Source organism: Saccharothrix luteola, assembly GCF_020859565.1.
Taxonomy (GTDB): domain Bacteria; phylum Actinomycetota; class Actinomycetes; order Mycobacteriales; family Pseudonocardiaceae; genus Actinosynnema; species Actinosynnema luteola.
The window spans coordinates 114,321-171,991 of the sequence record NZ_JAJHUO010000010.1 but is presented as its reverse complement, the minus strand read 5'-3'; the positions used below and the strand labels follow the sequence as shown (position 1 = coordinate 171,991).

Sequence of the window (57,671 nt, the reverse complement as noted above, 5' to 3'; positions counted from 1 at the left end):
ATGCCGGGTGCGCTGCCCGCGGTCAACGGCAAGGCGGTGGAGTCGGCGATCCGGATCGGGTTGGCGCTCAACTGCGAGATCGCCGAGTGGTGCCGGTTCGCCCGGAAGAACTACTTCTACCCGGACATGCCGAAGAACTTCCAGACCTCGCAGTACGACGAGCCGATCGCGTTCAACGGCTTCCTGGACGTGACGCTGGACGACGGCTCGCTGTTCCGGGTCGAGATCGAGCGCGCGCACATGGAGGAGGACACCGGCAAGTCGCTGCACGTCGGCGGCTCGGACGGCCGCATCCACGGCGCGGAGCACTCGCTGCTGGACTACAACCGCGCCGGCGTGCCGCTGATCGAGATCGTCACCAAGCCGATCGAGGGCACCGGCGAGCGCGCGCCCGAGGTGGCGCGCGCCTACGTCACGGCGTTGCGCGACCTGTTGAAGGCGCTCGACGTGTCGGACGTGCGGATGGACCAGGGTTCGCTGCGCTGCGACGCGAACGTGTCGCTGATGGCCAAGGACGCGACCGAGTTCGGCACGCGCACCGAGACCAAGAACGTGAACTCGCTGCGCAGCGTCGAGCGGGCGGTGCGGTTCGAGATGACCCGCCAGGCGGCGGTGCTGGCGGCCGGCGGCACGATCACGCAGGAGACCAGGCACTTCGACGAGTCGACGGGGTCCACCTCGTCGGGCCGCACGAAGGAGACCGCGGAGGACTACCGGTACTTCCCGGAGCCCGACCTGGTGCCCATCGCGCCGTCGCGCGAGTGGGTGGAGGAGCTGCGCGGCACGTTGCCGGAGCTGCCGTGGGAGCGCCGCAAGCGGGTGCAGCAGGAGTGGTCGCTGACCGACGCCGAGCTGCGCGACCTGGTCAACGCGGGTGCGGTGGACCTGGTGGCGGCCACGGTGGAGGCGGGCGCGACGCCCGCCGAGGCCCGGTCGTGGTGGGTGGCCTACCTGACCAAGGAGGCCAACGCCCGCGGCGTCGAGCTGGCCGAGCTCGGCATCACGCCGGCGCAGATCGCGCGGGTGGTCGGGCTGGTGAACTCCGGTGAGCTGACGAACAAGCTCGCGCGCGAGGTCGTCACCGGCGTGCTGGACGGCGAGGGCGAGCCCGAGGCCGTCGTCGAGGCGCGCGGCCTGAAGGTCGTCTCGGACGACTCCGCGCTGGAGAAGGCGGTGGACGAGGCGCTGGCCCAGCAGCCGGACGTGGCGGCGAAGATCCGCGACGGCAAGGTGGCGGCGGCGGGCGCGATCGTCGGCGCGGTGATGAAGGCGACGAAGGGCCAGGCGGACGCGAAGCGCGTGCGCGAGCTGATCATCGCCCGCTGTTCGTAGGGTTCGGTCCGGCGGGGGGGGGGGGGGGCGGGGGCGGGGCCCCCCCCCCCCCCCGCGGGCGGGGGGGGGGGGGGGGGGCGGCCGCGCGGCCGGGCCCAACCCCCCACCGCCGTTTTCGCGTCCGTGAGGGGATGGTCCGCGGGCGAGCGGTCCATTCGCGATTCGTCCTACTCGAACACCCCTGGTCACCATTTCGGGACGGCCCGTGTCCGAACGGGAAATGACCGGTGTGTGATTCCACGTCGGGCGGACCGGGTGGACTCGCCTTATTGCGGACCCTGGGTGCCTGCAGCCTGTTAACACATTCCTCCATTCGAGTGGTAACACTTTCCGAACGGCCGCTCCCGTGCTGGTCAGCGAAGCTCAAGATCGACTTGTTGGTCGCTCTCGGTAAATTTCCACCTCCCCAGGTGCGTCCATCTGTGTCAGGCTTGGGCCGTTCGGCAGGGCCGGGGGGCCACCGAAACGACCTGGATCAGCCGCCGAGGATGCCCCGATCAGGGGATCCCGTTGTAGGGGAGGCAACGTCATGACCCGCACTGACCCGAAGCTCGTCGCCGAGATCGACGCGATCGAGGGCGAAGTCGTCGACCAGTTCACCGACACCGATCAGACCACCACGGACCTGGTCGACATCGGTGGGGTGGAGCCGACCGGCGGTCCGTACAAGCCGACCACCGACGACCCCGAGGTCGAGCGGCTCGTGAAGCCGATGGGCGGCCCCTACAAGCCGACCGGCGACCCGGAGACGAACGGCGGCCCGTACAAGCCGACCACCGACGAGCCGGCTGCGGCCACCCAGACGAAGTAATACGGGTCACCGACAATCACGGTGACGTCACGCTGAATGCCGCCGGCCACAGGTCGGCGGCATTCCTCTGCCGCTTGTGATCTCATATGACCGTGCCTGGCGAAACGCGTGGCTCCTCCGGACCGGATCACGCCGTCAGACGGGCCCGGCAGTTGCACCGCAGCGCGCTGGACGCGGCCACCGCCGACCGCCACCCGTCCGCCATCCGGCAGATGCGCAGGGGGCTGGCGCTGCTGGAGGCTCCCGGCATCGACCCGCAGGAACGGCTCGAGGTCCGCACCCGGCTGCTCAACACGCTGGCGTTCTGCCTGGCCGAGACGGGCAAGGTCGACGACGGCCTCACCCAGCTCGCGGGCGTCGACGCCGAGCTCGCCGGGCTGCGGGACGAGGAGCTGCGCGCCCACCTGTCCACCCTGGTCAACCTCAACCGCGCGGCCCTGCTGTGCCGGGTCGGCCGCATCGACGAGGGCATCGCCCAGCTCGACCGCGAGATCGAGCGCAGCGCACGGCGCCTGTCCGCGCACGCCGACCCCGAAGCCGTCGACCTGCTCGCGCTGGCCTTGTCCAACCGGGGCAACGCGCACGGCGAGGTGCACCGCTACGACAAGGCCGCCCGCGACCTCGACCGCGCGGTCGAGCTCGCCGACGCGCACGGCCTGCCGCTGCGCGCCGCGATCGCCAAGCACGCGCTGGGCAACGCGGTGCAGCGCGCCGGCGACATCCCGGCCGCCCTGCGCCACTACCACGAGGCCAACCGGGCGTTCCAGGACCTCGAACCCGGCCTGCTGCTGCGCCTGCGCATCGACCAGGCCGAGGCGATGATCAGCGTCGGGCTGGCCGACGAGGCGGGCCGGCTGCTGGACGAGGTGCTGCCGGAGCTGCGCCGCCAGCGCATCGGGCAGGACGTCGCCGAGGCCGAGCTGTTCCGCGCGGCGGCGGCGTTGCAGGACGGTGACCTCGTCCTGGCCCGGCGGATGGCGACCTCGGCGCAGCGCAAGCTGGTCAGGCGCGGCAGCCCGGCGTGGGCGGCGGTGGCGGGGCTGATCGCGCTGCGGGTGGACGTGGTCCGCACGCTCGGCTCGCGGCGCCCGGTTGTCGGGGTGGTGCGGCGGGCGGTCGGGCTGTCCGCCGAGCTGGCCGGGCTGAAGCTGCACGACCAGGCGGCGTTCGCGCTGGTGCTCGCCGCACGGCTGGAGATCCGGCGCGGCGACCCGGACCGCGGCGCCGACCTGCTGCGCAGGGTGCCCAAGACGCGCCGGATCACGCCGATCGACCACCGGATGCTGCTCCGGCTGTGCCGGGCGGAGCTGGCGCTGGCCCGCGGCAACCAGCGGGTGGCGTTGGCGCAGGCCAAGGCGGGGCTGGCCGAGCTGGGTCGGATGCGGGACCGGCTCGGCGGGCTGGAACTGGTGTCCGGCACCGCCGTGCACGGCCGTGAGCTGGGCGAACTCGCCGTGCGGCTGGTGCTGGCCGGCACGGACTCGGCGGCCAACGCCAAGCGCCTGTTCACCTGGCTGGAGCGCACCAGGGCCCAGCTGTACCGGTACGACCCAGCCGTGTCCACTGTGGACTCCGAGCTGGGCGAGCGGATCGCCGAGGTGCGCACGCTGAGCCGGGCGCTGCTGCGGGCCCGACTCGACGGCCTGCCGACCGGTGAGCTGGAGTCGCGGCTCAAGGCGAGCCAGCGCACCGCCACCCGGATGGGCTGGAGCGCCAGCCCGTGGGGCACGCCGCGCCCCGTCGTCACGCCGGACGAGGTGCTGTCCCGGCTGGACGGGCGGGCGATGGTGAGCTTCGCGGTGTCCGGCGACGAGCTGGTCGCCGTGGTGTTCGCGGGCGCTCGGGTGCGCATGGTGCGCCTCGGGTCGGCCGCCGACGCCACCGAGGGCGCGCGCCGCCTGCACGCCGACCTCAACGCGCTCGCGCCCGACCACCTGCCGCCGCCGTTGGCGGAGGTCATCTCGGCGTCGGCGCGCCGTGAGGCGGAGAAGCTCGACCGGCTGCTGCTGGGCCCGCTGGCGCCGATGATCGGCGACCGGTCCCTGGTCGTGGTGCCGACCGGCGCGCTGTACGTGGTGCCGTGGGGCGTGCTGCCCACCTGCGTGAACCGGCCGACGACGGCGGTGCCGTCGGCCACCGCCTGGGTGTCGGCGATCCGGCAGGAGCGCGACCACGTCGAGGGCGTGCTGCTGGTGCGCGGTCCCGGCTTGCAGGCCGCGCAGGGCGAGATCGACCGGCTCGCGGGTTACCACGGCGACGCGACGCTGCTCGGCGTCGAGGAGGCCAAGGTCGGCGCGGTGCTGGCGGCGTTGGACGGGGTCGAGCTGGCGCACATCGCCGCGCACGGCGAGCACGAGCCGGAGAACGCGCTGTTCTCCCGGCTGGAGCTGGTGGACGGCGCGATGTTCGCGCACGAGATCGGCCGGGTGCGCCGCCCGCCGCACCAGGTCGTGCTGGCCGCGTGCGAGCTGGCGCTGAACCGGGTGCGGCCCGGCGACGAGCCGCTCGGGTTCGCGGGTGCGCTGCTGGCCGGCGGCGCGCGGACGGTGATCGCCGCGTCCAGCCGGGTCGGCGACCAGCCGTCGGCGGCGGCGATGGCCGACTTCCACCGCAACCTCGCGGGCGGCGCGTCGCCGGCGGTGGCGCTGGCCGAGGCGGTCGCCGTCGACCCGCTGCGGCGCCCGTTCGTGTGCCTCGGGTCGGGGTAGCGCGGCTGACCAGCCATTCGACCGGTTGACCTGGATCACCCGCACCCACTAGTCAGGGTGGAGGAGTTCTTCGGCGATCACCCCTAGGGGGCCCGGTGCGCTGGTTGACGCTCACGGTGCTGTTGCTGGCCACGATGACCACCCCCGCGACCGCCGCGCCCGCGGTCGGCCGGGCGCACGAGCCGGGCAACGGGCCCGAGCGCAACCAGGTCGCCGCCGTCGACCCGCCGTCGCACGCCACCGCGCGCGGCGACAACTGGCCCGACGCCAACCCCGGCTACCCGCGCCGCACCCGGCTCCGCGCGTTCCCGGAGGACCAGGCCGACCGGGCGATCAAGCTGGGCCTGGCGCCGTACCACGCGCTCGCGCCGCGCCTCAACGAGCTGCAACGGCGCAGCGACCGGGTGTCCGTCGAGGTCGTCGGCCGCTCGACGATGGGCCGCGACCTCTACCTGGTCACGCTCACCGCACCCGAGACGCCGGCGGAGACCCGCAGGCAGGACGCGTGGCGCGACGAGATCGAGAACGACCCGGCCGACGCCGCCCGCGACATCTTCCTCCGCACCGGCTACAAGGCCCCGGTGTGGATCAACGCCAACATCCACGGTGACGAGTGGGAGGGCACCGACGGCGCGTTGCGCGTCATCGAGGACCTCGCCTTCGACCCGGCCGCCCGCGACTTCCTGCGCCGCCACCGGGTCTACGTGAACCTGACCGCGAACCCGGACGGCCGGGTGGCCGGCACCCGCGCCAACGCGGCCGGGTTCGACCTCAACCGCGACTTCGCCACCTCGTCGCAGCCGGAGTCGCGGGCCATGCGGGACGTCGTCAAGCGCATCCAGCCGCTGCTGGTGCTCGACGAGCACGGCTACGTGGCCAACACGCTGATCGAGCCGACCACGCCGCCGCACGGCCAGAACTACGACTTCGACCTCTACATCAGGCACGGCTACGCGGGCGGCCTGCGGATGGAGGACGCGGTCCAGGCGCTCGGCCACCCCGAGGCGGCCACGCCGGAGATCCCGTTCCGCGACTACGAGCCGGGCGTGTGGGACGGCTGGGCGCCGATCTACACCGCGCAGTACTCGATGTACCACGGCGCGGTGTCCTACACGATCGAGATCCCCATGCGCGTGAACCGGACCGACTACGCGACACAGCCGGTGACGGAGTTGCGGCGGCGTTCGGCGATCAACACCGACGTGGTCGAGGCGACGATCCGCAGCGCGCTCACGTACGTGAACGAGCACCGGTCCGCGATGGTGGACAACCAGATCGAGATGTTCCGCCGCGGGTTGGCGGGCGAGCCGCAGCGGGCCGTGCCGGACGGTTTCGTGCCCGGTTTCGGCCCCGAAGACCGCTACACGACGGAGTTCCCGCGCGCGTACGTCATACCGGTGGGTGACGGGCAGCGGTCCGGCCAGGCCGCCGCACGGCTGGTCGACCACCTGGTGGCGCACGACGTCCGGGTGAAGCGGGCCGACCGGCCGTTCACCCTGGGCGACCGGTCCTACCCGGCCGGGTCCTACGTGGTCGACCTGCGCCAGCCGAAGCGGGCGCTCGCGAACGTGATGCTGGAGGCCGGCCGGGACATCTCCGACCAGGTGCCGGTCATGTACGACATCAGCGGCTGGAGCCACCGGCTGCTGTGGGGCGCGTCGGTGGACGTCGTGCGGGACGGGCCGCTGGACGTGCGCGGGCGCGAGGTGCCGGCGGCGTCGCCCACGGGCTCGCTGGAGGCTCCCGTGGGTAGCGACCTGGCGCTGGTGCTGGCCGACGGCAAGGACGTCTCGGCGGTGAACGACCTGCTCGCGCGGGGTGTGGAGCTGCGCAGGCAGGACGACGGCACGATCGTGGCGCCCGCGTCGGCGCGGTCGGCGGTCGAGGAGGTGTCGGACCGGTACGGCGCGCGGTTCACGGCGGCGGCGCCGGGCGGTGCGCCGCTGCGGCGCCCCGTGGTGGCGGGCGCGGTGGCGGCCGACGAGCTGAAGGCGTTGCGGGACATGGGCTTCGACATCCGGCCGGTGTCGACCGCGGTGCTGGACAAGGGGTTCGACCTGTCCGGTGTCGACGTGCTGCTCGTGTCGTCGGGGCTGCGGTACGACCAGCTCGGCGCGCCGGCCAAGGCGGCGGTCGACGGGTTCCTGGCCCGCGGGGGCGTGGTGACGCGCGGCGCGACGGGCGTGCGGTTCAACGCCGACGCGGGCGTGCTGCCGGTGCGGGCGGTCGCGGGCCGGGAGGACGCGAACGGCGTCGTCTCGGTGCTGGACGAGGCGGGCGCGGTCGGCCACTCGTTCGTCTACGCGCCGTACTGGTTCACCGATCTCGGGCCGGGGGTGAGCGCGCGGCAGCGGTACCAGGGCCTCGTCGCCGGGCACTGGGCGACCCGCCCGGACGGCTCGGGGGGCAGTCGGGACGCGGCCGGGCAGGCGGCGGTCGTCGCGGGCACGTCGCCGCGGGGCGCGCGGGCCGTGCTGTTCGGCACCGAACCGCTGTTCCGCGACCACCCGAAGGGGCTGTACTGGCAGGTGGCGGACGCCATCTACCGCACGACGGCTCCCTGACCCGCGCCGCGGCGCCCTACCTCACCGCGAGCCCTGACGTCAGTCCTTGCCGCCGACGGGGCCGCCCTCGCGCACGATGATCACCACGCGGTCGTCGCTGGAGACCGGCGCGCCGCCCGGGTTCTTGTTCACCGTGCCCGACAGCGCGGTCGTGTCGTCCAGCATCAGCAGCGGACCGAGGCGGCCGAAGCCGTCCTCGCCCTGCATCCCCGCCTCGGGCTTGCCGGTGAAGCTGCCGTCCGGGTTCATCGGCAGGTTGAGCACGCCGGGGGTGGCGCTCGCGGCCACCATCACCGCATTCGAGAACGACGCGCAGCCGGCGACGCCCGGGCGCTCGGGCCACGACCACGCCGGGTCACCGAGCGCCTTGCCCGGCTCGACCCGGAACAGCAGGTCGGCGGTCGCGCCCGCGTCCGTCACCCACGTCTTCGTGCCGTCGCCGGACACGCACAGCCCGCCCGGCGACTTCAGGCCGCTCGCCAGCACCCGCGAGCCCGCCGTGGGGTTGCCGCGCGCGGGCTGGCCCGTGGCGTCGATCCGCAGCACCTTCCCGGCCAGCGAGTTCGGGTCGGCCGCCGCACCGGGGTTGCCCGCGTCGCCGGTGGCCACCAGCAACGCGCCGGTGCGGTCGTAGGCGAGCACGCCCCGGTTGCCGGTCGGGCCCTTCGGGATGCCGGTCAGCACGGGCTTGGGCACGTCGTCCGGCGCGATCCGCAGCACCCGGTTGTCGGTCGCGGTGGTCACGTACACGAAGATGAGCTGGTCCTCGGCGAACGTCGGCGACAGCGTGAGCCCGGTGAGCCCGCCGTCGCCCGCCGCGTCCACGTCGAGCTTGGCCACCTCGACCGGGTCGACGTCCTTGGTCACCCTGAGCAGCCGCCCGGTGGCGCGCTCGGCGGCCAGCGCCGTCACCGCGCCGGTGGTCTGGTTGACGTCGGTCAGCGCCACGCCGGAGATCGGGTTCAGGCACGTGCCGACGACCGCGGGGTTGAAGTCCTTGCAGCCCTGCGGCGGTGGCACGGGCGTCGGCTGCTGGCCGGGCTGCTGGCCCTGGACGGGGCCCTTCGGCAGCTCGCCGGGCAGCTCGGGCACCGGCCCGGCCTGCGGCGTCAGCTGCTGGGCCGCGCTCCACCCCGCCGGTCCCGGCTGCTCGGGGAAGCTCGCGCAGCCCGCGGCCAGCAGGCCGAGGGCCGAACCGATCAGCACTCCACGCAGTCGTGACACGGGTCCCAGGTTAAGCGCGCGGCCGTGAACGCGGGGTGAGCGGCCCTTCCACGTCGTCGTGCACGGCCCGGCGCACGGCGTCGGCCCGGTCGAGCAGGAGCTCCAACTCCTCCACCACCACCCGCGGGTCCTCCAGCGGCAGGAAGTGCGTGTTCGGCAGCACCCGCACCCTGGCCTGCGGCAGGGCGGCGACGGGGCCGAGCACGCCGTCGGCCGAGGCCAGGAAGTCGTACCGGCCCGCCAGCACCGTTGTGGGGCACGTCACGCCGGTCAGGTCGAGCCGGGGCGTGCGGCCCAGCGCCAGCGCGAGGGTGAGGTACCAGCCCCAGTCGTGCCGGAGGTAGCGGCGCAGCGACCCGAGCAGCGGCCCGCCGACGTCCGGCACCGGCACGCGGTGCAGCACGGCGTCCAGCAGCGGCGCGGCGGCCTTCAACGCCGTCAGCCCGCCCACGCCGAGCAGCCGCCGCACCGGCTCCGGCACGCCGGGGAGGCCGAACACGCTCGCGAACGTGTCACCCGGCGCGCCCGTGACCAGCAGCAGGCCGGTCACCCGGTCGGGGTGCCGCAGCGCCAGCTCGGCGGCCACCGTCACGCCCATCGACCAGCCCATCACCACGCACCGCTCGACGCCGCCGTCGTCCAGCACGGCCAGCGCGTCGGCGACGTGGTCGGCCAGCTCGACGCGGGACGGGTCGGCCGGCCGGTCCGAGTCGAGCGTGCCGCGGTGGTACCAGCCGTGCACGCGGGCCGACGGCAGCTCCGGCCACGCCGTCGGCACGGCGCCGAGGCCGTGGCTGAGCAGCACGTCCGGCCCGTCCGCGTCGGTGCGCCACAACCTGATCCGCGTGCCGTCCGCGGAGAAGACGTCGTGCTCCCGCATGCCGGCAAGTGTGCCGTAACGTGCGGTCCCGTGAGCCTTACCGTGCTGGTCCCCGACGACCTGGGTGTCCGCGTGCTGTCCGACGTGGAGGGTGTGCGGCCCGTCCGCTACGAGCCGGGGCAGCCGCTGCCCGCCGAGGCCGCCCACGCGGAAGTCCTGGTGCCGAAGTTCCTGCTGGGCACGGACCCGCGTGAGGTGTTCGGCCGACTGCCGTCGTTGAAGCTGGTGCAACTGCTGTCGGCGGGCGCCGAGCGGTTCATCGGCGTCGTACCCGATGGTGTGATGCTGTCGACGTGTCGCGGCGCGCACGGCGGCAGCACGGCGGAGTGGGCGATCGGCGCGCTGCTCGCGATCTACCGGGACTTCCCGGTGTTCGAGCGGGCCAGGCAGGAACGCCGCTGGGACTACCACCTCACGGAGACGTTGCAGGGCAAGGAGGTGCTCGTCGTCGGCGCGGGCGACCTCGGCGAGCAGTTCCGGCGCAGGCTGGAGCCGTTCGACGCGACCGCGACCCTGGTCGGCCGCACCGCCCGGCCCGGCGTGCGCGGCGTGGACGAGCTGCCCGACCTGCTCGGCGGGTTCGACGCGGTGGTGGTCGTGGTGCCGCTGACCGAGGAGACCACCGGGATGGTGGACGCGAAGTTCCTCTCCCGGATGAAGGACGGCGCGATCCTGGTCAACGCGGCGCGCGGCGCGGTGGTCGACACCGACGCGCTGGTGGCCGAGCTGTCCTCGGGGCGGCTGCGCGCGGCGCTGGACGTCACCGAGCCGGAGCCGCTGCCGTCGGACCATCCACTGTGGACGGCACCCGGCCTGTTCCTCACGCCGCACGTGGCCGGCAGCTGCACGGGCCACGCCGAGCGCGCGTACGCCGTGGTGGCCGCCGAGGTCGGCCGGTTCGCGCGCGGCGAGCAGCCCCGAAACCTGGTCAAGGGCGATTATTAGCCCATTCGGGTGAATCAGGCCGACTGAACGGACGCTCGCGGACGTCCTCCGAACCTCCTAACGTGCGGGTGCGTGGCTACTCACGACGACCGCTCGAGGACATCTGGCGGCTACTCCGACGACGGGTTCTACTCGGCGAGTGGCGTTGGCGGAGGAGTTCACCACTTCGACGACGGCACGCGGACGATCGACAGCGACACGTTCGGCAAGGACACCAAGGGCTTCGACGCCTCCGGCTACACGCCCATCGCGGACTTGGACGACAAGCCCGCTTCCCACTACGACACCTTCGAGGACGACGACGAGCGCAAGCCGTTCGGCTGGACCGCCAGTGCCGACATCGGCCTGCTGGTGCTGAGGCTCGCGTTGGGCGGGGCGTTCGTCATGCACGGCCTGCAGAAGGTGTTCGGCCTGTTCGGCGGGCCGGGCATCGACGGGTTCGCCCAGTACCTGCAGTCCACCGGGTTCCGCGAGGCCCGGATCCTGGCCTGGGTCACCGGCATCACCGAGCTCGGCGGTGGCGCGCTGCTCATCCTCGGCCTGTTCACCCCGCTCGCGGCGGCCGGTGTGCTCGGCGTGATGGCGAACGTCATCGCCCTGAAGTACCGCGGCGGCTTCTTCGCGCCCAACGGCGTCGAGCTGGAGGCGGTGTACGCGGCGATGGCGTTCGCCACGCTGTTCGCCGGCCCCGGCCGCGCCGCCCTGGACTACAACCGGAGCTGGTTCCGCCACCCGCTGCTGTCCGGTTTCATCTGCCTGGTGATCGCCGCCGGAGCGACCGCGGCCACCCTCTACGTCTTCAGGTAGCACTGCCGCTGCTCCGCAGACGGCGGGCGACCGAGTCGCCGTCTGCGGAGCAGCGGCAATCAAACAGAGTTCACGTCCCGCACGGCGCCCGTGGAGGCGTCCGTCGCCATCCGGGCGTAAGCGCGCAGCGCCGCCGTCACCGGGCGGACCCGGTCGACCGGCTGCCACGGCCGCTCCGACGCTTCCATCTTCGCCCGCCGCTCGGCCAGCACGTCCTCGTCCACCAGCAGCTCCAGCCGCCGCTCGTGGACGTCGATCAGGATCCGGTCGCCGTCCTGGACCAGGCCGATCACGCCGCCGCCCGCCGCCTCGGGCGAGACGTGGCCGATCGACAGGCCCGACGTGCCGCCGGAGAACCGCCCGTCGGTGATCAACGCGCACTTGCGGCCCAGGCCCGCGCCCTTCAGGAACGCGGTCGGGTGCAGCATCTCCTGCATGCCCGGCCCGCCCGCGGGACCCTCGTAGCGGACCACGAGCACGTCACCGGCCTGGATCTCCTTCTTCAGGATCGCCGAGACGGCCTCCTCCTGGGACTCGACCACCCGCGCCGGCCCCTCGAACCGCCACAGCTCCTCGTCGATGCCCGCCGCCTTGATGATCGCGCCGCGCTCGGCCAGGTTGCCCCGCAGCACGGCCAGGCCGCCGTCCTTGGTGTACGCGTGCTCGACGTCGCGGATGCAGCCGCCCGCCGCGTCCGTGTCCAGCTTCGACCACCGGTTGGACGTGGAGAACGCCTCCGTCGTGCGCACGCCACCCGGCGCCGCGTGGAACAGCTCGACGGCCCGCGGCGACGGCGACGGCGCGCGCACGTCCCACTCGCCCAACCACGACGCCATGTCCGGGCTGTGCACGGTCTGCACGTCCTCGTTGAGCAGGCCGGCCCGCCACAGCTCGCCGAGCAGGGCCGGGATGCCGCCCGCCCGGTGCACGTCCTCCATGTGGTAGTCCGAGTTCGGCGACACCTTCGACAGGCACGGCACGCGACGGCTCAGCGCGTCGATGTCGGCCAGCGTGAAGTCGACCTCGCCCTCGCGCGCGGCGGCGAGGATGTGCAGCACGGTGTTCGTGGAGCCGCCCATCGCCATGTCCAGCGCCATGGCGTTCTCGAACGCCTCGCGGTTCGCGATCGAGCGCGGCAGCACCGACTCGTCGTCCTGCTCGTAGTACCGCTTGCACAGCTCCACGACCGTGCGGCCGGCCTCGGTGAACAGCTCGCGGCGCGCGGCGTGCGTGGCCAGCGTGGAGCCGTTGCCCGGCAGCGCCAGCCCGAGCGCCTCGGTGAGGCAGTTCATCGAGTTCGCGGTGAACATGCCCGAGCACGAGCCGCAGGTCGGGCACGCCGACCGCTCGACCTCGGCCAACCCGGCCTCGTCCACGTCCGGCGAGGCGGACGCGGAGATCGCGGTGATCAGGTCGGTCGGCGCGACGGCGACGCCGTCCACCACGACCGCCTTGCCCGCCTCCATCGGTCCACCGGAGACGAACACGACCGGGATGTTCAGCCGCATCGCCGCGTTGAGCATGCCCGGCGTGATCTTGTCGCAGTTGGAGATGCAGACGATCGCGTCGGCCTGGTGCGCGTTGACCATGTACTCGACCGAGTCGGCGATGATCTCCCGCGACGGCAGGGAGTAGAGCATCCCGCTGTGCCCCATCGCGATGCCGTCGTCGACCGCGATCGTGTGGAACTCGCGCGGCACCCCGCCAGCCTCGCGGATCGCCTCGGCCACGATGTCCCCGAGGTCGCGCAGGTGCACGTGCCCCGGCACGAACTGCGTGTAGGAGTTGGCGATGGCCACGATCGGCTTGCCGAAATCGCTGTCGGTCATGCCGGTCGCGCGCCACAGCGCGCGTGCGCCCGCGGCGTTGCGGCCGTGGGTGGTGGTGCGGGAACGGAGCGGTGGCACGGCTCCTCCAGAAGTCTTTGCCAAGAGAACTCGCGTACGACGCGCGCGCGGGGTGTGGGGCGCGGAAAGCGGGAGCGGTGCCTCAGAGATTACTCCGCCGCAACGCGCCGACGACCAGCACGGCGGCGAGCGCGAGCGTGATGACGTGCACAGCCGTGCACCACAGGCAGATCTTCCCGATCAGCAGGAACTCGGCGGCCACCAGGTACACCACGAACAGCACACCGACCCCGACGGACACCAGCCGCGCCCAGTGCAGCGCCTCGTTGCGCCAGGCGAACGGCAGGCACGCGACGGTCAGGAACGCGAAGAACGCGAGCCCCAGCACCGCGACCGGGATGCCGAACAGCTCGGACTGCTCGCTGGTGGTCACCGTGCCGCAGTCGATCACCTCGCCCTCGGCGCACAGCAGCGCGCCCGCGGTGAAGTGCGCGATGGTGAGGTAGGCCGAGACGGCCAGGCCCGCGACCGACAGCACCAGGCTGACGACGGGCACCCAGCCGAGGGTTCGCGTGTTCGAACTCACTCGGGCGACTTTACGGGCGGCGGCGTTTCGTCCTGGTCAGGCCCGGCGGGCCCGGCCGAGGGCTCGTCGGCCTCGGGCACGGCCGTCGGATCGGCCACCCGCCCGCCGCTGACCTGCGACAACATCGGCAGGTGGACGGCGCGGACGGCGGGCAGCCGGACGAGTGAGTCGTCGGTCAGCACCGCCGACAACCACCCCTTCGGGACCACCTTGATCGCCTTCACGTCCGACCACGGCACCACCCGCTTGCCGAACGTGCCCCGCGCCACGATCCGCTCGCCGTCCACGGTCGTCCGGTTGCGCACCACCCACCATGCGAACGCGGCCGGCAGCAGGTAGAGGGCCTGGAGACCGGGTACGCCCCAGGCGACGGGCGTCGCGCAGATCGCCGCGGAGCCGGCGGCGAGCAGGGCGGGCGTGGGGATGCGGAACACGACTTTCGGCACGGTTCGAGATGCTGTCACTCCTCGTCCGAGCGGGTGACCTCGGCCCACGTCCACGCACGTGAGGGCTTCCACGATCCGGGAGTGCCGTCCCGCACAGTTGACGCTCCGCCTCCTTGACGGTTAACGTCAGCCCCATGCAGCGCAACCTCGTTCTCGTACTTCCCAGGCGCGTCGACGCCTAGGCATTCGAGCTTGCGTCGACGCGCGACCCTCGTGCGACCCGTTCGGGTTGGCGAGGGTTTTTTCGTGCCCGGACCGTGCATTCTCCTTACCCACGAGGCAGACAGATGACCAGCGCAACCTCGCGACCGGCTCCCGGAGAGTCGTCGTCGCCCCGCCCTGGACCGCGGCCGAAACCGGCCCCGCCGAGCGGCGCTCCCATCCGCGTGACCGGTGCCCAGTCCCTCGTCCGCTCGCTGGAGGCAGTGGGCTGCGAAGTGGTCTTCGGCATTCCCGGCGGCACGATCCTGCCTGCCTACGACCCCCTCCTCGACTCCACCAAGGTGCGCCACATCCTGGTCCGCCACGAGCAGGGCGCGGGCCACGCCGCGACCGGGTACGCCCAGGCCACCGGCAAGGTCGGCGTCTGCATGGCCACCTCGGGGCCGGGCGCCACGAACCTCGTCACGCCCCTCGCGGACGCCAACATGGACTCCGTCCCGGTGGTCGCCATCACCGGCCAGCAGTCCCGCCCCCTGATCGGCACCGACGCGTTCCAGGAAGCCGACATCTGCGGCATCACGATGCCGATCACCAAGCACAACTTCCTCGTCACGGACGCGGCGGACATCCCCCGCGCCATCGCCGAGGCGTTCCACCTGGCCGCCACCGGCCGACCCGGACCCGTCCTGGTGGACATCCCCAAGGACGTGCTGCAGGAGATGACCTCGTTCTCCTGGCCGCCGGAGCTGCGCCTGCCCGGTTACCGGCCGACGACCCGGCCGCACGGCAAGCAGGTGCGCGAGGCCGCGAAGCTGATCGCCGCGGCCCGCAGGCCCGTGCTGTACGTCGGCGGCGGCGTGATCAAGGCCGAGGCGTCGGCCGAGCTGCTGGAGCTGGCCGAGTCCACCGGCATCCCGGTGGTGACCACGCTGATGGCGCGCGGCGCGTTCCCCGACTCGCACCCGCAGCACATGGGCATGCCCGGCATGCACGGCACGGTCGGCGCGGTCGCCGCGATGCAGAAGTCGGACCTGCTGATCGCGCTGGGCGCGCGGTTCGACGACCGGGTCACCGGCCAGCTGTCCACGTTCGCGCCGGACGCGCAGGTCGTGCACGCCGACATCGACCCGGCCGAGATCTCGAAGAACCGCCGCGCGGACGTGCCGATCGTGGGCGACTGCAAGGAGATCATCCGCGACCTGGTCGACGCGGTGCGCGCGGAGAAGGAGAACGCGGCGCGCACGGTCGACCTCGCGCCGTGGTGGGACCAGCTCAACGCGCTGCGCGAGACGTTCCCGCTGGGCTACGACTGGCCCGAGGACGGCACGCTGTCCCCGCAGTTCGTGATCGAGCGGATCGGCCTGCTGACCCCGCCGGACACCCTGTTCACCGCGGGCGTCGGCCAGCACCAGATGTGGGCCGCGCAGTTCGTGAAGTACGAGCGGCCGCGCACCTGGATCAACTCCGGCGGCCTGGGCACGATGGGCTACGCGGTGCCCGCCGCGATGGGCGCGAAGGCGGGCGTGCCGGACGTCCAGGTGTGGGCGATCGACGGCGACGGCTGCTTCCAGATGACCAACCAGGAGCTGGCCACCTGCGCCATCGAGGGCATCCCGATCAAGGTCGCGGTCATCAACAACGGCAATCTGGGCATGGTCCGGCAGTGGCAGACGCTGTTCTACGGCGAGCGCTACTCCAGCACCGACCTGGGCACGCACAAGCACCGCATCCCCGACTTCAAGCTGCTCGCCGAGGCCTACGGCTGCGCGGGCCTGCGGGCCGAGTCGCGCGAGCAGGTCGACCCGGTGATCCAGCAGGCCATGGAGATCAACGACCGGCCGGTCGTCATCGACTTCGTGGTCGGCAAGGACGCCCAGGTGTGGCCCATGGTGGCCGCCGGCACCGGCAACAGCGAGATCATGGCCGCGCGTGGCATCCGCCCGCTGTTCGACGAGGACGAGTGACCCGTGATGACTAGGCACACCCTGAGCGTTCTGGTCGAGGACAAGCCCGGCGTCCTCGCCCGTGTGGCGGGTCTGTTCTCGCGGCGCGGCTTCAACATCGAGTCGCTCGCCGTCGGCCGCACCGAGCACCCGGACATCTCCCGGATGACCATCGTGGTGTCGGTCGACGAGCTGCCGCTGGAGCAGGTCACCAAGCAGCTCAACAAGCTCATCAACGTCATCAAGATCGTCGAGCTCGAGCCCGCCGCGTCGGTCCAGCGGCAGCTCCTGCTCGTCAAGGTGCGCGCCGACGCGACGGTGCGCAGCCAGGTCCTCGAGACGGTGCAGCTCTTCCGCGCGAAGGTCGTCGACGTCTCCCCGGAGGCGGTCACGGTCGAGGCCACCGGCACGTCCGAGAAGCTCGACGCGCTGCTGCGGATGCTGGAGCCCTACGGGCTCCGCGAGATCGTCCAGTCCGGCATGGTCGCCATCGGCCGTGGCGCCCGCTCCATCACCGCGACCGCGGTGCGCTGATTTTCCAGTTCCGAGGAAGGAAGTACCACCAGTGAGCGTCGAGATCTTCTACGACGACGATGCCGACCTGAGCATCATCCAGGGGCGCAAGGTCGCGGTCATCGGCTACGGCAGCCAGGGGCACGCGCACGCGCTGAGCCTGCGCGACTCGGGCGTCGACGTCCGGATCGGCCTCCCCGAGGGCTCCAAGTCCCGCGCCAAGGCCGAGGAGGAGGGCCTGCCGGTCGGCACGCCCGCCGAGGTCTCCGCCGAGGCCGACCTGATCATGATCCTGGCGCCGGACACCGCGCAGCGGCACATCTACGCCAACGACATCGCGCCGAACCTCAAGGACGGCGACGCGGTCTTCTTCGGCCACGGGTTCAACATCCGCTACGGCCTGATCACCGTGCCGTCCAATGTGGATGTCGCCATGGTCGCGCCCAAGGGCCCCGGCCACCTGGTGCGCCGCCAGTTCGTCGACGGCAAGGGCGTGCCCGCGCTGATCGCGGTCGAGCAGGACGCCTCCGGCAACGCGCAGGCGTTGGCGCTGTCCTACGCCAAGGGCATCGGCGGCACGCGCGCGGGCGTCATCAAGACCACGTTCAAGGAGGAGACCGAGACCGACCTGTTCGGTGAGCAGGCCGTGCTCTGCGGCGGCACGTCCGCGCTGGTGCAGGCCGGTTTCGAGGTGCTGACCGAGGCCGGTTACGCGCCCGAGGTCGCCTACTTCGAGTGCCTGCACGAGCTGAAGCTCATCGTGGACCTCATGTACGAGGGCGGCATCGCCCGCATGCGGTACTCGATCTCCGACACCGCCGAGTTCGGCGACCTCACCCGGGGCCCGCGCGTCATCACGCCGGGGGTCAAGGAGGAGATGCGCAAGATCCTGGGCGAGATCCAGGACGGCACCTTCGCCACCGAGTGGGTGAACGAGGACGACGCCGGCCGCGGCAACTACAAGAAGTTGCAGCAGGAGGGCGAGCAGCACCCGATCGAGGAGGTCGGCAAGAAGCTGCGCGGCCTGATGTCCTGGGTCGACCGCCCCATCACCGAAACGGCGTAAGATCAGCGGTTTTTTCGCCGGGGCCCGCGGTTTCGACCGCGGGCCCCGGTATACCTAGGCCCCATGACCGACAGCGCGCCCATCTACGACGACAAGGCCCACGTCCGGGGCAACCTCGACCTCGCCGGAGCCGAGTGGATCCGCAGCGACGAGGGCGCGGAGGACGAGGAGGAGCACGTCGAGATCGCGTTCGTCGAGCACACCGACGGCGTGACCTACACGGCGATGCGCAACTCCGCCCACCCCGACGGCCCGGTCCTGGTGTTCACCCCCGCCGAGTGGGAGGCCTTCATCCTCGGCGTCAAGGACGGCGAGTTCGACGAACCCTGGTGACGCGCCTCCGCGCTCCCCAACCCCGCGTGTCGAACCGTCGCGTCCCGCGTGTCGAACGCTCAGGTCCCGCGTGTCGAACCGTCGCGTCCCACGTGTCGAACCTTCAGGTCCCGCGTGCCGAACGTTCGCGTACCCGGCACCCGCGGGTGGGTCGAGGCCGAAGCCCGTGCGGCCGGGGCCCCTCGCGGGACGCGCGTACCGTGTTCCAGCAGGTGAAACGGGGCACCCGGGTGTCAACCGCCGGGCGGGTGCTGACTATGCTCGTTAACAACCCGGACACATTGCCGTGGCCGGCCGGCGCGGGTGACGACCTGCTCGACGGCCCCGCGCTCCCCACCCGTTCACACCTCCGGGAGCGACGTCCGTGACCAAGCCCGTTGTCCTCATCGCCGAGAAGCTCGCACCGTCCGTTCTCGACGTCTTCGGTGATGGCATCGAGGTGCGCCACGTCGACGGCACCGACCGTCCCGCGCTGCTCGAAGCCGTCGCCGACGCCGACGCACTCCTGGTCCGCTCCGCCACCAAGGTGAACGCCGAGGTCTTCAAGGCCACCACCAAGCTGAAGGTCGTCGCCCGCGCGGGCGTCGGGCTCGACAACGTCGAGGTGCCCGCCGCCACCGAGCGCGGCGTCATGGTGGTCAACGCGCCCACCTCGAACATCGTCAGCGCCGCCGAGCACGCCGTCGCGCTGCTGCTCGCCACCGCGCGCCAGATCCCGGCCGCGCACGCCACGCTGCAGAACCACGAGTGGAAGCGCAGCAAGTTCAACGGCGTCGAGGTCCAGGGCAAGACCGTCGGCGTGGTGGGCCTGGGCAAGATCGGCCAGCTGTTCGCCGCGCGCATCGCGGCCTTCGGCACCGAGCTCATCGCCTACGACCCGTACGTGAGCGCCGCTCGCGCCGCGCAGCTCGGCATCGAGCTGGTGACGTTGGAGGAGCTGCTCGAGCGCGCCGACTTCATCTCCATCCACCTGCCGAAGACCCCGGAGACCAAGGGCCTGATCGGCGCCGCCCAGCTGGCCAAGGCCAAGCGCGGCGTGATCATCGTCAACGCCGCCCGCGGCGGCCTGGTCGACGAGGAGGCGCTGGCCGAGGCCGTGAAGGAGGGCCAGGTCGGCGGCGCGGGCATCGACGTGTTCTCCACCGAGCCCACCACCGAGAGCCCGCTGTTCGGCCTGCCGAACGTCGTCGTCACCCCGCACCTGGGCGCGTCGACCACGGAGGCGCAGGACCGGGCGGGCACGGACGTGGCCAAGTCGGTGCTGCTCGCGCTGGCCGGCGACTTCGTGCCGGACGCGGTGAACGTGCAGGGCGGCGGCGTGGTCGGCGAGGAGGTCCGCCCGTACCTGCCGCTGGTGCAGAAGCTGGGCACGGTGGTCGCGGCGCTGAGCGCGAAGGCCCCGACGAGCGTCTCGGTCGAGGTGCGCGGCGAGCTGTCCAACGAGGACGTCGCGGTGCTGCCGCTGGCCGCGCTGCGCGGCGTGTTCTCCAGCGTGGTCGAGGAGCAGGTCACCTTCGTCAACGCCCCGGCCCTGGCCACCTCGCTCGGCGTGAGCGTCGACCTGGTCAAGGAGCCGGAGAGCGCCAACCACCGCAGCCTGGTCACGGTGCGCGCGGTGCAGGCGGACGGCGCGGTCATCACGGTGTCCGGCACGCTCACGGGCCTGGACCAGGTCGAGAAGCTGGTCGGCATCAACGGCCGCGGCTTCGACCTGCGCGCCGAGGGCAACGTGCTGCTGCTGGAGTACCCGGACCGGCCGGGCGTGATGGGCGCGGTCGGCACCCTGCTCGGCGAGGCCGGCGTGAACGTCGAGGCCGCCCAGATCAGCCAGACCAAGGACGGCGCGGACGCGTTCATGCTGCTGCGCGTCGACCGCCCGGTGGACACCGCGGTGCTCGACCCGATCGGCGCGGCCGTCGGCGCGCGCACGGTGCGCTCGGTCAACTTCGAGTGATCGGCTAGTCCCCGAAACGGAGTAACGCCGCCGAGACCTGTCGATGTATATCGTCGCAGGTCTCGGCGGTGTCACAGTTAACCGTTAGTTGTCAAAACTGTGGTTGCCATCACTCGTTTGGGCTAACTGATCAGCTCGATCGAGCGATTAGGTTCCTCGCACGAGGTTGACCCGGTGCCGTAGAGGGCACGGCACCACGCGGGCAGTGCCCCCACTGGAGAAGACGCTGCCTGCCCGGTCGAATCCGACCTCGCTTGGGGCACGTTGTGAGCCGATCTCGCGTTTTCGCCAGATCTGCCGTACCGGTGTTGGCCGCGATGCTCGTCGCCGGGTCCACCGCCGGTACCGCACTGGCCGCGGAAGATCCACTGGCACCGTCCGTCGCGAACGCGCGCGGTCTGGATGCGGGCAAGTTGCAGTTGAAGGTGTCCGACCGGCTGACGGCCGCCAAGGGCAGGGTCACCGCGTTCGTGGAGCTGGAGGCCAAGCCGGCCGTCGACGCGTTCGCCGAGAAGACCAGCCAGGGCGCCACGAAGCAGCAGGCCAAGGACGCCGCCAAGGCGACCAGGAGCGACACCGGTTGGGTCACCGACGTCGTCGTGGACGCCTTGAGGGGCAAGGACTCCGCCACCAAGGAGCTGTTCCGCACCGCGAACGGCGTGCCGGGCGTGGTCGTGCAGGCCGACGCCGCGAAGGTGCGCGAGCTGGCCCAGCGCGCCGACGTGAAGTCCGTGCGCACCGTGGTGCCGAAGAAGCGCCAGAACTCCACCGCCGTGCAGCTGACGAACACGCTCAAGGCGTGGCAGGAGTACGGCAAGCTCGGTGACGACACCCGCGTCGGCATCATCGACACGGGCATCGACTACACCCACAGCGACTTCGCGGGCCCCGGCACCATCGAGGCGTTCGAGGCGATCGACGAGACCAAGGTCGACGCCTCGTACTTCCCGACCGCCAAGGTGGTCGGCGGCTACGACTTCGTCGGCAACGCCTACGACGGCGAGAGCGACGACCCGGCGATCAACACCCCGAAGCCGGACCCGAACCCGCTCGACTGCAACGGCCACGGCTCGCACGTCGCCGGCACGGCGGCGGGCTTCGGCGTCAACGCCGACGGCTCCACCTTCAAGGGTGACTACACCAGGCTCACCCCCCAGGCGCTGGACGCCATGCGCATCGGCCCCGGCACCGCGCCGAAGGCCCTGCTGTACGCGCTGAAGGTGTTCGGCTGCGACGGTTCGACCAACGTCACCGCGCAGGCGCTGGACTGGGCGCTCGACCCCGACGGCGACGGCGACTTCTCCGACCACCTCGACGTGGTCAACCTCTCGCTCGGCTCGGACTACGGCGCCCCGGACGACCCGGACAGCCTGTTCGTGCGCAAGCTCAACGCCTCCGGCGTGCTGACCGTGTTCTCCGCGGGCAACGGCGGCGACCTGTACGACATCGGCGGCTCGCCGGGCAGCACCCCCGAGGCGCTGACCGTGGCCAGCACCCGTGACGCGTACGTGCTGCGCGACGCGGTCGAGGTGACCGCGCCCGCCGGCTCCGCGGGTTCGAAGCCCGGCCAGTACAGCGTGGCCTACAACTACGAGGGCGCGAACGTCAGCGGATCCGTCGTGGCGATGAGCGACGCGGCCAACAAGGACGGCTGCCTGCCGTTCTCGGCCGCGGACAAGGCCGCCGTCGCGGGCAAGATGGTGTGGCTGGAGTGGGACGACAACGACGCCACGCGTCGCTGCGGCTCGGTCGGCCGGTCCAACAACGCCACCGCCGCGGGCGCCATCGGCGCGCTGTTCACCTCCAACCTGGAGCACTTCAACGCGGGCATCTCCGGCAACGCGGCGATCCCGGTGTTCCAGCTGACCGGCTCGGCGACCGCGGCCCTGCGCCCGGCGCTGGCCGCGGGCACGCTGGCCGTCCGCCAGGGCGGCGACCTGCGCACCTCGCTGCCCACGTACGACCAGTCCATCAGCGACACCCCGAGCTCGTTCACCTCGCGCGGCGTGCGCGGCCCGGTCGTGAAGCCGGACGTGGCCGCGCCCGGCGACTCCATCGCCTCCGCGCTGGTCGGCTCGGGCAACAAGACGATGGTCAACTCGGGCACGTCGATGGCCGCACCGCACATCGCCGGCATCGCCGCGCTCGTGCGCCAGGTCCACCCGGACTGGACGACCGAAGAGGTCAAGGCGGCGGTCATGAACACCGCCGGCCACGACGTGAAGGCCGACGGCAAGGTCTACGCGCCCAACCGCGTCGGCGCCGGCCGCGTCGACGGCAAGGCCGCGGTCGAGAACCAGGTCCTCGCCTACGTGCAGGACAACCCGGGCTCGGTGTCGGCGTCGTTCGGCACGGTCGAGGTGGCCGCGCCGGTCAGCCTCACCAAGACCATCAAGGTGGTCAACAAGTCCACCAAGTGGGTGGACTACACCGTGGGCTACGAGGCGCTGACCCAGATCCCGGGCGTGCGCTACGAGCTGTCCGCGAACACCGTGCGGCTCAGCCCGCGCGGCATCGCCCGGATCACCGTCACGCTGAAGATCGACGACCCGGCGGCGCTGCGCAAGACCGTCGACCCGACGATCGAGGCGAACCACCTCGACGTGCCGCGCCAGTACCTGGCCGACGCGTCGGGCCGGGTCGTGCTCACGCCGAAGTCCGGTTCCGCGGTGTCCTTGAGGGTGCCGGTGTACTCCGCGCCGAAGCCGGTGGCGGACATCGCCGTGGCCGGCAGCGTGCGGGTCAACGGCAAGGGCCAGGGCGTGCTGAACCTGACCGGCCGGGGCGTCGACCAGGGCGCCTACCGGTCCCTGGTGAGCGTGCTGGAGCTGCAGGCGTCCTCGCCGCAGCTGCCGGAGTGCCGCCGCAACGTCACCGACAACTGCGTGCTCAACGACACGGCCAAGGGCGGCGACCTGCGGCACGTGGGCGTCGCCTCCACGGCGCCGCTGGCCAAGGCGCAGGGCAAGCCGGCGGACGCGATGCTCGCGTTCGGCCTCTCCACCTGGGGCAACTGGTACAACCTGGGCAGCAACACCATCCCGTTCGTCGACATCGACACCAACGGTGACGGCACGTTCGACTACGAGGTCTACGCGACCAAGCTGACCGACACCGACCTGCTGGTCGCGGCCACGGTGGACCTGTCCACCGGCGCCACGGTCGACCTCCAGGGCGTCAACGGCCAGTTCGGCGATGTCGACACGAACGTGTTCGACACGAACGTGGTGGTCCTGCCCGTGCTGCTGTCGGCGCTGGGCATCGACGCGTCGGCGGACACGTCGCGGATCGCCTACCAGGTCGGCGTGGCCGGGTTCTACGTGGCTCCGGGCTCGTCCAACGGCCTGGTCGACGCGCTCCCGAACCCGCTGTCGTTCGACCCGCTCAAGCCGGGCCTGTGGGTGCAGGGCGGTGGCGACCCCGCGCTGTCCTACCTGGCGCGCCCGGCCACCGCGCTGGTGGTCAACCACGACGCCGAGGCCGCGGCGGCCGACGGCGCGGACAGCCTGCTGGTCCTGCACCACCACAACGCCTCGGGTGACAAGGCGGACGTGGTGAGGGTGCGGGCGAGGTCGACGGTCGGCGTGGCCGTCCGCCCAGTGGCCTGATCGTCGTGCACCGCTCTGGCCGGTCGGGGGTTGCCCCGGCCGGCCAGAGCCGTTTAAGCGCATCGGGTGACACCCAAAAGGGTGCACTGAACCGTTCGGGTGTCCCGCAGTCCGGGAGACATGACCACGGAGGGGTGTTCCGAGTGCGGTTTCACGGCCTCGGACCGGTAGCCTTTCGCAATGGAAACTAGTCCCGTGCAATGGGACTGATACCTGGGAGGTGTGTGGATGCGGCTCGCAGTGATCCCAGGAGACGGGATCGGGCCCGAGGTCGTCGCCGAGGCCCTGAAGGTTCTCGGTGAGGTCGTTCCAGCGGCTGAGATCACCCGCTACGACCTCGGCGCGGCGCGCTGGCACGCCACAGGTGAGTTGCTGCCGGAGTCCGTGCTCGGGGAACTCCGCCAGCACGACGCGATCCTGCTCGGCGCCGTGGGCGATCCGTCGGTGCCGAGCGGAATCCTGGAACGCGGCCTGTTGCTGCGGCTCCGGTTCGAGCTCGACCACCACGTGAACCTGCGCCCGGCCCGGCTCTACCCCGGTGTGCGCAGCCCGATCGCCGATCCGCCCGAGATCGACATGGTGGTGGTGCGCGAGGGCACGGAGGGGCTGTACGCCGGCAACGGCGGCCTCCTGCGCAAGGACACGCCGCACGAGATCGCGACCGAGGTGTCGATCAACACGTCGTTCGGCGTGGAGCGGGTGGTGCGCGACGCGTTCGCCCGTGCCGCGAACCGGCCGCGCAAGCACCTCACGCTCGTGCACAAGACCAACGTGCTCACGCACGCCGGGTCGTTGTGGTCGCGCGTGGTGGAGGAGGTGTCGTTGCAGCACCCCGACGTGACGGTGGCATACCAGCACGTGGACGCGGCGACGATCCACCTGGTCACCGACCCGGGCCGGTACGACGTGATCGTGACGGACAACCTGTTCGGCGACATCCTGACCGACCTGGCGGCGGCCGTGACCGGCGGCATCGGGCTGGCGGCGTCGGGCAACCTCGACGTGACCAGGCGCAACCCGAGCATGTTCGAGCCGGTGCACGGCAGCGCGCCGGACATCGCGGGCCAGGGCATCGCCGACCCGACCGCGGCGGTCCTCTCCGTCGCACTGATGCTGGACCACCTCGGCGAGTCCGAGGCTGCCCGGCGGATCGAGGCGTCGGTGGCGTTCGATCTGGCGACTCGTGACCACTCGTCGCCGGGCGCGACCTACGCGGTGGGCGACCGCCTGGCCGCCCTGGTCTCCTCGAACGTCCGAACCGCTTGACCAACCGCGCGTGTCGAACCTTCAAGTCCGGCGTGTCGAACGCTCAGAACACGCGTGTCGAACGCTCAGGCACCGCGTGTCGAACGCTCAGGTCCCACGAGTTCAACGCTCAGGACCGGCGTGACCCGACCTGAGTGTGGAATTCGGCGTACCTGAGCGTTCGACACGCGGGACGCGAGCGTTCGACACGCGGGTTTGCGTGATCAGGGCCACCACGGCGATGTCGTGGTGGCCCTGAACGCGTCACGGGCCGTAGGGTCGCCGGTGCCGCCCGTGGGGGAAGTCCGGTCGAATTCCGGCGCTGACCCGCAACGGTAGGCCGAACGTCACGCTGCACGACGCTCGGCGAGCCCGATCACCCGTGGGCGGTGGGAAGAAGCTCCAACTCCTGCCGTGGTCTGCGGGACGGGTGCGCCGGCCTGCCGCGAGCGGGTGCGGGTGGCCGGTCTGGGCCACCCGTCCGAAAGGCGACCGGTGACCTCCACCAGCAGCCGGGGCACCCCCGACCGCACCCCGCCGACACCGCCCATGTCGCCGGCGCAACCCACCCCGTCGACATCACGCACGCAGTCGGGGCCGCGCAACCCGCCGGGACCGCGCCGACCGCCCACCGCGGGCCTGTGCCTGGTCCTCGCCGCCGTCCTCGCCGCCTCGGTCGTCGCCGGCGTCGCGCTCGGACCGGTGAGCATCCCGTTCGGCGACGTCCTGCGCTTCCTCGCCGCCGCGCTCACCGGCGGCACGATCGACGCCGCCGAAGCGGGCCCCTACCGGATCGTGTGGGACATCCGCCTGCCCCGCGTGCTGCTCGCCGCCGTGGTCGGCGCGGGCCTGTCCGTGGTCGGCGTCGCCATCCAGGCCATGGTCCGCAACGCCCTGGCCGACCCGTACGTGCTGGGCATCTCCTCCGGCGCGAGCGTCGGCGCCACCGCCGTCGTGACCACGGGCCTGTTCGCCTCACTCGGCGTCTACGCCCTCTCCACCGCCGCGTTCCTCGCCGCGCTCGCCGCGATGGCCCTGGTCTACGTGGTCGCCGGCCGCGACCTCGCCCCGCTGCGCCTGGTCCTCACCGGCACCGCCCTGGCCTACGGCTTCTCCGCCGTCGCCATGCTGCTGGTCTTCCAGTCGCCACGCGGCGAGGCCGCACGCGCCGCGATGTTCTGGCTGCTGGGCAGCCTCGGCGGCGTCACGTGGGGCTCGCTGCCCGTCGCCGCCGCGGTCGTGCTGGCCGGCGTCGCCTACCTCCGGACCCGCGCAAAGCACCTCAACGCCCTGTCCATGGGCGACGAGACCGCCACCACCCTCGGCATCGACGTCCCCCGCACCCGCAAGGCGCTGTTCGGCGTCACGGCCGCCATGACCGGCGTGCTGGTCGCGGTCAGCGGCGCGGTCGGGTTCGTCGGCCTCATGCTGCCGCACCTGGTCCGCCTCACGGTCGGCGCGGACCACCGCAAGGTGCTCGCCGTCGCACCGCTCGCGGGCGCGTGCTTCCTGATCTGGGTGGACGTCGCCGCACGCCTGCTCGCCGCACCCGAAGAGCTGCCGCTGGGCGTCATCACGGCCGCGCTGGGCGTGCCGTGCTTCATCCTGCTGATGCGCCGCCGCGGCTACGTGTTCGGCGGTCGCTGATGGACGTCCGGCTGGAAGACCTCACCGTCACCGACATCCTCCGCGGCGTCGACCTGCACGCCCCGGCGCACGAGGTGCACGGCATCGTCGGGCCCAACGGCAGCGGCAAGTCCACCACGCTGCGCTGCGTGTACCGGGCGCTCGCGCCGTCCGGGGGAGTGGTCCGCCTCGGCGGCCGGGACATCACCTCGATGAAGGTCCGCGACACCGCCGAGCACCTCGCCGCGCTCACCCAGGACAGCCACGTCGAGTTCGACTTCACCGTCACCGAAGTGGTCGCGATGGGACGCCTCCCGCACCGCGGCACCCCGGAGCACGACGACGAGGTGGTGGCCGGAGCACTGTCCCGGGTGGACGCCGCGCACCTCGCCCACCGCGGCTTCCTCAGCCTGTCCGGCGGCGAGCGCCAGCGCGTCCTCATCGCCCGCGCCCTCGCCCAGCAGCCGAAGGTGCTGGTCCTGGACGAGCCCACCAACCACCTCGACATCAGTCACCAGCTCGCCGTCCTCGCGCTGGTCCGGAGCCTGGACGTGACCGTCCTCGCGGTCCTGCACGACCTCAACCTCGCCGCCGCCTACTGCGACCGCCTGCACGTGCTCGACGGCGGTCGCGTGGTGCGCAGCGGCACACCGGACGAAGTGCTCACCCCCGAAGTGCTGCGCGACGTCTTCGACGTCCGGGCCCACGTCGTCCGCCACCCCACCAGCGGTGCACCCCAACTGCTGTTCGAACACTAGGGAGCCCACCGAAGTGAAGAAGTTCGTCGCCCTCGCCCTCCTCCTCACGACGGGCTGCGGCGCGCGGATCGCACCGACCGCCGCCACCGACGAGGTCACCGTCACCAACTGCGGCCAGGAGGTCTCGTACGCGAAACCGTCCCGTGTGGTCACCAACGACACCGGCATCGCCGAACTCATGTTCGCGCTCGGCCTCGGCGACCGGATGGCCGGTTACGTGATCGGCGCCGGCCAGGCGGGCGACGTCGCCTCCTCACCGTGGAAAGCGGACTTCGAGCGCGTGCCGAACCTCGGCGAGCAGATCACCAAGGAACTCGTCCAGGGCGCCAAGGCGGACTTCGTGTTCGCGGGCTGGAACTACGGCTTCTCCGAGGCGACCGGCTTCACCCCGGACGCCCTCGCCGACCTCGGCATCGCCACCTACCAGCTCACCGAGGCGTGCCGCAACGGCGTCGGCAAGCAGCGCGGCATCATGCCGCCGTTGGACGCCCTCTACACCGACCTGCGCAACCTGGGCCGCGTGTTCGGCGTGGAGCGGAAGGCCGAGGACCTGATCGCGGGCTACCGCAAGCAGGTGGAGGAGGCCGAGCAGCTCGTGAAGCGGCACCGGCCGAAGGTGTTCCTCTACGACAGCGGCCTCGACCAGCCGTTCACCTCGGGCCGCAACGCCGCGCCGCACGACATCATCGGCAAGGCGGGCGGCGACAACATCTTCGGCGACCTCGACGACAGCTGGACCACAGTGGGCTGGGAGGCCGTCGTGGACCGCGCGCCGGACGTGGTGCTGATCAACGACTACGCCGACGGCGAGGCGACCACACCGGACGAGAAGAAGGCCTTCCTGGAGTCCTACCCGCCGCTCGCCGACGTGCCCGCCATCAAGGCCAAGCGCTTCTTCGTGCTGCCCTACGCGGCCCTGGTGGAAAGCCCGCGCAACCCGGCCGCCATCGCCGCGTTCGCGAAGTTCTTGGCCGATAGCTATCACCCATAGTGTGGGACAACCCGTCCGTGGCTTGGTATCCGCGGACGGGTTGTGGCACCATCGGCCACGTGGCTCTCCACACCGTGATCATTATTTCCCAGCGCGTCGGGTAGTGCTGCCTCGAAGCACCCGACGCGCCGACCTCTCGCATCCTGCGGGGGGTCTTTTTGTTTTCCAAGATCTCTAGGAGCCCTCTCGTGACCCCCCTCGGCGATTCATTCCACGTCTTCGACACGACCTTGCGGGACGGTGCCCAGCGCGAGGGCATCTCCTACTCGGTCAACGACAAGCTGGCCGTCGCCCGCCTGCTCGACTCGCTCGGCGTCGGCTTCATCGAGGGTGGCTGGCCGGGCGCCATGCCGAAGGACACGGAGTTCTTCGCCAGGGCGGCGGCGGGGGAGCTCACGCTCAAGCACGCGCAGCTCGTCGCGTTCGGCTCGACCCGCAAGGCGGGCGTCAAGGTGGAACAGGACGCGCAGGTCAGGGCCCTGCTGGACGCCCGGACGCCGGTCGTGACGCTGGTCGCCAAGTCCGACCGCAGGCACGTCGAGCGGGCCCTGCGCACCGACGTGGCGGAGAACTGCGCGATGGTCCGGGACACCGTCGCCTTCCTGGTGAACGAGGGCCGCCGGGTCTTCGTCGACGCCGAGCACTTCTTCGACGGCTACGCGTACGACCCGGACACCGCGCTGCGCGTGCTGGAGTCCGCAGTGGAGGGTGGCGCGGACGTCGTCGTGCTGTGCGACACCAACGGCGGCCAGCTGCCCCTCGGGCTGGCCGAGACCGTCGCCGACGTGGTCGCCCGCACGGGCTTCCGGGTCGGCATCCACTGCCAGGACGACACGTCCTGCGCGGTGGCCAACACCATCGCCGCGGTGCAGGCGGGGGCGACCCACGTCCAGTGCACCGCGAACGGCTACGGCGAGCGAGCGGGCAACGCGGACCTGTTCGCCGTCGTCGGGAACCTCGTGACCAAGCTCGGCCTGCAGGTGCTACCGCACGAGTCGCTGGCCGAGCTCACCCGGGTCTCCCATGCGCTGGCCGAGATCGCGAACATCGCACCCGACACCCACCAGGCCTACGTCGGGTCGTCGGCCTTCGCCCACAAGGCGGGGCTGCACGCGAGCGCGATCAAGGTGGACCCGGAGCTGTACAACCACATCGATCCGGACACCGTCGGCAACGACATGCGGGTGCTGGTCACCGAGATGGCGGGTCGGGCCAGTCTCGAGCTCAAGGGACGTGAGTTCGGGATCGACCTGACCCGCCGGCCCGAGGCGCTCACCAACGTGGTGCGCAAGGTGAAGGAGCTGGAAGCGGGCGGCTGGTCGTTCGAGGCCGCCGACGCCTCCCTGGAGCTGCTCCTCAAGGAGGAGCTGTCCGATCTGGACGCGCCACCGTTCGTGCTCGAGTCGTACCGCGTGGTGCTCGACCACCACCAGGACGGCTCGATCGTGTCCGAGGCCACGGTCAAGGTGCACGTGGCGGGCGAGCGCGTCATCGCCACCGCCGAGGGCAACGGCCCGGTGCACGCGCTGGACGCGGCGTTGCGCAAGGCGCTCCTGCCCCACCTGTCGTGGTTGGACGCGGTGGAGCTGAACGACTACAAGGTGCGCATCCTGACCGATCAGCACGGCACCGACGCCGTCACCCGCGTGCTCGTGGAGTCCACCGACGGCGAGCGCGAGTGGACCACCGTGGGCGTGCACGGCAACATCGTCGAGGCCAGTTGGCTCGCCCTGTGCGACGCGCTCGTGCACAAGGCGATGCGGGTCAGCCCGTCACCAGCGTGAGCCGCTCGGCGGCCAGGACGCGGTTGAGCGGCTCGAAGTAGGACGAGCCGCCGACCGTGCAGTTGCCGCTGCCGCCCAGCGAGTGCCCCTGGGCCTGCGAGCCGGTGAAGATCGGGGCCCACTGGTCGCCGGGCTCGGTGCACACGCTGGTCCGCGTCAGGCCGTAGACGACCCCTTCCGGGTAGTTGACCGTGACGTTCTTGGCCTGCACGGTGCCGCACCGCAACCCGGTGGTGCGGCCGGCCGCGCACACCGTGCCGCCGATGGGCGTCTCCGCCGAGCCGGTGATGACGCCGGAGCGCCCGGCGATGGTGGGCCGCTGGACCCAGGCGGCGGTGTTGGTGATCCGGACGATCGCGTAGGTCGTCCGGACCGCGACGATCGGGCCTATGTCGACCATGTTCGGCCCGCGGACCACCGTGCCGACGATCCCGCACGACGGCGGCACGATCAGGAAGCCGCGGGCGTTGAAGCCGTTGGCGCAGCGCCCGCCGTTCCACGTGTAGAGGGGTGTGCCCGCCTCCAGCGGGGTCGGCAGCGCGGACGTGGTCGCGGCGGCGGGAGCGGTGGCGGCGACGAGCAGGGCGAGTACGAGCAGCAGGGTTCGCATCCCTCCGACGCTAGGCACGCACGGTGGGGTTTCAAGCCGCCGGTTAGGGTGATCTCCGTGCGCATTGCCCGTATCGCCCAACCCGACGGCCTGGCCTTCGCCGCGATCGAAGGCGACGGCGACGACCTCACCGCGGTCGAGATCGCCGACGACCCCTTCGCCAACCCGACGTTCACCGGTCGCCGCTGGCCGCTGGCCGACGTCCGCCTGCTGGCGCCGTTCCTGCCGCCCAAGATCGTGGCCATCGGCCGCAACTACGCCGAGCACGCCGCCGAGCTGGGCAACGAGGTGCCCGAGAACCCGTTGATGTTCCTCAAGCCCAACACCGCCGTGATCGGGCCGAACGCGGACATCAAGCTGCCCGCGGTGTCCGAGCGGGTCGACTTCGAGGGCGAGCTGGCCGTCGTCATCGGCGTCGGCGGCCGGGACATCCCCGCCTCGCGCGCCCGCCAGTCGATCCTCGGCTACACGATCGCCAACGACGTCACCGCGCGCGACCTGCAGAAGGCCGACGGCCAGTGGACGCGGGCCAAGGGCTTCGACACGTTCTGCCCGCTGGGCCCGTGGGTGGAGACCGAGTTCGACCCGTCCGACGTGGCCATCCGCACCGAGGTCGACGGCGTGGTCAAGCAGGACTCGCGCACCTCGCTGCTGGTGCACGACATCCCCGAGCTGATCGAGCACATCTCCTCGGTGATGACCCTGCGCCCACTGGACGTGATCCTCACCGGCACCCCCGCCGGCGTCGGCCCGCTGACCGCCGGGCAGACCGTCTCGGTGACCGTCGAGGGCCTCGGCACGCTGACGAACACCGTCACCAACCGCTGAGCACCGCTCAGCCGCGCTCGATGCGCTCGGGCGCGCGCCGCGCGAACTTCGGCGCGTGCTCGGGCCGCAGCCCGATGGCCACCAGGTAGGCGGGCACGCCCTGCAGCCGCGGGAACCGCGCCATCAGGCGGACCGGCAGCGGCGGGCGCCCCGGCGTCGCGCTCGGCGCGCCGGTGAGCGTCGGCTTGAGGAACGAGTCCTGGATCCGCCGCTGCACCGCCTGGGTCACCGCCGTGGGCAGCCACCGCCTGCGCCGCACCTTCGCCAGCACCTTCGGGCTCAGCTGTCCGCGGCGCAGCGGCGCGGCCACGAGCGTCGCGGCGGCCACCGCGTCCTGCACGGCCAGGTTGATGCCGACGCCGCCGATGGGCGACATGGCGTGCGCCGCGTCACCGATGCACAGCGCGCCGTCGGCGTGCCAGCGCCGCAGGCGGTCGAGCTTCACGTCCAGCAGCTTCACGTCGTCCAGCGACTCGACGGTCTCCATCCGCTCCGCCAGCCACGGCACCAGCTCCACCACCCGCCGCCGGAACGCGGCGATCCCCTCCGCCCGCAGCACCTCGTCGGTGCCCTTGCGGATGAGGTACGCGCACTGGAAGTAGTCGCCCCGGTTGATCAGCACCATGGCCTGGCCCTGGGTGAACCGGCCGGTGGCGCCGCTGAGTTCGCCGGGGTCGCGCGGCAACCGGAACCACCACACGTCCATCGGCGCGCCGAACTCGTGCACCGGCAGCCGGAGCTGCTCGCGCACCAGTGAACGGCGCCCGTCGGCCGCGATGACCAGGTCCGCGGCCAGCTCGCCGGTCTCGCCACCCGGCGTGCGGTAGCGCACGCCGGTCACCTTGCCGCCGCTCCTGAGGAGCCCGGTGAACTCGGTGTTCATCCGCAGCGTGAACGTCGGCTCGCGCTTGCCCGCGTCGGCGAGCAGGTCCAGGAAGTCCCACTGCGGCACCATCGCGATGTGCTTGTGCCGGCCGGGGAGCCGGCTGAGGTCGCCCATCGTCTGCGGGCCGCTGTCCAGCAGCACCTGCACCTTGTCCACGAGCTGGTGCGGCACCTCCGCGAACGACGGCCCCAGGCCCAGCTCGTCCAGCAGCGTCAACGTCGACGCGTGCACCGTGTCGCCGCGGAAGTCGCGCAGGAAGTCACCGTGCTTCTCCAGCACCGTCACCTCGACACCGGCCCTGGCCAGCAACAACCCGGCCACCATGCCCGCCGGGCCGCCCCCGACGACCACGACACCAGTCCGCTCCATGATCCACCCCTCTGCTTTTCAACACCAGTTGAATAAGTTCAGGATGCTCCTGCGCGCCGCCCCGGTCAAGCCCGATACGCTGATCGGGTCATGAGCGCATCAGCAGCATCTCCAGAGGTCCGCGTCCGCTTCTGCCCGTCGCCGACCGGCACGCCCCACGTGGGGCTCATCCGCACCGCCCTGTTCAACTGGGCGTACGCCCGCCACACCGGCGGCTCCGTGGTGTTCCGGATCGAGGACACCGACGCGGCCCGCGACTCCGAGGAGTCGTACCTCTCGCTGCTGGAAGCCATGCGCTGGCTGGGCCTGGACTGGGACGAAGGCCCCGAGATCGGCGGCCCGCACGCGCCCTACCGGCAGAGCCAGCGCCGCGACCTCTACGACGACATCGCCAAGCGCCTGTTCGAGGCCGGCGAGCTGTACGAGTCGTTCTCCACGGCCGAGGAGATCGAGGCCCGGCGCAAGGCCGCGGGCCAGGACCCGAAGCTGGGCTACGACGGCCACGACCGCGGCCTGACCGAGGAGCAGCGGGCCGCGTTCCGCGCCGAGGGCCGGCAGCCGGTGCTGCGCCTGAAGATGCCCGACGAGGACATCTCGTGGGTCGACCTGGTGCGCGGTGAGATCACGTTCAAGGCGGGCAGCACGCCCGACCCGGTGCTGGTGCGCGCCAACGGCGACCCGCTGTACCCGTTCGTGAACCCGGTCGACGACGCCCTGATGGGCATCACGGACGTGCTGCGCGGCGAGGACCTGCTCCCGTCGACCCCGCGCCAGATCGCGCTGTACCGGGCCTTGACCCGGATCGGCGTGACCACGTTCACGCCGCGGTTCGGGCACCTGCCGTACGTGATGGGCGAGGGCAACAAGAAGCTCTCCAAGCGCGACCCGCAGTCGAACCTGTTCCTCTACCGCGACCGCGGCTTCCTGCCCGAGGGCCTGCTGAACTACCTCGCGCTGCTCGGCTGGTCCATCGCCGACGACCGCGACATCTTCACCGTGGCCGAGCTGGTCGAGGCGTTCGAGCTGGAGAAGGTCAGCCTCAACCCGGCCCGCTTCGACCTGAAGAAGGCCGAGGCGATCAACGCCACGCACCTGCGCGCGCTGCCCGTCGAGGACTTCGTCAGCCGCGTGGTGCCGCACCTGGTCAAGGACGGCGTGCTGCCCGCCGAGCCGACGCCCGAGCAGGTCGCCCTGCTGTCGGGCGTCGCTCCGCTCGTGCAGGAGCGGCTCGTGGTGCTGTCCGAGGCCTCCGGGATGGTGCGGTTCCTGTTCGTCGCGGAGGAGGACTTCGCGCCCGAGGAGGACTCGGCGGCCAAGGCCCTCGGCCCGGACGCCCGACCCGTGCTCGAGGCGAGCGTCGCCGCCCTGGAATCGCTTCCGGAGTGGACGGCCGCCGCCGTCGAGGAGGCGCTGAAGGTGTCGCTTGTGGACGGATTGGGCCTCAAACCGCGCAAGGCGTACGCGCCGGTGCGGGTCGCCGTGACGGGCCGTACCGTCTCGCCACCACTCTACGAATCCATGGAACTACTGGGTCGGAGTCGCTCGATCGGGCGATTGCGCCGCGCGCTCGGGGCAATCTGACTGGTTCGTTCGGGCGGTTCAGGGGTGCTTGACCGTGCAAGAACCCCTAGATATCACCTCTCTGGTCGAGTCGGACGAGGGGTGACCGCACCTAGCCTCACGGGGTGACAACCGCAGCCCCGACTTTCACCCCTCGGAGAACCGGCGAGATCCGGGCCGTGTGCCTCGACGTCGACGACACCCTCGTCGACTACAGCACCTCGTCCCGGGCCGCCCTGGCCGCGATGGTCGGCAACGCCGACGCCTGGCCGCTGTGGCAGCGCATCACGGACGAGCACTGCGAACGACTCCTCGCCGGCGAGCTCGAGTACGAGACGATGCGCAACATCCGCACCCGCGCCTTCTTCGCGGCCCTGGGCGAGGAGTTGGACCAGGACGAGGCGACCCGCCGGGAACTGCGCCGGCAGGAAGTCCTCGCGTCCGGCTGGCGGTTGTTCCCCGACGTCGTGCCGTGCCTGGAGTGGCTGCGGGCCACCGGTCTGCCCATGGCGGCCGTGAGCAACGCCTCAGGGCGCCACCAGCGGGTGAAGATCGCCTCGCTGGGGCTCGCGCAGTACTTCGACACGGTCCTCATCGCCGGCGAGGTCGGCGCCGCGAAACCGGACCGGGTGATCTTCGACACCGCGTGCGCGGACCTGGGCGTCGACCTGGGTGACACGGTGCACATCGGCGACCGCCTGCACGCCGACGCGATCGGCGCGCGCGACGCCGGCATGAGGGGTGTGTGGCTGAACCGCGAGGGCCCGCGCGAAGGCGCGCTGCCCACCGGCATCGCCGCCATCAGCAGCCTCGCTGAGCTGCCGGAACTCCTGGTCTGCGAGCTCTCGACCGCCTCGGCGTGACCCCGATTTCCGTTCCGCCGGGTACGTGGTCTAGTATTCCTCCCGGCGGAACGGAGAGGCCCCCCAAAGGTCAACGGAGTCAAGACCGACGGGGAGTCGAACCGGGAAACCAATGGGGTATGGTGTAATTGGCAGCACGACTGATTCTGGTTCAGTTAGTCTAGGTTCGAGTCCTGGTACCCCAGCTGCGAAGTGGCAAATCGAGTGTGGTAAGCTACTCGCAACGCAGGACAGCAAGAGATGATAAAGTGAATATCGAAAGTTCCTGGCCCCGTCGTCTAGCGGCCTAGGACGCCGCCCTCTCAAGGCGGTAGCGTGGGTTCGAATCCCATCGGGGCTACAGATCAGGGAGATCCCTGTTTCGCTGACGCGAAACGGGGATCTTTCGCATTTACACCGGGGGCGCGGCCCCCGGGCCCCGCGCAGGAGGGGCTTCGCCCCCCTGCACCCCCCGGCGTCGGTTGGTGTCGTGGTCGGGTTCGGTTGGCCGCCGGCGGTTGGTGGTGCGGTGAGTTGATTGGCGCACGGTGGTGGCACTTGGTGAGGTTGGGTGCCCCCGCCGGGTGCTGGTGCTGGTGGCGGGGGCGGTCCAAGGCCGGTGGCAGGGCTGAGCCCGCGGGTCGCGTGGTGTCAGAGGCGCGATTGGAGGGCTTCGGCGGCGGCCAGGAGGTCGGCGGCCCAGCGGGCGCCCGGGCGGCGGCCCATGCGGTCGATGGGGCCCGAAACGGAGACTGCGGCGACGACCGTGCCCGTGCTGTCGCGCACCGGCGCGGAAACCGAGGCTACGCCCGGTTCGCGTTCCGCTACTGATTGCGCCCAGCCGCGGCGGCGGACTTCCAACAATGTGCGCTCGCCGTAAACGGCGTCGGCGAGAACGGAACGTTGAGTTCCGGGATCCGCCCACGCCGCCAATACCTTCGCGCCCGATCCCGCCGTCATCGGCAATCGCGCGCCGATCGGCACGGTGTCGCGCAAACCACTCGGTGGTTCCGCGGAGGACACGCAGATCCGCTGCATCCCGTCCCGTCGGTACAACTGGACGCTCTCGCCCGTGATGTCGCGCAACCTCGGCAACACCGAGGACGCCGCGTCGAGCAACGGGTCGGTGGCCCCGCCCGCCAACTCCGCCAGTGCCGCGCCCGGGCGCCAGCGGCCGTCGGAACCCCGTCGCAGCAACCGGTGCACCTCGAGCCCGACCGCCAACCTGTGCGCGGTAGCCCTCGGCAAGCCCGTCCGGTTGCACAACTCGGCGAGCCCACACGGATCCTTTGCGACGGCGTTCAAGACGGCCACTGCCTTGTCGAGCACGCCGATCCCGCTATGCTGTCCCACAAGCCGATACTAACTTCCCACTGTCTGGGAAGTCCAGATCTATCGACTGTCCAGATCTTGGGAGAGTTGCGATGAGCCGCACGCTCGCGGAGAAGGTGTGGGAAGCACACGTCGTGCGCCACGGCAGTGGCGCGGAGCCGGACCTGCTCTACATCGACCTCCACCTGCTGCATGAAGTGACCAGCCCGCAGGCGTTCGACGGCCTGCGCCTGGCGGGGCGAGGGCTCCGCCGCCCGGACCTCACGATCGCCACCGAGGACCACAACGTCCCGACGATCGACATCGAGCTCCCCATCGCCGACCCGGTCTCGCGCACGCAGGTCGAGACGCTGCGCAAGAACTGCGCGGAGTTCGGCGTGCGGCTGCACCCGATGGGCGACGCCGAGCAGGGCATCGTGCACGTCGTCGGCCCGCAGCTGGGGCTGACCCAGCCCGGCATGACGGTCGTCTGCGGTGACAGCCACACGTCGACGCACGGCGCGTTCGGCGCGTTGGCGTTCGGCATCGGCACGTCCGAGGTGGAGCACGTGATGGCCACCCAGACGCTGCCGCTGCGGCCGTTCAAGACCATGGCCGTCACGATCGACGGCGCGTTGCAGCCCGGTGTCACGGCGAAGGACATCATCCTCGCGGTGATCGCGAAGATCGGCACCGGTGGCGGCCAGGGCTACGTCCTGGAGTACCGGGGCAGCGCGATCGAGGCGCTGTCCATGGAAGCGCGCATGACCATGTGCAACATGTCGATCGAGGCGGGCGCCCGCGCGGGGATGATCGCGCCGGACCAGACCACGTTCGACTACATCCAGGGCCGCCCGCACGCGCCGTCGGGCGCGGACTGGGACGCCGCCGTCGAGTACTGGAAGACCCTGCGCACCGACGACGACGCCGAGTTCGACGCCGAGGTCCGCCTCGACGCCGACGAGCTCACGCCGTTCGTCACCTGGGGCACCAACCCGGGCCAGGGCCTCCCGCTGAGCGCCGCCGTGCCGGACCCCGAGACCATCGTCGACGAGAACGAGCGCGTGGCCGCCGAGAAGGCGCTGACCTACATGGGGCTGGAACCGGGCACCCCGCTGCGCGACATCCACGTCGACACGGTGTTCCTCGGCTCGTGCACCAACGGCCGGATCGAGGACCTGCGCGCGGCGGCGGACGTCCTGCGCGGCCACAAGGTCGCCGACGGCGTGCGGATGCTCGTCGTGCCCGGGTCCATGCGGGTCCGCGCGCAGGCCGAGACCGAAGGGCTGCACGAAGTGTTCTTGGCGGCCGGCGCCGAGTGGCGCCAGGCCGGTTGCTCGATGTGCCTCGGCATGAACCCGGACCAGCTCAAGCCGGGCGAGCGCAGCGCGTCGACCTCCAACCGCAACTTCGAGGGCAGGCAGGGCAAGGGTGGGCGCACCCACCTGGTTTCGCCACTCGTGGCCGCCGCCACGGCCGTCCGCGGCACGCTGTCGTCGCCCGCCGACCTGGTCTGAAGGGAGTCTCACCGAACATGGATGCGTTCACCAGGCACACCGGGGTCGGCGTTCCGCTGCGCAGGTCCAACGTGGACACCGACCAGATCATCCCGGCCGTCTACCTCAAGCGCGTGACCCGCACGGGCTTCGAGGACGGCCTGTTCGCCGCCTGGCGCGGTGACGAGCAGTTCGTGCTCAACCAGGAAGCGTTCCGGGCGGGCAGCGTGCTCGTCGCCGGGCCCGATTTCGGCACCGGGTCGTCCCGCGAGCACGCCGTGTGGGCGCTCATGGATTACGGCTTCCGGGTGGTCATCTCGTCCCGGTTCGCCGACATCTTCCGGGGCAACGCGGGCAAGCAGGGCCTCGTGGCGGCCCAGTGCGAGCAGTCCGATGTCGAATTGCTGTGGAAGCTGCTCGAGAACGAGCCCGGCACCGAGGTGACCGTCGACCTCACCGCGAACACGGTTGTGGCGAAGGACTTCACGGCGCCCTTCACCGTCGACGAGTACACCCGCTGGCGGCTGCTGGAGGGATTGGACGACATCGCCCTGACCCTCCGGCACGCCGACGACATCACGGAGTTCGAGCAGCGCAGGCAGGGTTGGTTGCCGACTACCGATCCGCTGCCCGCGGGGTGACCGGCGAAGGGGTCGGATTCCCCCCGAACAGCGGGAATCCGGCTCCTTCGATCCCTCCGCCGGCCGCCCGGGTGTCCCTCGACAGGTCGTAATTGCCCACGCCACAACAAGAAATCTGGCGTGGCGATTGGTATTTCCTTGCATATGGGCTTACCGTGGGCAATCAGTCGGCCCGACTAGGGCCGTGAGCGTCCTGGGAGGGACTGAAGGTGAACAAGGCCCAGCTCATCGAGGCGCTCGCCGAGCGCCTTGGCGACAAGAAGAACGCCGCTGCCGCTGTCGACGGCATCGTCGACGTCATCGTCCGCAGCGTCCACAAGGGCGAGAAGGTCAACATCACCGGTTTCGGTGTCTTCGAGAAGCGTGCCCGTGCGGCGCGCACCGCTCGCAACCCGCGCACCGGTGAGACCGTGAAGGTCAAGAAGACCAACGTTCCCGCGTTCCGCGCGGGTTCGACGTTCAAGGACGTCATCAGCGGCACGAAGAAGCTGCCGCGCGTCACGGCCGCCAAGCCCGCTGCCGCTGCGGCGGCCAAGCCGGCCGCCGCGACGAAGGCACCGGCGACCCGCAGCACCACCGCTCGTGCCACCACTGCGCGTGCGACGCGCAGCACCGGTACGGCCACGCGTGCTGCTGCGGCAGCCACCAAGGCGCCGGCGACCCGCCGGACCGCCGCGGCTGCGAAGCCCGCCGCCACCGCCACCAAGGCCGCGCCTGCCAAGAGCACCGCGACCAAGGCCACCGCCGCGAAGGCGACGACGGCGAAGGCGACCGCGGCGAAGCCCGCGGCGGCCAAGAAGGCCACCCCGGCCAAGGCGACGACGGCGAAGGCCACCACGGCCGCAGCCGCGAAGCCCGCGGCCAAGAAGGCCCCGGCCAAGAAGAAGTGAAGCCGGGCCGGGTGATCACCGGCCAGGCACGCAACAGACGCTCAGGGCCCGGTGCGGACGCGCACCGGGCCCTGAGCGCTGTTCGACCCCTGGCGCCGGGTTCCGGTCCGGCACGGGCCTTCTGAGCCCCGTTTCCGCGCCCGTGCGGACGGCCTCTTCACCTCGGAACCCCGAACCCTCTCCCACACCCGCGTGTCCTACGTCCAGAACGCGCGTGTCCTACGTTCAGGACCCCCGAGTTCAACGCTCGGAACGCGTCGGCGCGGCTCGGACCCGTGTGTGTTCGGCCACTCGGATAGAGCAGTCGGACCGGGTGTGGCGCCAGGCTCGAAACCGGCGTCTGCGCGGTGGAGATGCTTCGCAGGGGTCCCCGCCCAGGGGCTCCCCGGTTTTCATGCTGCCGGCTCGGTCTGACGATTTCGGCGTAGTTCGGGCCGGGCTGTGGAGAACTCACCGTGCTCGAACGAACTCCCGGCGTGACCCGACCGGACTAGTGGGCCGGCAATCAGGGCAGGGGAGCGGGGCGGTGGGTCAGGCGGTGGGGGCGGCCAGCGCGGTGGGGAAGTAGTGGGCCGAGACGAGGCGCGGCCAGGAGCGGTGCGAGTCCGAAGTGGACCAGCCCGGCTCCGGCCGGCGGAACGCCAGCAGCCACGCGCTGCCCTTCTTGCACGGCGTGCCGCCCAACGACAGACCTCCCAGGTCGGCGAGGGTGGAGACGACGTCCGGGATGACGCCGCCCTGGCTGCACACGACCGGCGTCCCGGCCCCGTCCGCGATCTCCAGCAGGCGCACCAACCCGGCCTCGCGGTCCGGCCAGTACCCCTCCTCGGACAACCGCGGCTCCAGCAGCACGCCCACGCCCAAGTCCTCCGCCACCCCCTGAACGGTCTCCACGCACCGCACCCGGGGCGCCGAGTGCACCCGCACGGGTCCCCACAACGGCAGCATCGACCGCAACCCGCCCGCCTGCCGCCACCCCGCCGAGCTCAACGGCCGCAGGTCGTCGTCACCCGGCCAGTGGTCGCGCTTGCCTGCCTTCGCGTGCCGCACCAGCAACACCGTCGCCAAATCCGAGGGCTCTGCCGCGAACGCCGCCAGCACCGAGCGGTCGGTGTCGGACGTCACCAGCGACGCCGCCTCGGCGAGCGGCACCCACCGCAGCTCGTCGACCTCGTCGTTCGGCGCGAACGCACCCGACGCGACCTGCGCGCTGAAGTAGTCCACGACCTTCGGCTTGCCGAAAGCCCGGTACGACACCTGGCACAGGTACCGCCCCAGCACGGCGTGGAACCCGGTCTCCTCCAGCACCTCCCGCACCGCCGCCGCGGGCACGGTCTCACCGGGGTCCACCTTGCCCTTGGGCAGGGACCAGTCGTCATAACGCGGCCGGTGCACGACCGCCACGGAACCCTCGCGCCACAGCACGGCGCCCGCCGCCCGGATCACACGACTCACCCGATCGCGCGGTGGTTGCGCAGCATCTCGGTCTGGTGGTCGCGCACCCTGGTGCCGTCCGCCGGCGACGCCTCCCACTCGCCGTCCGGCTGCAGCACCCAGCACCGCGTGGTCGGCTCCAACGCCGAGTCCATCATCGCGTCGAGCTGCGCGGTGAGCTTCGGGTCGGTCACCCGCAGCTGCACCTCGACCCGCCGGTCCAGGTTGCGGTGCATCATGTCGGCGCTGCCGATCCAGTGCTCGGCCGAGCCGACGAAGTGGAACACCCGCGAGTGCTCCAGGAACCGGCCCAGGATCGACCGGACGTGGATGTTCTCCGACAGCCCCTTGATGCCCGGCTTCAACGCGCACACCCCGCGCACGACCACGTCCACCCGCACCCCGGCCTGCGACGCCCGGTACAGCGAGTCGATGACCTGCTCGTCCACCAGCGAGTTCACCTTGATGCGCACACCGGCGGGCGCGCCCGCCCGCGCGTGCTCGATCTCACGCTCGATGCGCTCCACGATCCCCCGCCGCACGCCGTAGGGCGCGACGAGGAGGCTGCGGTAGTGGTCCTGCCGGGCGTACCCGGTGAGCACGTTGAACAGGTCGGTGAGGTCCGCGCCGATGGTCGGCTCGGCGGTGAGGATGCCGATGTCCTCGTACAGCCGGGCCGTCTTCGGGTTGTAGTTGCCCGTGCCGATGTGGCAGTACCGCTGGATCCGCGAGCCCTCCTGCCGCACCACCAAGGAGGTCTTGCAGTGCGTCTTGAGCCCCATCAGGCCGTAGACGACGTGAACGCCCGCCTTCTCCAGCGCACGTGCCCACTTGATGTTCGCCTGCTCGTCGAACCGCGCCTTGATCTCCACCAGCGCCACGACCTGCTTGCCCGCCTCGGCCGCGTCGATCAGCGCGTCGACGATCGGCGAGTCGCCCGACGTGCGGTACAGCGTCTGCTTGATGGCCAGCACGCGCGGGTCGGCCGCCGCCTGCTCGATGAACCGCTGGACGGACGTGGAGAACGAGTCGTACGGGTGGTGCACCAGCACGTCGCCCTCCCGGAGGGTGGCGAAGATGCTCTTCGGCGTCTCGCGTTCGCCGAACGCCGAGTGCGTCGCGGGCACGAACGGCGCGTCCTTGAGCTGCTTGCGGTCCACGCTGTAGAGCTGCCACAGGCACGACAGGTCGAGCAGGCCGGGCACCTGGACGACGTCGTGCGGGTCGACCTCCAGCTCGCGCAGCAGCCGTTCCAGCATGTGCTCGGTCATGTCGTCGGCGATCTCCAGCCGAACCGGCGGCCCGAAGCGGCGGCGCGCCAGCTCCCGCTCCAACGACTTGAGCAGGTCCTCGTCCTGGTCCTCCTCGACCTCCAGGTCGGCGTTGCGGGTCACCCGGAACGCGTGGCACTCGATGACCTGCATGCCCGCGAACAGCTCGCCGAGGTGCGCCGCGATCAGCTCCTCCAACGGCAGGAAGGTCGCCGTCGGGCTGGTCCGGTCGCTTTCCACGCGGACCAGGCGCGGCACGTTGTCCGGCACCTTGATGCGCGCGAACCGCTCCGCGCCGCCCTCCGGGTCGCGCACGGTGATGGCGAGGTTCAGCGAGAGGCCGGAGATGTAGGGGAACGGGTGCGCGGCGTCCACGGCCAGCGGCGTGAGCACCGGGAACACCTGGTCGGTGAAGTAGTTCGACAGCCGCAACTGCTCGAAGTCGGTCAACTGCGCCCAGTTGACGATGCTGATGGCGTGCTTCTCCAGCTCCGGCTGGATGTGGTCGAGGAAGGCCCTGGCGTGCTGCTCGACCAGCTCCTGGGTGCGCTTGGAGATGTTGGACAGCTGTTCGCGCGGGGTGAGCCCGTCCGCGCTGCGCACCGAGAGGCCGGTCTCGTCGCGGCGCTTCAGGCCCGCGACCCGGACCATGTAGAACTCGTCCAGGTTCGAGGCGAAGATGGCCAGGAACTTCGCCCGCTCCAGCAACGGCTGGGAGGCGTCCTCGGCCAGCGCGAGCACCCTGGCGTTGAAGTCCAACCAGGACAGCTCCCGGTTGAAGTACCGGTCGTCGGGCAGGTCGACCTGCGCCTCGGTGGCCGTGACCGCGGGTGGTGAGCTCGGGAACGACCGGGTCGCGCCGTCGGCCGGTTGCTGCGCCGCCGTCGTGCCCGCACGGGTGCCGGCGGCGCCGCGGCGGGTGGCCGGGCGCGGTCGGCGGCGGGGGGTGCTCGCGGCGGGCGTGGTCCGCGGCGTCCTCGTCCGTCGCTTCGGCGCGGGCTGGTCGGGGGTGTTGTCCGTGCTCACGATCAGCATTGTTCCCCAATACGGGCGGCTGTGCGCTGAGCTGAGCCGACGAGGAAGTGAACTCCGCGTCACACCGGGCGGAGCACGCCTCGCACGGCGCCGGCGGCATCCCGCACGAGGGTGACCCGCTGGCCGGGGCGCAGCGAGCGCCAGCCGCCCTCGGCGACGGCTTCGGCCGACACGTCCACCAGCACGCCGTCGTCGCGCAGCACGGTGGCTGAGCCGTCCGGGTGATGCGCGCTCACCGTGGCCTGCTCGGGTTTGGCGGGGTGGGTCACGGGGCAGAACGTAGTCGATCGCAGGCGGTCCGCGGGGCTCAGCCGCCGACGGGGGTGACGGTGGCGGCGGTGCGCGGGCCGAGGCCGAGGTCCGCGGCGAGGCGCAAGTCGTCGGCGGTGTCGACGTCGTGGCGCAGCGACGGCCACGGGCCCAGCAGGGGCGTGGCGCCCGATGCCGCGTGGGCGGCGGCGGATCCAACGCCGAAGGCGGGCGCGAGGTCGCCGCCGGGCGAGGAGAGGAGCAGGGTCGTCCCCGTCCCCTGGCGGTCCGGGCAGAACGAGCGGCCGTCGACGGTGGCCAGCGCGGCGGCGAGGTCGGTGGTGCGCAGTGCCGGCAGGTCGGCTTGCAGGGCGCCGACCACCGAGGCGGGGTCGCGGGACCGGAGGACGGTGAAGCCGTGGCGCAGGGACTCGTTCAGGCCTTCGGGACCGGGGATCGACTCGACGCCGAGCGTTCGCAGCTCCGCCACGACGGACGGGTCGGACGTGACGGCCACCACACGGCGGACGGCCGGCAGCGCCGCGGAAATCGTGTCCAGCGCGAAGGCCAGGGCCAGCGCCGGCCGGTCCAGCCGGGTGCCCACCAGCCGCGTCTTGGCCCGTTCCAGGGTCTTGACCGGGACCACCAGGTCGACGTCGGCTCCCACCCCGCCATACTCCCGGATGCCTGCTGGACCTGGCCAGGGGGCCTCAGGGCTGATTGTCGCCCCCGGCGACGTGGGGAAGACTCCAGGTCCACGACGGAGAGGGAGTGCACGTGGCCAAGGAGAAGGGCGGCTTCTGGGTCGGGCTCGCCGCGGCGGTCTTCTACCCCACCACCGCGCTGATGACGCGGCGGCGCAACGAGGGCGGGGAGTGGGTGCCCAAGACGGGCGGGGCGCTCATCGTGATGAACCACGTGTCGCACCTGGACCCGGTCTACGACGCCGTCTTCACGCACAAGCAGGGTCGCGTGCCGCACTTCCTCGCCAAGCACAGCCTGTGGAACGTCCCGTTCGTCGGCATGGTCGTCAAGGGCGCCCGGCAGATCCCGGTGTACCGGGGCACGGCCGACGCGCAGCAGAGCTTGCGCGCCGCGCACGAAGCCTTGGAGCAGGGGCTGGTCGTCATCATCTACCCCGAGGGCACCATCACCCGTGACCCGGACGGCTGGCCGATGGCCTCGCGGACGGGGGTGGCGCGGCTCGCGCTGGAGCACGACGTGCCGGTGCTGCCCGCGGCGCGGTGGGGCACGCGCGAGGTCTACGACCACTACCGGAAGAAGTTCCGGCCGTTCCCGCGCAAGACCGTGGTGACGAAGGTGGGCCCGCCGGTCGACCTGGACGCCTACCGGAGCAGGCCGCAGAACCTCGCGTTGCTGCGCGAGGTGACCGACGTGCTGATGAACGACGTGAAAGGCCTGCTCGCGGACATCCGCCAGGAGCAGGCGCCCGACGGCTTCTACACCAAGAAGGCCTGACGTGGACCGGGTCGCGGTGCTGGGCGCCGGGTCGTGGGGCACCGCTTTCGCGAAGGTGCTCGCGGACTCCGGCACGGACGTGGTGCTGTGGGCGCGGCGCGCCGACGTGGCCGACGCCATCTCGGCGGAGCGGGTCAACGCCGACTACCTGCCGGGCGTGACGCTGCCCTCGAACCTGACCGCCACGTCGGACGCGAGGAAGGCGTTGGCCGGCGCGGGGGCCGTGGTGCTGGCGGTGCCGAGCCAGACGTTGCGGGAGAACCTGAGCGGCTGGCGGCCGTGGCTGCCGGCGGGTGCGACGCTGGTCAGCCTGGCCAAGGGCGTCGAACTGGGCACGCTGAAGCGGATGAGCGAGGTGGTCCGCGAGGTCGCGGGTGTGCCGGAGGACCAGGTCGCGGTGGTGTCCGGGCCGAACCTGGCCAAGGAGATCGCGGCCGAGCAGCCGACCGCGACGGTCATCGCGTGCACCGACCACGACCGCGCGGTGGAGCTGCAGCACGCGTGCTCGAACTCGTACTTCCGGCCGTACACGAACGTCGACGTGGTGGGCTGCGAGCTCGGCGGCGCGTGCAAGAACGTGATCGCGCTGGCGTGCGGCATGGCGGCGGGCATGGGGTTCGGGGACAACACGATGGCCTCGATCATCACCCGCGGTCTCGCCGAGACGGCGCGGCTGGGCGCGGCGCTGGGCGCGGACCCGTTGACGTTCGCCGGGTTGGCCGGGCTGGGCGACCTGGTGGCCACGTGCGCCTCGCCGCTGTCGCGCAACCGGTCGTTCGGGGAACGGCTGGGGCGCGGGGACTCGCTGGCGCAGGCGCAGGAGGCCGCGCACGGCCAGGTCGCCGAGGGCGTGAAGTCGTGCTCGTCGATCCGCGAGCTGGCCGCGCGCGTCGGCGTGGACATGCCGATCACCGACGGCGTGCACCAGGTGTGCCACGAGGGGTTGGACCCCCGCGTGCTGACGGCCGCGCTGCTCGGCCGCGAACGGAAGGCGGAACGGCAATGACCTGGGGTGACGGCACGCGAGTCGTGCACTCGACGCCGGCGGTGCAGGGCGAGCCGTTCCTGGCCGGTCCGGTGTTCGCCTCCGCGTACCACCTGGGCGGCGCCGACACGTACGGGCGGGCGCACAACCCGACCTGGCGGGCGTTGGAGGTGGCGCTCGGCGAGCTGGACGGCGGCACGACCGTGCTGTTCCCGTCCGGGATGGCGGCGATCTCGACGTTGCTGAGGGTCGTGCTCGCGCCCGGCGACGTGGTGGCGCTGCCGAGCGACGGCTACTACCTGACGCGCGCGTTGGCCGCCGAGATGCCGGTGAAGGTGGTGGAGGTGCCGACGGCCGGGCCGTACCCGTCGTTCGAGGGCGTGCGGTTGGTGCTGCTGGAGTCGCCGTCGAACCCCGGGCTGGACGTGTGCGACATCGCCGCGCTGGTGGAGGCCGCGCACGCGGCGGGCGCGCTGGTGGCGGTGGACAACACGACCGCGACGCCGTTGGGGCAGCAGCCGCTGCTGCTGGGCGCGGACGCGGTGGTGAGCAGCGACACGAAGGCCGTCGCCGGGCACAGCGACGTGCTGCTGGGCCACGTGTCCACGGCGGACCCGGGGTTGGCCGAACGGGTGCGCGCGGCGCGGACGACCGGCGGCGCGATCCCCGGACCGTTCGAGGCGTGGCTGGCGCACCGGGGTCTCGGCACGCTCGACCTGCGGTTGAGCCGGCAGGCGGCGAACGCGGCGGCGCTGTACGAGGCGCTGGACGGCCACCCGGCGGTCAGCGGGCTGCGCTGGCCCGGTGCCCCGGGTGACCCGGCGCACGAGGTGGCGTCGCGGCAGATGCGGCGGTTCGGCGGGGTGCTGACGTTCGTGCTGGCGGACGAGCGCGCGGTGGCGTCGTTCCTGGAGCGGTCCCGGCTGGTGTTCGCGAGCACGAGCTTCGGCGGCCTGCACACGAGCCTGGACCGGCGGGCGCAGTGGGGCGACCCGGTGCCCGAGGGCCTGGTGCGGCTGTCCGCGGGCTGCGAGGACACCGCCGACCTGGTGGAGGACGTGCTCGGGTCACTCTGACGGGTCCACTGCGTGGGAGGGGTTGCGTGGCGGCGAACCGGCTGCCACCCTCGTCACCATGTCTTTTCGCGCCATGACCGACGGGCGGGGTCACATCGACCTCCGCCTGGTCGCCAGCGCGCTCTGTCCTTCCCGGTGATCGTCTCGCGTCCCGCGGGCCCGTGAGGCCCGCACACGTCACCGAGTGCCGAGAAGGAATCATGTTCGCCGTTCCGGAGAACACCATCGCCCTGCCCCAGTCGCACGCCGCGCTGCACCCCGTGCGGATCGCGCTCGACACGGCGGCACGGCGTGAGCGCTGGGCCCACCTGCTCCGCTACGACCCCGAGACCCGCTTCGCCGCGCTGGTCGACCGCACCGACGAGCAGGAGGTGTGGCTGATGAGCTGGTTGCCCGGCCAGCACGCCGACCTGCACGACCACGGCGTCACCAGTGGCGCGTTCACCGTGGTCAGCGGCTCGTTGACGGAGGTGGTCACGCCGGGCCCGACCCAGGTGCTGCACCACCTCGTGGCGGGCCAGTCGCGGGTGTTCGGGCCGGGGTACGCGCACCAGGTGCGCAACGACGGCGTCGACCCCGCCGTCACGATCCACGTGTTCCGCGACGGCGGGCGCACCATCAGGCCGGTGCGGTACGACCCGGTCTCGGGGACTACGTCCGCGCGGTGACGTGCGGCGGGACGTCCCAGTCGCCGACCAGCGCCGGGTCCGGCTCGGGCTCGCCCCACGCGGTGCGCAGCGGCAGCACGCCCGCCCAGCGCGCGTTGGCGGCGACGTCCTCCTCCTCGTCGCCCGGCGGGCCGCTGCGGATCTTCACCGACGCCTCGGTCAGGTCGAGCGACAGCACGGTGGTCGCGGCCAGCTCCTTCGGCGTCGGCGGGCGGGCGTAGTCCCACGAGCCGGGCGCGATGTGCTCGGTGAGCACGCGCAGGGCGTGCAGCTTGGCGTCCGGGTCGGTGACGGGGACGGCGGTGCCGTGGACGACGGCGGCGCGGTAGTTCATCGAGTGGTCGAACACCGAGCGGGCGTAGACGACGCCGTCCAGGATCGTGACGGCGACGCACACGGGCACGCCGGTCGCGGCCTCGCGGAGGCTGCGCGCGCCGGTCGAGCCGTGCAGGTAGAGGGTGTCGCCGTCGCGGCCGTAGCCGGTGGGCAGCACGAGCGGCGCGCCGTCCACGACGACGGCCAGGTGGCAGACGAGGGCGGCGTCGAGGACGGCGTGCAGCGCCTCGCGTTCGGTGACGGCGCGGTTGCGCCCGCGCTTGATGGTGCTGCGGTCCGTCGGTGACAACGTCATGGGAGGAGCTTGTCGGGTAAAGTGGCCCTCTTCAAGTGCCAATTCTTGGCGTTTTGAGGAGGCCACTGTGGCGGAGACGGCGTTGGCGGTGGTGCTGGACCGCGAGTCGGCCGAACCGCTGGCCGTGCAGCTCGCGGACGCCCTGCGCGCGGCGGCGGGCGACGGGCGGCTGCGCAGCGGTGACCGGCTGCCCTCGACCCGGGCGTTGGCCGAGCGGCTCGGTGTGAGCCGGACCGTGACAGCGGCAGCATACGAGCAGCTGCACGCGGAGGGCTGGATCGCGGGGCGGCACGGGTCGGGCACCTACGTGACGACCACGCCGCCGGGTGCGTTGAAGTCGCGGGCCCGACGGGTGGCGGCGCCCGCCGTGCCGGTGGACGTGGTGGACCTCGCGCCCGGCGCACCGTGGGCCGAGGGGTTGGACCGGGCGGCCTGGCGGCGGGCGTGGCGGTCGGCGGCGGACGTGCAGCCGTTGTTCCGGCCGGCGCGGGGCGGGTTGCCGGAGTACCGGGCGGTGGTGGCGGAGCACCTGTTGCGGCACCGGGGGTTGGCGGTGCGCGGCGGGTTGCGGGAGGAGCTGGTGCTGGCGACCGGCGGGACCACGGCGGCGTTGGTGGAGCTGGGGTCGGCCGTGCTGCGGCCGGGTGACGTGGTGGCTGTGGAGGAACCGGGGTACCAGCGGGCGGTGTGGGCGTTGCGGTCGGCCGGGGTGAAGGTCGTGCAGGCGCCCGTGGACGCCGAGGGGTTGTTGGTGGACGCCGTGCCGCCGGGGGTTCGCGGGGTGTACTGCTCGCCCGCGCACCAGTACCCGATGGGCGGGCGGATGTCGGCGGCGCGGCGCGTGGCGTTGGTGGAGCGGGCGCGGGCGGAGGGGTGGCTGGTCGTCGAGGACGACTACGACGGCGAGCTGCGGTACGACGTCGCGCCGTTGCCGTTGCTGGCGGCGTTGGCGCCGGACGTGGTGGTGCACCTGGGCACGACCAGCAAGATCCTCACGCCGACGCTCGGCGCGGGGTGGATGGTGGCGCCCGAGCCGATCGCCGCCGAGGTGATGGCGCACCGCGACCGGACCGGCACCAGCCCCTCCGCGGCGGGGCAACGGGTCCTGGTCGAGTTGGCGCGCAACGGCGACCTGGGGCGGCACCTGCGCAAGCTCCGGCGTGAGCTGTCCGAGCGGCGTGCGCTGCTGTCGGCGGCGTTCGCGGACGCTGGGATCCCGGTGCTGGGTGACGACGCCGGCGCGCACATCGTCGTGCCGCTGCCGTCGGCGCAGGCGGAGCGGGACGTGCTGGCCGAGGCGCACGACCGCGGCCTGCGGCTGGACGGCCTCGGCCGCCACCACGCCGGCCGGCCGAAGGTGCACGGCGCCGCGATCGGCTACAGCGCCTGCTCTCGCGACCAGCTGACGGCGGCGATCCCGGACCTGATCCGCATCCTCACCACCCACGCCGCCCCGTCCTGAGCGTTGAACTCGGGGTACCTGAACGTAGGACACGCGCGACCTGAAGGTTCGACACGCGCGACCTGAACGTAGGACTCTCGCGCGAGTCGAACGTTCGGGTACCGCGTGTCGAACGTTCAGGACCCCCGAGTTCTGCGCTCGGGTGTGCGGTGCGGGTTGCGGGTTACGCCATCCGGGTAGGGTCCGAGCCATGACACAGCGCAAGACCAAGGTCGCCGTGGTGTTCGGCGGGCGCAGCAGCGAGCACATGGTCTCCTGCCTGTCCGCCGGCAGTGTCCTGCCGCACCTGGACCGGGACAGGTTCGACGTCGTGCCCGTCGGCATCACCGAAACGGGCGCGTGGGTGATCGGCGCCGACGACACCAAGGCGCTCGAAGTGCGCGACCGGCAGCTGCCCACCGTCAACGCGCTGGTCCCCGTGTCCGGCAGCGAACTGGTGCCCGTGGCGCCCAACGACGTGCTGGCCGACGTCGAGGTCGTGTTCCCCGTGCTGCACGGCGCGTGGGGCGAGGACGGCACCATCCAGGGCCTGCTGGAGCTGGCCGACATCCCGTACGTGGGACCGGGTGTGCTGGCCAGCGCGGTCGCCATGGACAAGGAGTTCACCAAGCGCCTGCTCAAGGGCGCGGGCCTGCCGGTCGGCGAGTTCGCCGTGCTGCGCCGCGAGCAGGAGACCCTCGCCGAACGGGACCGGGAACGGTTGGGGCTGCCCGTCTTCGTCAAGCCCGCGCGCGCCGGGTCGTCCGTCGGCATCTCGAAGGTCGTCGACTGGGCCCACCTCGACAGCGCGATCGCGTTGGCGCGCAAGACCGACCCGAAGGTGATCATCGAGGCCGCCGTCTCCGGCCGCGAGGTCGAGTGCGGCGTGCTGGAGTTCCCGGACGGCCGGGTCGAGGCGTCGCTGCCCGCCGAGCTGCGCATCGTCGGCGGCGCGGTCGACTGGTACGACTTCGACGCCAAGTACCTCGACGACGTGTGCGAGTTCGACATCCCCGCCAAGCTGGACGAGCACGTCACCCGCGACCTGCGCGAGATGGCCGTCGCCGCGTTCCGCGCGCTGGACTGCCAGGGCCTGGCCCGGGTCGACTTCTTCGTCACCGACTACGACGAGCTCGTGGTCAACGAGGTCAACACCATGCCCGGCTTCACGCCGATCTCGATGTACCCGCGCATGTGGGCCGAGACGGGCGTGGACTACCCGACGCTGCTGACCACGTTGGTCGAAACCGCGATCGCCCGCGGCACGGGACTGCGCTAGACCGCCCTAGCCCCTGGTGTCCACGGGGCCCTTGGCGAGGGTGTCCCGGGTCGTGGCGGAGACGTCCTGCAAGGGCCCCGTGCCCGCGTCCGACGGCACGGTCAGCGCCACGTACACCGGCCGGTCCACCACGTACCAGGTCGCCGAACCACCCTCGGGCACCTCGAGCCACTGCACGTCCGAGATCACCCGCAGCCGGGAGGTCGGGGTGAGGTCAGCGGGACGGTCAAGCCCGCACCGGAGGACGACGGGCTCGTGGTGCGCGTCACCCCACGCCACCGCGCCGGCCGGTGCGGGCGCGGCCAGCTCACGGCGAGGCAGCGTGACGCCGCTGGACACGAGCTGCGCGGGCAGCGCGCCCAGCAGCGCCTCGCACTCGTCCGACTCGGCCTTCGGCGCGGGCACCGGCACGAGCGCGAGTGGCCCGGTGTGGACGGCGGACGGGTCCGCGGAGTCGTCGCCGAGGAAGAGCCCCGCCGCCGCGACGCCCACCACGAGCAGCGCCGTCAGCCCGAGGGCGACGGCGAGCAACGGGCGGGGGAGCGGTGGAGCGGATTCCGGTTCCTGTGCCACCCGGCTATGACAGCACGGACCTACAGGTGCACCACCGGGCAGGTCAGCGTTCGGGTGATGCCCTCCACGTTCTGGATGCGGGCGACCACCAGTTGCCCCAACTGGTCGACGGTGTCGGCCTCGGCGCGGACGATGACGTCGTACGGGCCGGTGACGTCTTCCGCGGTGGCCACACCGGGGATGCCGGAGATCTCCGCCGCAACGGCGGCTGCCTTCCCGACCTCGGTCTGGATGAGGATGTATGCGTGCACCACGGCGTGCCCCTTCGTCGCGACAGGTTAGGTCGGGGTAGGAACGTGCACAGCAACGTACCCCAGTTGGGGTTCCGAATGCTCAGAACGGGAGGCAATCTTGCGTCCGGAGCCGCCGCGCAACGCGGACACGGTCGCTGAGGTGGGTGAGTTCGGTCTCATCCGCCGGGTGACGGCAGGTCGGACGCAGCCGCCCACCACCCTGCTCGGGCCGGGTGACGACGCGGCTGTGGTCGCGGCGCCCGACGGCCGCGTGGTGGTGTCCACCGACGTGCTGGTCGAAGGTGTCCACTTCAGACTCGACTGGTCGTCTCCCGAGCAGGTGGGGCGCAAGGCGGCGGCGGTGAACCTGGCCGACGTGGTGGCCATGGGCGCGATGCCGACGGCCCTGCTGATCGGCCTCGCGTGCCCGGCCGACACGCCCTCCTCCGTGGTGGAGGGGATCACCGCCGGGCTGTGGCAGGAGGCGACCGTCGCGGGCGCGGGCGTGGTGGGCGGCGACATGGTGTCGTCCGCGACACTGGTGATCTCCGTTACCGCGATGGGTGACATGGGCGGGTTGGAGCCCGTCACCCGTTCGGGCGCGCAAGTGGGTGATGTCGTCGCGGTCTGCGGACGGCTCGGCTGGGCGGCGGGCGGGTTGGCCGTGCTGCAGCGCGGGTTCCGGTCGCCGGTCGCGGTCGTCGGCGCGCAGCGGAACCCCGAACCCCCTTACGAGGCCGGGCCCCAGGCAGCCGCGGCGGGCGCGACGGCGATGATCGACGTGTCGGACGGGCTGCTGGCCGACCTCGGGCACATCGCGGACGAGTCGGGCATCGGCATCGACATCCGCACGGAACTGCTGGAGGTCCACCCGCGGCTGGTCGACGTCGCGGCGGCGCTCGGCGCGGACGCGCGGCACTGGGCGCTGACCGGTGGCGAGGATCACGCGCTGGCGGCGACGTTCCCCGAACCGGGCGCCGTTCCCGAGGGCTGGCGCACGATCGGCACGGTCCGGCACGGCAGCGGCGTGACCGTCGACGGGCGCGCGTACGAGAAACCCCCTGGATGGGAGCACTGGCGGTAGGTAGCCTCACGTATGTGGAACTATGCACGCTCGCGTATGACCATCCAGACTCGCTCAAGCTGATCGCCGACCTCCAGCAGGTCTACGTGGACCGCTACGGCGAGGGCGACGTCACGCCGGTCGACCCGGCCGAGTTCGCCGCGCCGCTGGGGCACTTCGTGGTCGGGTACCTCGACGGCGTGCCGGTGGCGTGCGGCGGGTGGCGGGCGCACGACGTGGCCGAGCACTCGTTGCGCCCCGGCGACGCCGAGATCAAGCGCATGTACATGGGTGAAGCGCTGCGCGGGCGCGGACTGGCGCGGATCGTGCTGACGTCGCTGGAGACGGCGGCCCGGGCGGTCGGGCGCAAGCGGATGGTGCTGGAGACCGGGTTGCGCCAGCCCGAGGCGATCGGGCTGTACCAGGCCTATGGATACGCGCGCATCGACAACTTCGGCGTCTACCGGGATGATCCCGAAAGCCTTTGCTTCGCGAAGGATCTCTGAGGGCCGGGAGGACCGCATGGCGATCTACGCGTTGGGTGACTTCGAGCCGGTGATCCACCCGGACGCCTACGTGCACCCCGACGCGACGGTGATCGGCGACGTGCGGATCGGCGCGCACGCGTCGGTGTGGCCGCAGGCCGTGCTGCGCGGGGACTACGGGCGCATCGAGGTCGGCGCGCGGACGTCGATCCAGGACGGCACGGTCGTGCACTGCACCGAGGTCCACCCGACGCTGATCGGCGCGGAGTGCGTCGTGGGGCACAACGTGCACATCGAGGGCGCGACCATCGCCGACCGGTGCCTGATCGCCTCGGGATCGGTGGTGCTCAACGGGTCCGTGGTGGAGACCGGCGCGATCGTCGGCGCGGGCGCGGTGGTGTCGTTCGAGGGGCACGTGCCCGCGCGCTCGATGGCGCTCGGCGTGCCCGCCCGGGTGCGCGAGGGGTACGTCGTGCCGGACGGCGCGTGGCAGTTCGCCGTGGACAAGTACGTGAACAACATCTTGCTGTACCGCAAGGAACTGCGACGCCTGGACTGAGGTAGGGTCCCGCCGTGGCACGTCCGCTTGAGGAGATCATGGAAGCCGGCTGGGCCGCGGCACTCGCGCCCGTGGCCGATCGCATCGCCGCGATGGGCGAGTTCCTGCGGGCGGAGGTGGCCGCGGGGCGGACATACCTGCCCGCCGGGGAGAACGTGCTGCGGGCGTTCCAGCAGCCGTTCCACGCCGTGCGGGTGCTGATCGTCGGCCAGGACCCGTACCCGACGCCGGGGCACGCGGTCGGGCTGAGCTTCTCGGTGTCGCCGGAGACGCGGCCCATCCCGAAGAGCCTGATCAACATCTACACCGAGTACGTGGCGGACCTGGGCCACCCCAAGCCGGCCAACGGCGACCTGACCCCGTGGACCGAGCGCGGCGTGCTGCTGCTCAACCGGGCGCTGACCGTGCAGCCGGGCAAGTCCAACTCCCACCGCAACAAGGGCTGGGAGCCGGTGACCGAGCAGGCGATCAAGGCGCTGGCCGAGCGGGACGCGCCGCTGGTCGCGATCCTGTGGGGCAGCCAGGCGCGCGCCCTCAAGCCGCTGCTGGGCGCCGACCGCTGCGTGGAGTCGGTCCACCCGAGCCCGCTGTCCGCGGCGGGCGGCTTCTTCGGCTCGCGGCCGTTCAGCAAGGCCAACGAGCTGCTGGTGAAGCAGGGCGCCGAGCCGATCGACTGGAAGCTGCCGTAGGTCCGGCTTCGGTAGCTGGGGCTTCGGTTCGCAGTGGCTCCGGCCGCGTTTCGCGGTTGTCCACAGGCGGAGCCTGATCGCCTGGGATTGTCGGTCCCTTCTGGCAGGGTCAAAACAAGGGATCCCCTTGGCGGGGACGCCTGCGCGAGCACGAGCGTCACACACCCAGGTACGCCGAAAGGCCCCCGGAACAGCGTTCCGGGGGCCTTTCGCCAAGCTCAGGCGCGGGTCATCAGCCGCGCACCACCTTGCCCGCCTTCAGGCACGAGGTGCACACGTTCAGCCGCTGCCGCGTCGAAGAGGAAACCTTCGCGCGCACGGTCTGAATGTTCGGGTTCCACCGGCGGTTCGTCTTCCGGTGGGAGTGCGAGACAGAATGGCCGAAGCCCGGCCCCTTGCCACAGACGTCGCACACGGCAGCCACGTCAGCCACTCCTTAAGGTTCCTGATCGATACTCACGCCCCGGCGGGCGCGCAAGCGTGCACAAGCCTCAGCCGGGCATGGCAACCCAGACAGGGTAGCCGGTGGCGCGTTCTGCCACCAAACCGGGTCGAATACCCTCGCCGACATGCAGGCTCTCGATGCGGTCGCGGTGCGCCAGTGGGCGGACGCCTGTGTTCGGTCGCTGGACGCCAACCGGGAGGCCATCGATCGCATCAACGTGTTCCCCGTGCCGGACGGCGACACCGGGACCAACCTGCTCCAGACGATGCGCTCGGCGTTGGACGCGCTGCTCAGGACACCCGTCGACACGGTCGGCGCGGCGCTGGGCGCGCTCGCGCGCGGCGCGCTGGCCGGTGCGCGGGGCAACTCCGGGGTGATCCTGTCGCAGGTGCTGCGCGGCCTGGCGGAGGCCGTCCAAGGCGCCTCCACGGCGTCCGGCGCGTCGTTGCGGCGCGCGTTGTGGCGCGCCGACGAACTGGCCACCGCCGCCGTCTCGGAGCCGGTCGCGGGCACGGTGCTGTCCGTGCTGCGCGCGGCGGCCGAGGCGGCCCGCGACTGCCCGTCCGACGACCTGGACGAGGTGGTCACGGTCGCGGCGAAGGCGGGCGCCGAGGCGTTGGCCGACACACCGCGCCAGCTGGCCGTGCTGGCCCGGGCCGGCGTGGTCGACGCGGGCGGGCGGGGGCTGGTCGTGCTGCTGGACACGTTGGCGGCGGTGATCACCGGACGGGCGGTCGAGGACGTGCCGGTCGTCGTCAGGGTGCCGCGCGAGCCCTTGACCACCGCGCGCGAGGGCGGGTCGTCGGAGTTCGAGTACGAGGTCATGTACCTGCTGGACGGCTCGCCGGACGTGGAGGCGTTGAAGGCCGAGCTGGCGGCCATCGGAGACTGCGTGTCCGTGGTCGGCGACGGCGCCGCGCTGTGGACCGTGCACGTGCACTGCAACGACATCGGCGCGGCGGTGGAGGCGGGCATCCGGGCCGGCCGGCCGCACCGGATCACGGTGGCGCGCTTCGCCGACCAGATCGCCGCCCAGGCCCCCCGGTTCGTGCGCGACCGGGCGATCGTCGTGCTCGTCGAGGGCGAGGGCGCGGCCGAGCTGTTCCGGTCCGAGGGCGCGGTGGTGTTCGAGCCGGGTGACGAGGTGACGGCGGCCGACCTGCTGGCCGTGGTGGTGAGCACGCGGGCGCGGCAGGTGACCGTGCTGCCCGGCGACCCGATGTGGCGCGAACCGCTCGACGAGGCCGTCACGCAGGCCGTCGCCGCAGGTCAGGACGTCGTGGTCGTGCCGACGTTCTCCCCGGTGCAGGCGTTGGCGGCGCTGGCCGTGCACTCGCCGTCCCGGCGCGCCGGTGACGACGTGGTCGCCATGGCCGAGGCGGCGGCGGCCACCCGGCGCGGCGAGGTCGCGGTGTCCGACCGGGAGGCGATCACCTGGGTCGGCCGGTGCCGTCCCGGCGACCTGCTCGGCATGGTGGACGGCGAGGTCGTGCTGATCGAGCCCGACCCGGCCGACGTGGGCGCGCTGGCGTGCCGGCTGGTCGACCGGATGCTCGCCAGCGGCGGCGAGCTGGTCACCGTGCTGTGGGGACGGGCCGCCCCGGACGGGGTCGAGCGGGTGCTGGAAGATCACCTGCGCGTCGCCCACCCGGAGGTCGAGCTCGCCGCCTACCCGGGCGGGCAGCGTGACGCGCTGCTGACTGTCGGTGTCGAGTAGTTGAATAGGCCGGGATGACGACCTTCGACGAGAAGCTGGTGTCGGTGCTCGGCAAGAAGAGCGCCGACGCGCTGGAGGCCGGGCTCGGCCTGACCACCGTCGGCGAGCTGCTGCGCCACTACCCGCGCCGGTACGACGAGCGCGGCAAGCTGACCGAGATCGCCGGGCTGGAGCTCGGCGAGCACGTCACCGTGCAGGCGCGGGTCAAGAGCGCGCGGCAGCGGCGGATGAAGTCGCGCAGCGGCGAGCTGCTGGAGGCCGTGATCACCGACGGCACCAGCGACCTGCACCTGGTGTTCTTCGGGCGCGGCTCGCGCAAGGTCGAGCGGGAGCTGCTGCCGGGCCGTGAGGCGATGTTCGCGGGCAAGGTCGGCATGTTCAACGGCAAGCTCCAGCTCGCGCACCCCGACTACCAGGTGCTCGACGGCGAGGGCGTGGCGGCGGCGGACTTCGCGGGGGCGATGATCCCGGTCTACCCGGCGGCGCAGGGCATCCAGTCGTGGAACGTCTCCAACTGCGTCGAGCAGGTCCTCGCGGTGTGGGACGGGGTCGCGGACGACCCGCTGCCCGAGTCGTTGCGGGCCGAGCGCGGGCTGATCGGGCTGGAGAAGGCGCTGCGCGACATCCACCGGCCGGACGGCTGGGCCGCGATCACCGTCGCGCAGCAGCGGCTGAAGTGGGACGAGGCGCTGGCGGTGCAGCTGACGCTGGCGCAGCGCCGCCGTTCGGCGACGGCCCGCCCCGCGCCCGCGTGCCCGCCCCGGGACGGCCTGGTGCGCGGCGCGTTCGAAGC

General features: G+C 71.9%; 50 protein-coding genes, 2 tRNA genes and 1 pseudogene (1 of these 53 only partly in view). 37 read left to right on the top strand and 16 right to left on the bottom strand.

From position 1 onward, the window contains the following. The 4 genes from gatB to LNK82_RS16020 form a co-directional block, all read left to right on the top strand. On the top strand, positions 1 to 1,332 hold the 3' portion of the coding sequence (gene gatB / locus LNK82_RS16035; protein WP_230567780.1) for an Asp-tRNA(Asn)/Glu-tRNA(Gln) amidotransferase subunit GatB. 171 nt of this gene lie to the left of the window's left edge; only the last 1,332 of its 1,503 coding nucleotides appear in the window; its start codon lies beyond the left edge, outside the window; its stop codon occupies positions 1,330 to 1,332. A gap of 529 nt (positions 1,333 to 1,861) precedes the next feature. Next, positions 1,862 to 2,143: a hypothetical protein gene (locus tag LNK82_RS16030; protein WP_230567779.1), complete on the top strand. Its 282-nt coding sequence runs from the start codon at positions 1,862 to 1,864 to the stop codon at positions 2,141 to 2,143. A gap of 152 nt (positions 2,144 to 2,295) precedes the next feature. Beyond that, complete coding sequence (locus LNK82_RS16025; protein WP_372470497.1) at positions 2,296 to 4,851, top strand: CHAT domain-containing protein; 2,556 nt, start codon at positions 2,296 to 2,298, stop codon at positions 4,849 to 4,851. Between the two features lie 95 nt (positions 4,852 to 4,946). Beyond that, positions 4,947 to 7,415, top strand: a complete 2,469-nt coding sequence (locus LNK82_RS16020; RefSeq protein ID WP_230567777.1) for a M14 family zinc carboxypeptidase — start codon at positions 4,947 to 4,949, stop codon at positions 7,413 to 7,415. A gap of 39 nt (positions 7,416 to 7,454) precedes the next feature. Here LNK82_RS16020 and LNK82_RS16015 read toward each other — a convergent pair whose 3' ends face one another. Continuing rightward, on the bottom strand, positions 7,455 to 8,639 hold the full coding sequence (locus LNK82_RS16015) for a PQQ-dependent sugar dehydrogenase (protein WP_230567776.1): 1,185 nt from the start codon (positions 8,637 to 8,639) through the stop codon (positions 7,455 to 7,457). Positions 8,640 to 8,649: 10 nt separating this feature from the next. Continuing rightward, on the bottom strand, positions 8,650 to 9,519 hold the full coding sequence (locus tag LNK82_RS16010) for an alpha/beta hydrolase (protein WP_230567775.1): 870 nt from the start codon (positions 9,517 to 9,519) through the stop codon (positions 8,650 to 8,652). A gap of 30 nt (positions 9,520 to 9,549) precedes the next feature. Here LNK82_RS16010 and LNK82_RS16005 point away from each other — a divergent pair, with 30 nt between their 5' ends. Both LNK82_RS16005 and LNK82_RS16000 read left to right on the top strand, forming a co-directional pair. Next, complete coding sequence (locus LNK82_RS16005; protein ID WP_230567774.1) at positions 9,550 to 10,464, top strand: 2-hydroxyacid dehydrogenase; 915 nt, start codon at positions 9,550 to 9,552, stop codon at positions 10,462 to 10,464. 72 nt (positions 10,465 to 10,536) lie between these two features. Then, on the top strand, positions 10,537 to 11,271 hold the full coding sequence (locus tag LNK82_RS16000) for a DoxX family protein (protein WP_230567773.1): 735 nt from the start codon (positions 10,537 to 10,539) through the stop codon (positions 11,269 to 11,271). Between the two features lie 59 nt (positions 11,272 to 11,330). Here the strand turns inward: LNK82_RS16000 and ilvD are convergent, their stop codons facing one another. The 3 genes from ilvD to LNK82_RS15985 all read right to left on the bottom strand — a co-directional run bounded on the left by ilvD (position 11,331) and on the right by LNK82_RS15985 (position 14,150). After that, positions 11,331 to 13,178, bottom strand: coding sequence for a dihydroxy-acid dehydratase (gene ilvD, locus LNK82_RS15995; RefSeq protein WP_230567772.1), 1,848 nt, complete (start codon positions 13,176 to 13,178; stop codon positions 11,331 to 11,333). Between the two features lie 82 nt (positions 13,179 to 13,260). After that, positions 13,261 to 13,704, bottom strand: coding sequence for a vitamin K epoxide reductase family protein (locus LNK82_RS15990; RefSeq protein ID WP_230567771.1), 444 nt, complete (start codon positions 13,702 to 13,704; stop codon positions 13,261 to 13,263). Continuing rightward, positions 13,701 to 14,150 (bottom strand): PH domain-containing protein, encoded by a 450-nt coding sequence (locus LNK82_RS15985; protein ID WP_230567770.1) that lies wholly within the window; start codon positions 14,148 to 14,150, stop codon positions 13,701 to 13,703. The genes LNK82_RS15990 and LNK82_RS15985 overlap by 4 nt, the downstream gene beginning before the upstream one ends. A 287-nt stretch (positions 14,151 to 14,437) precedes the next feature. Here LNK82_RS15985 and LNK82_RS15980 point away from each other — a divergent pair, with 287 nt between their 5' ends. The 11 genes from LNK82_RS15980 (at position 14,438) to cimA (ending at position 30,133) form a co-directional block, all read left to right on the top strand. Further along, the gene (locus LNK82_RS15980; RefSeq protein ID WP_268996476.1) at positions 14,438 to 16,276 is read left to right on the top strand and encodes an acetolactate synthase large subunit; all 1,839 of its coding nucleotides are present in this window, start codon (positions 14,438 to 14,440) and stop codon (positions 16,274 to 16,276) included. Between the two features lie 6 nt (positions 16,277 to 16,282). Beyond that, positions 16,283 to 16,789 carry an acetolactate synthase small subunit gene (ilvN, locus tag LNK82_RS15975; RefSeq protein ID WP_053723072.1) on the top strand — a complete coding sequence of 169 codons (507 nt, stop codon included), beginning with the start codon at positions 16,283 to 16,285 and terminating at the stop codon, positions 16,787 to 16,789. A 31-nt stretch (positions 16,790 to 16,820) separates the two neighbouring features. Further along, on the top strand, positions 16,821 to 17,834 hold the full coding sequence (ilvC, locus tag LNK82_RS15970; protein ID WP_230567769.1) for a ketol-acid reductoisomerase: 1,014 nt from the start codon (positions 16,821 to 16,823) through the stop codon (positions 17,832 to 17,834). Positions 17,835 to 17,897: 63 nt separating this feature from the next. Beyond that, positions 17,898 to 18,167: a DUF397 domain-containing protein gene (locus LNK82_RS15965; RefSeq protein WP_230567768.1), complete on the top strand. Its 270-nt coding sequence runs from the start codon at positions 17,898 to 17,900 to the stop codon at positions 18,165 to 18,167. Between the two features lie 364 nt (positions 18,168 to 18,531). Next, positions 18,532 to 20,121: a phosphoglycerate dehydrogenase gene (gene serA / locus LNK82_RS15960; protein ID WP_230567767.1), complete on the top strand. Its 1,590-nt coding sequence runs from the start codon at positions 18,532 to 18,534 to the stop codon at positions 20,119 to 20,121. 317 nt (positions 20,122 to 20,438) lie between these two features. After that, the gene (locus LNK82_RS15955) at positions 20,439 to 23,729 is read left to right on the top strand and encodes a S8 family peptidase (RefSeq protein ID WP_230567880.1); all 3,291 of its coding nucleotides are present in this window, start codon (positions 20,439 to 20,441) and stop codon (positions 23,727 to 23,729) included. A 228-nt stretch (positions 23,730 to 23,957) separates the two neighbouring features. Further along, positions 23,958 to 24,995: a 3-isopropylmalate dehydrogenase gene (locus tag LNK82_RS15950; protein ID WP_073891631.1), complete on the top strand. Its 1,038-nt coding sequence runs from the start codon at positions 23,958 to 23,960 to the stop codon at positions 24,993 to 24,995. Between the two features lie 474 nt (positions 24,996 to 25,469). Then, positions 25,470 to 26,621, top strand: coding sequence for a FecCD family ABC transporter permease (locus LNK82_RS15945; protein ID WP_230567766.1), 1,152 nt, complete (start codon positions 25,470 to 25,472; stop codon positions 26,619 to 26,621). Next, positions 26,621 to 27,358, top strand: coding sequence for a heme ABC transporter ATP-binding protein (locus LNK82_RS15940; RefSeq protein WP_230567765.1), 738 nt, complete (start codon positions 26,621 to 26,623; stop codon positions 27,356 to 27,358). Before LNK82_RS15945 ends, LNK82_RS15940 begins: the two co-directional genes overlap by 1 nt. A 13-nt stretch (positions 27,359 to 27,371) precedes the next feature. After that, positions 27,372 to 28,349 carry an ABC transporter substrate-binding protein gene (locus LNK82_RS15935; RefSeq protein ID WP_230567764.1) on the top strand — a complete coding sequence of 326 codons (978 nt, stop codon included), beginning with the start codon at positions 27,372 to 27,374 and terminating at the stop codon, positions 28,347 to 28,349. A 188-nt stretch (positions 28,350 to 28,537) separates the two neighbouring features. After that, positions 28,538 to 30,133 carry a citramalate synthase gene (cimA, locus tag LNK82_RS15930; RefSeq protein WP_230567763.1) on the top strand — a complete coding sequence of 532 codons (1,596 nt, stop codon included), beginning with the start codon at positions 28,538 to 28,540 and terminating at the stop codon, positions 30,131 to 30,133. Here cimA and LNK82_RS15925 read toward each other — a convergent pair. Then, entirely contained in the window at positions 30,114 to 30,743 is a 630-nt protein-coding gene (locus LNK82_RS15925) for a S1 family peptidase (RefSeq protein ID WP_230567762.1), read from the bottom strand. The genes cimA and LNK82_RS15925 overlap by 20 nt on opposite strands. A gap of 57 nt (positions 30,744 to 30,800) precedes the next feature. Between LNK82_RS15925 and LNK82_RS15920 the strand changes: the two genes are divergently transcribed. Then, positions 30,801 to 31,571 carry a fumarylacetoacetate hydrolase family protein gene (locus LNK82_RS15920; RefSeq protein WP_230567761.1) on the top strand — a complete coding sequence of 257 codons (771 nt, stop codon included), beginning with the start codon at positions 30,801 to 30,803 and terminating at the stop codon, positions 31,569 to 31,571. 7 nt (positions 31,572 to 31,578) lie between these two features. On the opposite strand, the gene LNK82_RS15915 is transcribed toward LNK82_RS15920, so the two are convergent. Beyond that, on the bottom strand, positions 31,579 to 32,826 hold the full coding sequence (locus LNK82_RS15915; protein WP_230567760.1) for an FAD-dependent oxidoreductase: 1,248 nt from the start codon (positions 32,824 to 32,826) through the stop codon (positions 31,579 to 31,581). 90 nt (positions 32,827 to 32,916) lie between these two features. On the opposite strand from LNK82_RS15915, the gene gltX reads away from it, so the two are divergent. From gltX to LNK82_RS15895, 4 genes are all read left to right on the top strand, one after another. After that, positions 32,917 to 34,407, top strand: coding sequence for a glutamate--tRNA ligase (gltX, locus tag LNK82_RS15910; RefSeq protein WP_230567759.1), 1,491 nt, complete (start codon positions 32,917 to 32,919; stop codon positions 34,405 to 34,407). Between the two features lie 104 nt (positions 34,408 to 34,511). Next, positions 34,512 to 35,249: an HAD family hydrolase gene (locus LNK82_RS15905; RefSeq protein ID WP_230567758.1), complete on the top strand. Its 738-nt coding sequence runs from the start codon at positions 34,512 to 34,514 to the stop codon at positions 35,247 to 35,249. Positions 35,250 to 35,362: 113 nt separating this feature from the next. Next, positions 35,363 to 35,434: transfer RNA gene (locus LNK82_RS15900), tRNA-Gln, on the top strand. Positions 35,435 to 35,516: 82 nt separating this feature from the next. Next, positions 35,517 to 35,589 (top strand) — tRNA-Glu (locus LNK82_RS15895). Positions 35,590 to 35,879: 290 nt separating this feature from the next. Here the strand turns inward: LNK82_RS15895 and LNK82_RS15890 are convergent. Beyond that, entirely contained in the window at positions 35,880 to 36,581 is a 702-nt protein-coding gene (locus LNK82_RS15890) for an IclR family transcriptional regulator (RefSeq protein ID WP_230567757.1), read from the bottom strand. A 71-nt stretch (positions 36,582 to 36,652) separates the two neighbouring features. Here LNK82_RS15890 and leuC point away from each other — a divergent pair, with 71 nt between their 5' ends. The 3 genes from leuC to LNK82_RS15875 all read left to right on the top strand — a co-directional run bounded on the left by leuC (position 36,653) and on the right by LNK82_RS15875 (position 39,566). Beyond that, positions 36,653 to 38,056, top strand: a complete 1,404-nt coding sequence (gene leuC / locus LNK82_RS15885) for a 3-isopropylmalate dehydratase large subunit (RefSeq protein ID WP_230567756.1) — start codon at positions 36,653 to 36,655, stop codon at positions 38,054 to 38,056. Between the two features lie 17 nt (positions 38,057 to 38,073). Beyond that, positions 38,074 to 38,676 carry a 3-isopropylmalate dehydratase small subunit gene (gene leuD, locus LNK82_RS15880; protein WP_230567755.1) on the top strand — a complete coding sequence of 201 codons (603 nt, stop codon included), beginning with the start codon at positions 38,074 to 38,076 and terminating at the stop codon, positions 38,674 to 38,676. A gap of 209 nt (positions 38,677 to 38,885) precedes the next feature. Beyond that, positions 38,886 to 39,566: an HU family DNA-binding protein gene (locus LNK82_RS15875; RefSeq protein WP_230567754.1), complete on the top strand. Its 681-nt coding sequence runs from the start codon at positions 38,886 to 38,888 to the stop codon at positions 39,564 to 39,566. 531 nt (positions 39,567 to 40,097) lie between these two features. Here the strand turns inward: LNK82_RS15875 and LNK82_RS15870 are convergent. The 4 genes from LNK82_RS15870 to cofC are packed head-to-tail and all read right to left on the bottom strand — an operon-like array spanning position 40,098 to position 44,222. Continuing rightward, positions 40,098 to 41,021 (bottom strand): NUDIX hydrolase, encoded by a 924-nt coding sequence (locus LNK82_RS15870; RefSeq protein ID WP_230567753.1) that lies wholly within the window; start codon positions 41,019 to 41,021, stop codon positions 40,098 to 40,100. After that, complete coding sequence (locus LNK82_RS15865) at positions 41,018 to 43,306, bottom strand: RNA degradosome polyphosphate kinase (protein ID WP_230567752.1); 2,289 nt, start codon at positions 43,304 to 43,306, stop codon at positions 41,018 to 41,020. The genes LNK82_RS15870 and LNK82_RS15865 overlap by 4 nt, the downstream gene beginning before the upstream one ends. Before the next feature lie 59 nt (positions 43,307 to 43,365). Beyond that, complete coding sequence (locus LNK82_RS15860) at positions 43,366 to 43,575, bottom strand: hypothetical protein (RefSeq protein ID WP_230567751.1); 210 nt, start codon at positions 43,573 to 43,575, stop codon at positions 43,366 to 43,368. A 38-nt stretch (positions 43,576 to 43,613) separates the two neighbouring features. Next, entirely contained in the window at positions 43,614 to 44,222 is a 609-nt protein-coding gene (gene cofC / locus LNK82_RS15855) for a 2-phospho-L-lactate guanylyltransferase (protein WP_230567750.1), read from the bottom strand. 110 nt (positions 44,223 to 44,332) lie between these two features. Here cofC and LNK82_RS15850 point away from each other — a divergent pair, with 110 nt between their 5' ends. From LNK82_RS15850 to LNK82_RS15835, 4 genes are all read left to right on the top strand, one after another. Next, positions 44,333 to 45,034, top strand: coding sequence for a lysophospholipid acyltransferase family protein (locus LNK82_RS15850; RefSeq protein ID WP_230567749.1), 702 nt, complete (start codon positions 44,333 to 44,335; stop codon positions 45,032 to 45,034). Between the two features lies 1 nt (position 45,035). Beyond that, complete coding sequence (locus tag LNK82_RS15845) at positions 45,036 to 46,040, top strand: NAD(P)H-dependent glycerol-3-phosphate dehydrogenase (RefSeq protein ID WP_230567748.1); 1,005 nt, start codon at positions 45,036 to 45,038, stop codon at positions 46,038 to 46,040. Beyond that, positions 46,037 to 47,095, top strand: a complete 1,059-nt coding sequence (locus tag LNK82_RS15840) for a cystathionine gamma-lyase (protein ID WP_230567747.1) — start codon at positions 46,037 to 46,039, stop codon at positions 47,093 to 47,095. The genes LNK82_RS15845 and LNK82_RS15840 overlap by 4 nt, the downstream gene beginning before the upstream one ends. A gap of 200 nt (positions 47,096 to 47,295) precedes the next feature. Beyond that, positions 47,296 to 47,763 carry a cysteine dioxygenase gene (locus LNK82_RS15835; protein ID WP_230567746.1) on the top strand — a complete coding sequence of 156 codons (468 nt, stop codon included), beginning with the start codon at positions 47,296 to 47,298 and terminating at the stop codon, positions 47,761 to 47,763. Here LNK82_RS15835 and LNK82_RS15830 read toward each other — a convergent pair. Beyond that, complete coding sequence (locus tag LNK82_RS15830) at positions 47,747 to 48,394, bottom strand: pyridoxamine 5'-phosphate oxidase family protein (RefSeq protein WP_230567745.1); 648 nt, start codon at positions 48,392 to 48,394, stop codon at positions 47,747 to 47,749. The two genes, LNK82_RS15835 and LNK82_RS15830, sit on opposite strands and share 17 nt — an antisense overlap. Positions 48,395 to 48,461: 67 nt before the next feature. Here LNK82_RS15830 and pdxR point away from each other — a divergent pair, with 67 nt between their 5' ends. Then, positions 48,462 to 49,856 (top strand): MocR-like pyridoxine biosynthesis transcription factor PdxR, encoded by a 1,395-nt coding sequence (gene pdxR / locus LNK82_RS15825; RefSeq protein WP_230567744.1) that lies wholly within the window; start codon positions 48,462 to 48,464, stop codon positions 49,854 to 49,856. A 190-nt stretch (positions 49,857 to 50,046) separates the two neighbouring features. Further along, on the top strand, positions 50,047 to 51,114 hold the full coding sequence (locus LNK82_RS15820) for a D-alanine--D-alanine ligase family protein (RefSeq protein WP_230567743.1): 1,068 nt from the start codon (positions 50,047 to 50,049) through the stop codon (positions 51,112 to 51,114). Positions 51,115 to 51,120: 6 nt separating this feature from the next. Here the strand turns inward: LNK82_RS15820 and LNK82_RS15815 are convergent, their stop codons facing one another. Both LNK82_RS15815 and LNK82_RS15810 read right to left on the bottom strand, forming a co-directional pair. Then, positions 51,121 to 51,687, bottom strand: coding sequence for a DUF3515 domain-containing protein (locus tag LNK82_RS15815; RefSeq protein WP_230567742.1), 567 nt, complete (start codon positions 51,685 to 51,687; stop codon positions 51,121 to 51,123). A 20-nt stretch (positions 51,688 to 51,707) separates the two neighbouring features. Further along, positions 51,708 to 51,941: an Lrp/AsnC family transcriptional regulator gene (locus tag LNK82_RS15810; RefSeq protein WP_015104517.1), complete on the bottom strand. Its 234-nt coding sequence runs from the start codon at positions 51,939 to 51,941 to the stop codon at positions 51,708 to 51,710. Positions 51,942 to 52,038: 97 nt separating this feature from the next. On the opposite strand from LNK82_RS15810, the gene LNK82_RS15805 reads away from it, so the two are divergent. Genes LNK82_RS15805 through LNK82_RS15790 form a run of 4 tightly spaced genes read left to right on the top strand, consistent with a single transcriptional unit; the run spans position 52,039 to position 54,716 of the window. After that, entirely contained in the window at positions 52,039 to 53,004 is a 966-nt protein-coding gene (locus LNK82_RS15805) for a thiamine-phosphate kinase (protein ID WP_230567741.1), read from the top strand. Between the two features lie 14 nt (positions 53,005 to 53,018). Next, entirely contained in the window at positions 53,019 to 53,489 is a 471-nt protein-coding gene (locus LNK82_RS15800) for a GNAT family N-acetyltransferase (protein ID WP_230567740.1), read from the top strand. A 16-nt stretch (positions 53,490 to 53,505) separates the two neighbouring features. Continuing rightward, complete coding sequence (locus LNK82_RS15795; RefSeq protein ID WP_230567739.1) at positions 53,506 to 54,027, top strand: gamma carbonic anhydrase family protein; 522 nt, start codon at positions 53,506 to 53,508, stop codon at positions 54,025 to 54,027. 14 nt (positions 54,028 to 54,041) lie between these two features. After that, positions 54,042 to 54,716 (top strand): uracil-DNA glycosylase, encoded by a 675-nt coding sequence (locus tag LNK82_RS15790; RefSeq protein WP_308257220.1) that lies wholly within the window; start codon positions 54,042 to 54,044, stop codon positions 54,714 to 54,716. Positions 54,717 to 54,948: 232 nt separating this feature from the next. Here the strand turns inward: LNK82_RS15790 and rpmB are convergent, their stop codons facing one another. After that, positions 54,949 to 55,140: a 50S ribosomal protein L28 gene (gene rpmB, locus LNK82_RS15785; protein WP_033437952.1), complete on the bottom strand. Its 192-nt coding sequence runs from the start codon at positions 55,138 to 55,140 to the stop codon at positions 54,949 to 54,951. 145 nt (positions 55,141 to 55,285) lie between these two features. Here rpmB and LNK82_RS15780 point away from each other — a divergent pair, with 145 nt between their 5' ends. Together LNK82_RS15780 and LNK82_RS15775 are read left to right on the top strand one after the other, a co-directional pair. After that, complete coding sequence (locus tag LNK82_RS15780; protein ID WP_230567738.1) at positions 55,286 to 56,878, top strand: DAK2 domain-containing protein; 1,593 nt, start codon at positions 55,286 to 55,288, stop codon at positions 56,876 to 56,878. A 14-nt stretch (positions 56,879 to 56,892) separates the two neighbouring features. Continuing rightward, positions 56,893 to 57,399, top strand: a pseudogene (locus LNK82_RS15775) (OB-fold nucleic acid binding domain-containing protein); the annotation flags it as partial. Between the last annotated feature and the right edge of the window lie 272 nt (positions 57,400 to 57,671).

What these genes read in the sequence shown, in the direction of transcription:
- LNK82_RS16030 (WP_230567779.1), top strand. Translation starts at nt 1,862, where the DNA reads ATGACCCGCACTGACCCGAAGCTCGTCGCCGAGATCGACGCGATCGAG.
- LNK82_RS16010 (WP_230567775.1), bottom strand. Translation starts at nt 9,519, where the DNA reads ATGCGGGAGCACGACGTCTTCTCCGCGGACGGCACGCGGATCAGGTTG.
- LNK82_RS15980 (WP_268996476.1), top strand. Translation starts at nt 14,438, where the DNA reads ATGACCAGCGCAACCTCGCGACCGGCTCCCGGAGAGTCGTCGTCGCCC.
- ilvN (WP_053723072.1), top strand. Translation starts at nt 16,283, where the DNA reads ATGACTAGGCACACCCTGAGCGTTCTGGTCGAGGACAAGCCCGGCGTC.
- LNK82_RS15965 (WP_230567768.1), top strand. Translation starts at nt 17,898, where the DNA reads ATGACCGACAGCGCGCCCATCTACGACGACAAGGCCCACGTCCGGGGC.
- LNK82_RS15955 (WP_230567880.1), top strand. Translation starts at nt 20,439, where the DNA reads ATGCTCGTCGCCGGGTCCACCGCCGGTACCGCACTGGCCGCGGAAGAT.
- LNK82_RS15950 (WP_073891631.1), top strand. Translation starts at nt 23,958, where the DNA reads ATGCGGCTCGCAGTGATCCCAGGAGACGGGATCGGGCCCGAGGTCGTC.
- LNK82_RS15940 (WP_230567765.1), top strand. Translation starts at nt 26,621, where the DNA reads ATGGACGTCCGGCTGGAAGACCTCACCGTCACCGACATCCTCCGCGGC.
- LNK82_RS15925 (WP_230567762.1), bottom strand. Translation starts at nt 30,743, where the DNA reads ATGCGAACCCTGCTGCTCGTACTCGCCCTGCTCGTCGCCGCCACCGCT.
- LNK82_RS15915 (WP_230567760.1), bottom strand. Translation starts at nt 32,826, where the DNA reads ATGGAGCGGACTGGTGTCGTGGTCGTCGGGGGCGGCCCGGCGGGCATG.
- gltX (WP_230567759.1), top strand. Translation starts at nt 32,917, where the DNA reads ATGAGCGCATCAGCAGCATCTCCAGAGGTCCGCGTCCGCTTCTGCCCG.
- leuC (WP_230567756.1), top strand. Translation starts at nt 36,653, where the DNA reads ATGAGCCGCACGCTCGCGGAGAAGGTGTGGGAAGCACACGTCGTGCGC.
- leuD (WP_230567755.1), top strand. Translation starts at nt 38,074, where the DNA reads ATGGATGCGTTCACCAGGCACACCGGGGTCGGCGTTCCGCTGCGCAGG.
- LNK82_RS15865 (WP_230567752.1), bottom strand. Translation starts at nt 43,306, where the DNA reads ATGCTGATCGTGAGCACGGACAACACCCCCGACCAGCCCGCGCCGAAG.
- LNK82_RS15840 (WP_230567747.1), top strand. Translation starts at nt 46,037, where the DNA reads ATGACCTGGGGTGACGGCACGCGAGTCGTGCACTCGACGCCGGCGGTG.
- LNK82_RS15835 (WP_230567746.1), top strand. Translation starts at nt 47,296, where the DNA reads ATGTTCGCCGTTCCGGAGAACACCATCGCCCTGCCCCAGTCGCACGCC.
- LNK82_RS15830 (WP_230567745.1), bottom strand. Translation starts at nt 48,394, where the DNA reads ATGACGTTGTCACCGACGGACCGCAGCACCATCAAGCGCGGGCGCAAC.
- LNK82_RS15820 (WP_230567743.1), top strand. Translation starts at nt 50,047, where the DNA reads ATGACACAGCGCAAGACCAAGGTCGCCGTGGTGTTCGGCGGGCGCAGC.
- LNK82_RS15795 (WP_230567739.1), top strand. Translation starts at nt 53,506, where the DNA reads ATGGCGATCTACGCGTTGGGTGACTTCGAGCCGGTGATCCACCCGGAC.
- LNK82_RS15780 (WP_230567738.1), top strand. Translation starts at nt 55,286, where the DNA reads ATGCAGGCTCTCGATGCGGTCGCGGTGCGCCAGTGGGCGGACGCCTGT.